The sequence below is a fragment of the Lelliottia wanjuensis genome, assembly GCF_030238365.1.
GTDB lineage: Bacteria > Pseudomonadota > Gammaproteobacteria > Enterobacterales > Enterobacteriaceae > Enterobacter > Enterobacter wanjuensis.
In genome coordinates this window covers 1-57,165 of the sequence record NZ_JASSOT010000050.1, presented here as the reverse complement: position 1 = coordinate 57,165, position 57,165 = coordinate 1, and the positions used below count along the sequence as shown (strand labels likewise).

Here is a 57,165-nt window from a genome sequence, read left to right as displayed (position 1 = left end):
AAGGTGTAAATAATCTGCGAAATCACGGTGGTCGAACTGCCGTTGACCGGGTCGTTCATCATCGCCATCCCGAGGCCCATATTCATCGACAGAATATGTCCGGCGGTCTGCAGGGCGACAAACACCAGATGCATCGCCATGCCAAACAGCATGCCCCACAGCATCTGCTCGCCGATGAGCAAAATGGTGCGCACCGACAACAGCCCGGTGAGCAGCACTTTTTCCGGTAGCATCGGGGTGATGATCACCGACAGCGCCAGCGCGAGGGCGGCTTTGATGCGTTTGCTAAAGGCGCGGTTGTCCAGCACCGGACAGAAGTGGATAAACGCCAGGATGCGCACAAACGGCAGAACCAGCGCCATCAGCGGGTTAATCAGGGTATGAATATCAATGCCCATGGCCGTCAGCCTACCAGCGCCGCCGCCTGGTGAAAGATATTGACGGTAAAATCGACCAGCTGGGTCAGCATCCATTTGCCGCCCACGATCAACACCGCCAGCGTCACCAGCAGACGCGGCAGAAAGCTCAGGGTCTGTTCGTTAATTTGCGTGGTCGCCTGGAAAATACTGACGCACAGGCCGACGATCAGGCTCGGAATAATGGCCACCGCCGAGATAATCAGCACCAGTTTGATGCCGCTCGCCATGATGTCACCGGCAATATCCATCGTCACCATGGCTATATCCCTTGCACGCTGGAGGTGAGCGTCCCGACGATCAGCGTCCAGCCGTCGCAGAGCACAAACAGCATCAGCTTAAACGGCAGAGAGACAATCAGCGGCGAGAGCATCATCATCCCCATCGCCATCAGAATACTGGCGACAATCAGGTCGATGACCAGGAACGGGATGTAGATCATAAAGCCAATCTGGAAGGCGGTTTTCAGCTCGCTTAACAGGTACGCGGGAGTCACCACCGTCAGATCCTGCTCGCGCGGATCGCCCGTGACTTTGGCGATGTCCATCATCTGCGCCATCGCTTTATTGCTGGTCTGCGCCAGCATGTAGTGCTTGAGTGGCGTTTCCGCTTTACCGAGCGCCTGTTTCATGGTGATTTCGTCATTCTGAAACGGCACGATGGCCTCGTCGTAAATCGTGGTCCAGACCGGGCGCATCACCAGCAGCGTCAGGGCCAGCGCGATGCCGGTGAGGATTTTATTTGGCGGGCTTTGCTGCAACCCGAGCGCCTGGCGCAGGATCGCCAGCACGATGATAAAGCGCGTAAAGCAGGTCATCATCAGGAGCATCACCGGCAGCAGACCCAGGAGGGTCATCATGATCAGGATTTCAATTTTGACGTTGTAATCCTGGCCGCCGTCGGTGGTGGCCGAACTAAAGAGGGTGATATCGCCGTTGGCCGCAAACAGCTGCGGCGAGAAGAGCAGCCCGGCAATCAGCAGCGCGGGTGCTACGGCGCGAAGCAGCGGTTTCATCGCGTCAGTTCACCCAGTTCTTTGCTGTTGAATTCCAGAATGCGCAGGCCGTATTTGTCGTTCAACACCACCGCTTCGGCTTTGCCAAACAGAATGCCGTTCACTTTGATGTCCAGCGCTTCCCCGGCCATTTTGTCCAGCTCAATCACCGAATCGTGGTTGACGGTCATCAGCTCGGCCAGCGAAATCTCCACCGACGCCACTTCCAGCGTCAGGGTGACGGGAATGCGGCTAAAGAGCGCCATTTTGCGCAGGTCGTCGATGTCGTTCACGCTCGCGGGCTCTTCCTGAATATCGAGGCGGATATTGCCCTCAACGGTCTCTTCGCGCGGCATGTCGCCGAGGTTGAGATCGCTGAAATCCAGGGACTGGCTCAATTCTTGTTGCAGATCACTCATAAGGCTTCTCGATGGTTCTGTCGTTAAATCCACACAGGAATAACTTGCTGTGGTCTTCGGCAATGTTGGCGTCAAAAATCTGCTCTTTCCCGATATACACAGGAACGGGATCGTTGATGCTCATAGGGATAATGTCGCCCGGCTTAATTTTGGCGAGCTGGGCGACGGTCAAATTCAGGCTGGCGACCTTGCCGCTGAGTTTGAGCGGCAGGCTGTAAAACAGGCGCTCGATCTGCGAACGGTCCGGGGTGGCTTTCTTGCCTGCGGCGCTGTCCGTTGACGGGTCGCGCATGGTCATCAGCATGTGATCGACATGCTGGTTATCAAATAACAGGGTAAAGCTCCCGTGTTCATAACCTTCGAGACTAAAGGTCACACACCACGCCCATTGATTAATAATGGTGGTGTTGTCGCTCTTTATTTCCAGGTCCTGACCGAAAGTCTCTTTATCAATCAGCAGGCGCGTGAGATCGAGCCCAATTTTGGTTTTCAGGCGATCTTCTGTTTTCGTCACCGGCTGGCTGGTGTCCGGCAGAATATTGCCGCTCTCTTTTCCCAGACCATAATAGTCGTGAAGAATGTGCAGTAATAACGAGCGCTCAATGCTAAAGGCAATTGAACCCAACGGCGTGGAAAAGAGCTGCGTATTTTTATGCGTCTGGTCGATAGCAAAAATCATCGACTCCAGCGCGACATTCACCCGCAGTTTTTTAAGAAAATAGATGCTCAGTCGCGAATCAAAGATATCGAAGCTGTCATTCATCAACTTAGGTAATTTATGCCAGGGGCGACCAAGCTTGCTCACATCGAGCTTCACCATGTCGGGAATCGCCTGACGTTGGTAGATTCTGATTCGCTGAGGAGCTGCTTGCATAGTTCTTCCGCATAAAAGAGTGATGCGCGTTCAGGTTTATCAATTAAACAAAAACGCAAATCGTATCTAAAAAAATTTAAGTTTATTAAAACCGTGTCGCTATACGTTATCAGGAGGAAAAACCCGCCAGCGATAAATCCAGACGTGCACTGTTTTATTAGGGACAAGAATTAGACTCTTTTTAGGCGATCGGCACAAGATTGTCGGGGTTATTAATTCCTTATTTAGCAGGCGCAGATTAAGATTAATAACTTTTGTAACTTCATGATATGTATGGATTAATATTTTAATACCCATTAAAAACAAGACTTCTCACCCCCCGCCGTTATAATGCGCTTCAGTCATAAATTCAGATGCTCTCATGTATCCAGTGACTTTCGTAACCCATATCGAACTTATGCATTTATAAATATCCACGCCGCGTGGCGGAATATCTGTGCAGCAGTTTCAGGTTAATGAATTGATTAAATTGTTGGTGAGTTGTTATGAGTATTGTTATTGAACATGAAGCCCGTAATGAAAATGGATTTGTTGCCAGCGCGCCAGAAAGCGTCAATGTATTTTCATTAGCGCGTCGCGTGGCTAAATATAATGTATCGGTACTTATTACTGGCGAGACCGGAACAGGTAAAGAGTGTATCTCCCGCTATATTCATGAGAATGCATTAGGTGCAGATGCGCCTTATGTTGGTGTGAACTGTGCGGCGATTCCGGAAAGCATGCTCGAAGCGATTTTATTCGGCTACGAAAAAGGTGCCTTTACCGGCGCGGTCACCGGCGTGGCCGGGAAATTCGAACAGGCCAACGGCGGAACCTTATTGCTCGATGAAATCGGCGATATGCCCTTGGCCCTGCAGGCGAAATTATTACGCGTCTTGCAGGAGCAAGAAGTTGAGCGTCTGGGCAGCCATAAACGTATTCCGCTGGATATTCGTCTGGTCGCCTCCACCAATAAAGATTTGCAGCAGGAAATTGCCGAAGGGCGTTTTCGTCAGGATCTGTTTTACCGTATTTCGGTGGTGCCGATTCATATCACCCCGCTGCGCGAACGTCGTCAGGACATTATTCCTCTGGCCCTGCGTTTTATTGCTAAATATAAAGCTTTCCACAAAGGCAATATTCGCCTCAGCGACGAAGCGCGCCACGCGCTGCTGGCCTACGAGTGGCCGGGCAACGTGCGCGAGCTGGAGAACGTCATTCAGCGCGGCATGATTCTGAGCAACGGCGAAGAGATCACCGCGGTCGATTTCGGCCTGCCGGTGATGATCCCCACGGTCGACATGCCCGACCTCGACGTGATGCCCGCCTACCGCGAGCAGCAGAGCGCGGCCAGCGCGATGAGCAACGTCAAGCTTCATGGCCGGATGGCGGAGTTCCAGTACATCCTCGAACTGCTGAAACGCCACAACGGCAACAAATCCAAAACGGCGGCTTTTTTGGGAATCACCCCGCGCGCGCTGCGCTATCGCCTGGCGTCGATGCGCGAAGAAGGCATTGATGCCGGTTGCTACTCGTAACGGCAGAAGAGACATCACCCATGGACAAAATTTCCGCTATCGGACTCCAGGCAAGCCAACAGGCAATGCTTAGCAAAATGCACAACACCGCCGCGATGGCCGCGTCTGGCGTGAATCAGGGGCAGATGATCGCCCCCGGCGCATCGTTCCCGGAAGTGGCGGGCGCAGGTAATCTCTCCTTCTCACAGGTGCTCAACAACGCCATTGATAACGTCGATGCGGTGCAGCACTCCGCTGGGGCGAAGCAAAAAGCGATTGAAATGGGACAGAGCGACGATCTGGCTGGTGCGATGATTGAATCGCAGAAGGCGAGCGTCGCCTTCTCCGCCATGATGCAGGTTCGCAACAAACTCACCACTGCGCTCGACGAAGTGATGAATACTCCGCTCTAAGGTCTCCTCCGTGCTGAATAAGTTAAAAGAAAAACTCTCCTCTATCCCGTTCCCTGCCGGGCGGCTGAAACCCCAGTGGCTCATCACCGCAGGCGGTGTGCTGCTGGTGGGGGCGATCGTCTTCTCCCTGTGGCGCAGCAATCAGGGCTATGTTGCCCTGTACGGCAGCCAGGAAAATATTCCTGTGGCGCAGGTAGTGGAAGTGCTGGGCGCCGAGGCGATTGCCTATCGCATCAACCCCGACAACGGGCAGATTTTGATCCCGGAGAACAAACTCCCGCGCGCGCGCATGGCGCTGGCGGCGAAAGGCATTACGGCGGTGACGCCGGACGGCTACGAGCTGATGGACAAAGAGGAGATGCTCGGCAGCAGCCAGTTTATCCAGAACGTCCGCTACAAGCGCAGCCTCGAAGGTGAACTGGCGCGCAGCATTATGGCCCTGGACCCGGTCGAAAGCGCCCGCGTGCATCTCGGCCTGAGCGAATCCAGCTCGTTCGTGATGACCAATAAACCGCAGAGCAGCGCCTCGGTGATGCTGCAACTGCGCTACGGCAAACATCTGGATGAGCAGCAGGTTGCCGCCATCGTCCAGCTGGTCGCCGGAAGCGTGCCCGGCCTGCAGGCCAACAGCGTGCGCGTGGTCGATCAGGCGGGGAATCTGCTGTCGGAAAACGGCCTGCAGGGCACCACCAATATGGCCAGCATCCGCCAGGGGCGCGATGTGATTGAGCGAATCAAACACGAAACCACCAGCAACATCGCCGGGCTGCTGACGCCGCTGTTTGGCAGCGAAAACTACCGCATCAGCGTCACGCCGTCCGTGGACATGAGCAGCGTGGAAGAGACGCAGGAGCGCCTCGGGAAAGAGCCGCTGGTGAGCGACGAGAACATCTCCCGCGAAAACACCACCAACGAGCTGGCGATGGGCATTCCAGGTTCACTGAGCAACCGCCCTGTGACCGCTCCCGCCGCCGGTGCAGCACCTGCCGCCGCGCAACAGCAAACCACCCAGACCCAGACCAGCGATCCGCGCTCGCTGACCAACCGCACCCAGGAGCAGCGCAAGTTCGCCTTCGATCGCGATATCCGCCACATCCGTCATCCGGGCTACAAGCTCGAGAAGTTGCGCGTGGCGGTGGCCCTGAATCAGGCGGCACCGTCGCTGGCCTCCATGACGCCAGAGCAGCTCGCCACCCTGACGCGCCTGGTGGAAGACGCCGCCGGTATTGAAAAAGATCGCGGTGACTCCCTGACGCTGGACCGCCTGACCTTTGTCGATATGACGGTCGACGGCCTGCCGGTGCTGAAATGGTGGCAAGACCCGTCCATTCAGTACTGGGGACAAACGGGCGGCATCGGTCTTCTGGCCCTGCTCACCCTGCTGTTCGGCGTGCGTCCGCTGGCGCAGCGCCTGGGTCGCCGCGAACCGCTTGAGGCTGAAGCCATCGAAGCGAAAGCGCACGACGACGCACCGGAAAATGATCTGGTCACCACCGAAAACGGCCTGACCGGCTTACCAGGACCTGCGTTTAATCAGGATAGCGAATTGCCGCCACTCAGTTCTGGCCTTGAAACCAAGGTGGAATACCTGCAGATGCTGGCGGAAAACGAAACCGAACGTATGGCTGAAGTACTGAAACAATGGATCAACAGCAATGAGCGAACAGCTAATAAACAAGAGCAGTAAAAGCAGCGTCAAAAGTGGACGCAGCCGCCTCGAACAGGCCGCCATTCTGTTGCTCAGCGTGGGCGAAGAGGCCGCCGCGAAGCTGATGCAGAAGATGAACCGCGATGAGGTGATCCTGCTCAGCGATACGATGGCCCGTCTGCACGGCGTGAAGGTCGACCACGCGCGCTATGCGATGAACAACTTCTTTGACGATTACCGCGAGCAGAGCGGGATCAACGGCGCGTCGCGTAGCTATCTGCGCAGCATTCTGGAGAAAGCGCTGGGCGGCGAAATCGCCAGCAGCGTGATCAACGGCATCTACGGGGACGAGATCCGCCACCGCATGGCGCGCCTGCAGTGGGTCGATGTCCCGCAGCTGGCGGCGCTGATCGAGCAGGAGCACCTGCAGCTCCAGGCGGTGTTCCTCGCCTTCCTGCCGCCGGACGTCGCGGCCAGCGTGCTCAGCGCGCTGTCGCAGGAGCGCCAGGATGAAATCGTCTGGCGCATCGCGCGCCTCGACGACGTCAACCGCGACGTGATTGACGAGCTGGACCGCCTGATCGAGCGCGGCGTGGCGGTGCTGTCCGAGCACGGCTCGAAAGTGGTCGGCATCAAGCACGCGGCCAACATCGTGAACCGTATTCCGTCCAACCAGCAGCAGCTGCTGGATCAGCTGCGCGAGCGTGATGCGGGCGTAGTCGATGAGCTGGAAGAGGAGATGTACGAGTTCTTCATCCTCAGCCGCCAGACGCCAGCCACGCTGCAGCGCCTGATGGAAGAGATCGCCATCGAAGAGTGGGCGGTGGCCCTGAAAGGCACCGAGCCGGTCCTGCGCCAGACTATTTTCAACGTCATGCCGAAGCGTCAGGTGACGCTGCTGCAATCCACCACCACGCGTCTGGGGCCGGTTCCGGTCAGCCGCGTCGACCATGTGCGTAAAGAGATCATGGCCACCGTCCGCCAGCTGGCGGAAGAGGGTGAAATTCAGGTGCAGCTGTTTGCCGAACAGACCATGGAGTAACCATGTTTAAAAAGCACAGCTTGCCGCTCAGCGCGCTGACCCCGACCCGTCAGGCGGTGATCAAACCGCGTCTGCACAAATTCCCGCCGCTGCGCAAACGCCGCCCGACGCACAGCGTGGCGGAGGATAGTCCCGCGGCGATAGACGGCGCGGCGATTCAGGAACAGCTCCAGCAGGGGTTTCAGGACGGCCTGAACCGCGGTTTTGCCCAGGGTCTGGAAGAGGGCAAAGAAGAGGGCTATCAGGAAGGGCTGCGCCTCGGTTTTGACGAGGGTGTGCGCAAAGGGCGATCCGAAGGCAAAACCCAGGCGCGTCAGCAGTTTCTCGACGCGGCGCATCCTCTGGATGAGATCATTCAGTCGATGGAAACCTTTATGGCGGGCTACGAACAGCGCCGTCGCGAAGAGCTATTGCAGCTGGTGGAGAAAGTGACTCGCCAGGTGATCCGCTGTGAACTGACCCTGCATCCGACGCAGATTTTGACCCTGGTGGAGGAAGCGCTTAGCGCGTTGCCCCAGCAACCCGAGCAGATCAACGTCATGCTCAATAGCGAAGAACATCGCCGCATCAGCGAAGCCGAGCCGGAAAAAGTGACCCAGTGGGGGCTGATGGCGGACCCCGACCTCGCCCCCGGTGAATGCCGCGTGGTGACCAACACCACCGAGATGGACGTCGGGTGCCAGCACCGTCTGGACCAGTGCATGGACGTGCTGAAAGAGACGCTCCTGCCGGGATCCCGCGATGAGTGATACCGATTTCGCGCAGGTCCTGCGCTCCATCGACAACATCCACCTCGCCCGCGTGGCCGGGCGTCTGGTGCGCGTGGCGGGGATTTTGCTGGAGTGCGTCGGGTGTCGTCTCGCCGTCGGCCAGCTGTGCCAGGTTGAAAGCGCGGATGGCGAGTTTATCGAAGCCCAGGTGGTGGGTTTCGATCGCGACGTGACCTTTTTAATGCCCTTCAAACAGCCGTCCGGCCTGATGGCGGGCGCGCGCGTCTATCCTATGGACAAACAGCAGGGCGTGTTGATTGGCGATCAGTGGCTCGGACGCGTGGTCAACGGCCTCGGGGAACCGATCGACGATAAAGGCAAACTCTCTGGCGACACGGTGCTCCCGCAGCAACTCCCGCAGGTTCACCCCCTGCGCCGCCAGCCGGTGGCTGCGCCGCTCGACGTCGGCGTGCGGGCGATCAACGGCCTGCTGACCATCGGCAAAGGCCAGCGCGTGGGGCTGATGGCGGGGAGTGGCGTCGGCAAAAGCGTGCTGCTCGGGATGATCACCCGTTACACCCAGGCCGAAGTGGTGGTGGTGGGGCTGATCGGCGAGCGCGGTCGCGAAGTGAAAGAGTTTATCGAGCACTCTCTCGGCGAAGAGGGACGGCGTAAATCGGTGATTGTCGCCGCACCTGCGGACGAATCGCCGCTGATGCGCATCAAGGCCACGGAGCTGTGCCACACCATCGCCAGCTACTACCGCGACAAGGGCAAAGACGTCCTGCTGCTGGTGGATTCCCTGACCCGCTACGCCATGGCCCAGCGTGAAATCGCCCTCTCACTCGGCGAACCGCCTGCCACCAAAGGCTATCCGCCGTCGGCGTTTGGCATGATCCCACGGCTGGTGGAAAGTGCGGGCAACAGCGAAAGCCACGGCTCGATGACCGCGATTTATACGGTGCTGGCCGAAGGCGATGACCAGCAGGATCCGATCGTCGACTGCGCCCGTGCGGTGCTCGACGGGCACATCGTCCTGTCGCGCCATCTGGCGGAAGCGGGTCACTATCCGGCCATCGACATCGGGCAGTCTATCAGCCGCTGTATGAGCCAGGTAACAGAGCGCGAGCACCAGCTTTCGGCGCGGACCCTCAAACAGCTGTACGCCGAATACCAAAGCATCAAGCCGCTGATCCCGCTCGGCGGCTACGTCGCCGGTGCCGATCCGATGGCCGATAAAGCGGTCAATCTCGCTCCGGCAATCACCCGCTTTTTACAGCAGGAAGTGCAGGATGCGGCCCTGCTCGACAAAACCATCTCCGATCTCAACGTACTGGCGAAAGCAGGATAATCGACGATGAGCAAACTGATTCACACCCTCGAACAACTCCATCTGCTGCGCCACCGCGCGGTGAAAGACCTGAGCAGCAAACTCGCCACCCAGCAGCAGCTATGCCAGCGTCTGGAGAAGAACATCCACGCCCTGTCGAACCTCGTTAACCACAGCGCGCCGGAGATCCAGGGCAACGCGACCATGCTCAACAACCAGTCGTTCTACAAGCGCAATATCCAGCGCGTGATCGACTGGCAGCGACAGGAGCAGGCGCTCGCGACCGTCGAGGCGCAGAAGTTGCAGGGCAATCTGCTGGCGGAATCGCGCCGGGAGAAGAGCCTCGAACTGGTGCTCGACGGGCGTCGTCAGGATCTGCGTCAGGCGCAGGAGCGCCGCGAGCAAAAGGTCACTGACGCGGTTTCCGCGCAGTGCTGGTTAAGACAACAGCAGGCACAGCGACAGCGATAAGATGGCTACGAATTTGATGCAGACGCTGCTCAAACGCCAGCAGCAGAAAAAAAACACAGAGCACCCTTTCGTGAGCGTGATCTGCCCGACCTGGGATCGCCGGGCGTTTTTGCCCTATCTGCTCTATCTCTTTCAGTATCAGGACTATCCGGCCGATAAACGCGAGCTGGTGATCCTCGACGACTCGGCGGAGAGCAACGAAGATCTGATCGCGATGATGGTCGACGCCCGCGTGGATAACGTGCGCTACATTCACAGCCCGGAGCGCCTCGATCTCGGCAAAAAACGCAACATGCTCAACGCGCTGGCGAAAGGGGAGTACATCGTCTGCTTCGACGATGACGATTACTATCCGCCGAATAAAATCAGCGCCCAGGTGGGCGAGATGCAGCGCAACAACGCGCTCTTCTCCGGCAGCGACACCATTTACATCTGGTACAGCCATCTCGACAAAATCTATCGCACCCACGCGTTTGGCGCGCACCACGCCCTGAACGGGACCTTTGCCTATCACCGCAACTTCCTGAAAAACCACCGCTACGAAGACACGGCGGTGCTGGCGGAAGAGCAGGCGTTCCTGAACAACTTCACGTCGCCGGTGTTTCAGATTGACCCCAAGCAGGCGATTCTGTGCATCTCGCACAGCAGCAATACCTACGACAAAGATTTTGTGCTCGGCTCCAGCCAGCCGACGGATCTGACGCTGGACGATTTCGTCGCGGACCGCAATCTGCTCAGCCACTATCGCCGCCTGAGCCACGCGCCGCTGAGCACTTCCGTGCAGTGGTCGGCGCTCGATAAGGTGGCGGTGATGTACGACCAGCCCGAGCAACTGGAAAACCAGCGCCAGGCGCTGGCCGCGCTCGGTCTGAACGACCGGCAGCTTGTGCCTTTTGCTCGCGGTATGCAAAGCGAACTGGAGACGCACTGTGAGGTACTGGACACCGCGATGCGCGAAGGCTGGCGCAGCGTGCTGCTGCTGGATGCGTCGGTGAAATACGTGCGCAAAGAGATGTCGATCAAAACGGTCAACCAGCTGCTTTCCCGCCTCGAACATATCGACTGGCAGGGGCTACTGCTGGGCGCGCGCTACCAGCGCATTTCCCCCCTGAACGCCTTGCCCGGCGTGGCCCGCATTACCCGCGCCGACTGCGCTTGCGCCTATGCCGTGAACGGCAAATACATTCCCGAGCTGCTGGCCCACTACCGGGAGGCCATCGCGCAACAGTACAGCCTTGATGCCTGCTGGCCTGCGCCAATGCAGGCCCACTGCTGGCTTGGCCTGCAGCCTAGCTTTGCTTTTTTACCCGAGATATCCGACCGCGAAAGCGGAAAGAGTGTCGATTGCACCCACTGGTTTTTTCGCAAAAACTTTCAATGAAAAAGGGCCGCGACGCCCGCGGCCGGAGTACCTTATGGAATTGATTGAGCACTACCAACCCGAGTACGTCATTCGCTTCGCCGAGCGCGTGCGACCGTGCGACTGTCCTGCCTGCCAGAACCGCGCGGACGACTGGCCCGCCACGCAGCTAAAACTGAAAAATCAGCAACGCGACAGCCTCGACGCCGGCTGCGAAACCGCGGCCCGTGAAATCCTGCTCAACCCGCAAGCCTTTGTCCTGCATACCTCCACCACCCGCCCGGACAGCGATCTGGGGCTGAGCGCTTGGGACGAAACCCTGAATCAGCAGTGTATCAACCTGGCGGTTCACCCGGCGCTGACCCTCGAAAGCAGCCTGTACGCGACCGGCGTGCTGCTGAGTAAAGCCCAGCGTTATCTCGATAACGATCAATGCGACCCGCAGCTTCTGCTGGAGATGGGTGAGCAGCTCGCGGATCTGGCCGAGCGCGGAATTCTGGACGAACAGCTGCAGCTCCTGCCGCCGATTGAGGTCAACCGCGTGGAGGCCCTGGAGCAGATGGGCGCGATGCGCCTGACCCTGAACCTGCCCGCGATGCAGAAGATGAGCATGATGCTGAAGCTCAGCGAACTGGCGGTGATGCAGCCCGCGCGCCTGCAGGATCGCTTACGCGAACTGGAAGCGGTGACCGCGCGCAACACGCTCCTGACAGATCAGCCGCATATCCTGCGCAACGCCCTGATCTATAAACTCTACGGCGAGTGCCTGCCCGGCCCGAACGCCGACAACTACGGCGATGTGCTGATGTCCCTCACTCGGATGATGTTCCAGCTGAAAATGCTGTGCGCCATGTGGCTGGAAGACAACACCCAGTTGACCCACGACGACGTGGTGGCCCTGTTCAGCGCCTGGTTCAGCTGGCAGCGCGGGAATGTGTGGAAAGGGGCGAATTCTGCGGATTACACGTTGCTGTGTGGGTTGTCGTTGATTTGATTTCGGACTTGTTCTAGTCCCATTATGGGACTAGAATTGTTCCATGAAAATCATCTCAGTCAAGATATTAAGGGACTTCTGGGCGGAGAACCCTGGCGCTGAACAACCGCTAAGGGCCTGGGTAGACGAGGCAACAAAAGCTGACTGGAAAACCCCGGCAGAGATCAAAGAACAATACCGCAGCGCCAGCATTCTTAAGGACAGGCGAGTGGTTTTCAACATTAAGGGAAATAATTACCGACTTATAGTGGCAATTGCGTATCAGCGTGGATGGATTTTCGTCAAATTTATCGGAACTCACAAGGAATACGACGCCATAGATGCGGATACAGTTGAACTGGAGTGAATGATGAACATTAAACCCATCAGAACTGAACAAGATTATGAGGCCGCCCTCCGGGCGGTCGAACCTATGTTCGAGAATGAGCCGGCGATGGATACGCCAGAAGGCGACTACTTTGAAGTGATGTGTTTGCTTATCGAAGAATACGAAAAAAAACATTATCCGATTGAGCCGCCTTCAGCGATAGAAGCCATCAAATTCCGTATGGACCAACTAGGGCTGAGCGTAAAAGATCTCGAGCCCGCCATTGGTAAATCTAATCGTGTTTACGAAATTTTGAATGGCACGCGAACACTGACTTTACCGATGATCCGTCGGCTTCATGCGCAATTTGGGATCCCTCTTGAGAGCCTGATTAGTGCATGATCTTACCGCCTTTGGGCGGTTTTTAGCGCGAACCACCCACTAAGGTATCAGCCTCCATGCAATAACATTCGAAAACCAGATACTCCTTCCAGTAACCACCATTTTAAAAACAAAGATATGATCGTATTCTTTTCCCGCACCTGTAATAACAGGTGCGGGGATTAGTCTTCTGAACATTTCGCTGACGATATACCGGCGCGTTATCGCCCTTTGGTGTCGTTCGCAAGATGATGGGCTGGAGTCTTCACGACTACCCTCCAACACGCCGAAAAATATAAAAATCCGCAAAAGAAGTATTCTCCTGATTGCGAACATCAAACGGATACTGATTCGGCACCCAGTCCTCCAGCACCCACTCTGCGGTCATGTTTTTAACAATCCAGTCGGTGAACTTGCGATGGCGGACGTGTTTGACATGCCCGCCCAGCAAGGCATTCAGCTCCTCGTTATTCGACGCATAAATAATGACAAAGCGCTCTGCGGAGCTGAAAAGCGTGGTCATATAGCGCGTGAAAACGTCATCTTCAATTAAGTGATAAATCACATCCAGCGACAGTGCGAGTTCAGCCGTCTGACCGGTCCAGGCGCTGACTGGATGGAAATCTTTCGTCTGATCGCTGGCGAACCGGCTCTGGCAACGTGCGAGAGCATGTTCAGAAACATCAAAACCGGTATAGCGCGGGTAGCGCGCCAGAGAGAGCTGGTTTCCATCGCCGCAGCCGAACTCCATGACTGACGTAATGTTTTCCTTTTCAACAAACCGATTCAATACCCCAGCTTTAAAATCCGCCAGGCAACCGTAGGAGCCTGCGCCGGAATTCCCTGCAAGGCGATAACGGTCGTCCCAGTACTGGGCTGAGTGTTGAAACGCTAACGTATTGTTTGGCTGAGACATATCTAATCCTGATGCTTCAAAGAGGTAAACGATGCAAACCCATGGCGATGGGGCTGTCGTGCAAAAGTGCGTGCTTGAGATCGGCGATCGTCAACGGATGTATTGGCATGCCGGGATCGGCCGTAAAGAGTCGGCAATAGCGCTGCGGGAAGGTATCACTCGCGTACTGGCGCAGAATGGCAGGCTCGGGCGAATCGGCAATCAGCACGGGCAGGCTGGCAAAGGGCAGCGCTTTGTCGGACACCACTAGCAGATGGAATTGCTTATCCTGTTGAGCGCCCAGGTGCTGAATTTGCTCGATTAAGGTATCAATGGAGACCGTTGTGGCATCCAGCACGATGATGATGTTGTCGAGATCGCAGGCGGCCACTAACGCATCGCGGCGCGTCTGCACAAACGCGTCGATCTCCTGGCGGCTTTTGTCTGGAAACAGCGCCGCTGACCGGTAGCGTTTAAGGATGGCCTCAAAGATACGATACTCATAGGTCGCATCCATCGGTTTACCCATTCCGGTCAGATTATCGTCGTGCAGGCGATAGGCGATATTGCACTGTGCGGTAAAGGCAATGCGAGCCACACCGACGGCGCGGGACCAGAATTCGTAGTCGTGAGCGCGCAGGTATGTCGGGTCATAGCTCCCGACTTTGGCATAGAGCGAACGACGAACGCAGCAGCCGGGGTTGGCAATAAAGTTGCCGTGGGCGATCTGAGGTAACCAGTTGGCTGGCGCATAGTTGAACAGGGAAAAGAACCGCTTTTCACCCGCTAAGGTTTCCATAGCGCAGGAGATCACATCGGTCTGCGGGTTGCGCTGAAGCAAGGTGCGGTAGTGAGTTAACGCATTGGCATGGAGGAGGTCATCACTATCCAGCCAGACCAGATATTCACCCTTCGCCTCTTCGATGCAGCGGTTTCGGGTATCCGGGGCGTTGGTGTGTGCTTTGCGAACGATGCGTAAGCGCCGATCGTTCAGGGATTCGATGGTCGCAAGACTCCCGTCTGTCGACCCATCGTCAACCACCACCACCTCAAAATGTGAATCTCGCTGATTCAGCGCAGAAGAGACCGCCGGGAGTAAAAAGCGCTCACGGTTATAGCAGGGGATGACAATCGAAAAAAGCGGTGTGCTGCTGCTGACGGGCTGCCAGAGCGCCTGATAGCCTTCCGGCAACTCCTGCTGGCGCAGAAGGGTTTGGGCTTCCTGTATATAGAGTTCAGGGGAAGTGTTGCCTTCAAGCACCCGAGCCACGGCGTCCTCAAGTGAGGTGAACAAATAACGTTTGGGCAGATATTCGCTCAACCCTCCGGGAGCATGGAAGGCAACGGGTTTTAACCCGGCAAGCATCGCCTCAAAAACACCCATGCCCTGAGACTCGTTATAGCTGGTCGAGAGCAAAAAGGATTTGTCCGCGTACCAGCTCGCCATTTCCTCGGCGGCAATGGTTCCGCAGATGACCACGTTGCGGGATAAACCATAGATGGCGACCAACTGAGTGAAACTGTCGAAGAGGCATTGATCTTCTACGCGTCCGGCAATAAACAGCTTGTAGCGCGAATTCTGTTTGACCAGTGCCTGCAAGATTGGCAGCAGCATAATCAGATTTTTTTGCGGCGCAAAGCGGGCCACGCAGGCGATGTGAAACGGATTACGACGAATGGCACTCTGCGTGACAGGCGCGTGTTCGGTTAAATTGGCCAGAACCGTCACCTTCAGATGGGCGGGTAATTTTTTTCCTATCAGGGATACAAAGCGCTTTTTCATCGCCTGGCTGACCAGAACCACTTCGTCAATATTGTCCCAGTTGGCCTGTAAAAATGCCTCGCCGTAAAGCTCATAACGATGAATGCGGCAGACCATGCGGCAATATTTCGGCAACTGACTGGCTGCGATAATCGCGCCGTCACCCCATTCAAACCAGGCGACGTCGCAGTGGCGAAGGGCATTGAGCAGGGATTGCTGGGTGAGGGATGTTCCGCTAAGTTCCTGAACGTGATGTCCTTGCTCTCGCATCAGCTCCATGACGGGACGCAGGAAATGGAAATTATCGTTGGTGGCCGTCACCACAATCCGCTGTTTTCCAGCCTCAAGCGGAACAAACTGATGTGAAAGGGGTTGATCGGTTTGCCCGATGCACTGATAGCCGCAGCGACTCAGATATCCGCTGATTTCCGCGAATTTATCCGGGTCTGCCCCTTCCAGCGTGACGGGTGAATGGGTCGCGGCTGTCGCCTGAATGGCGGCCAGCAAATCTTCCTGAGACAGTTCAGCCGACAGGTGTTTTTGAGTGGTCATACTGCGGTCCTTCGGGGAAAAGAGAGTTCAGCGGGGATGTTTCACACCTGCCGATAAAGCCAGTTCTCCGGCTCGCCCACGTTAAACAGGTTTTGCAGAACGTCCTGCTGCATCGCCAGCACCATGCCGTTGCTGTCGTTCAGGGTTTTGCATTCGGCGGCGATCTGCTCCAGCGAATCCCAGAGCGTGTTGAGCTGTGACTGATTGGCGGCGGGCAGGCGGGTGAAGAGCGTACGCAGGCCGTGCGCACCGGCGGGGATCCCGAGCTGGGTCAGGAGCTGATAGCGCTGTCGGCTGTTTTCCAGAAGCTGCTCATACACCGTGAAAATGCTGGCGTTCAACGACTCCAGTTCCTGCGCGTTGCGCGCGATCAGCAGCTGACGCTGATCCTTCAGCAGGGATTTCAGCTGGCCGTAACGGTTACTGTCGTCAACCATCCCCTGGATCAGCGTTTTGACGCTCTGTGCGGCGTTACTCATGTTTACCTCTGATAGTATTGCTCTATCGCGCTGGTCAGGGCATCGAGATCGACGCTGATTTTCCCGCTGGCGATAGCCTCTTTCATGCTGGCGACGCGCGCCATTTCGACTTCTGGCATGGTAGCCAGCTGCGTCTGCGCATCACCCAGAACCGGGTCAATGGCGGTGGTGCGTGCGACTTTCATCTCCTCAGCACCTGCGGTGCGAGTCTGTGCTGTCGCACTGGACTGATTGATCGCGCTCGTCATGGCGTACTGTGGGGATGTCACTTTCATCGCTTACTCCATCTTCTTGTTTGTGCAGGTTGCGTCAGCTATCTGGCGGGCGGAAAAAACCTTTCCGATCTCCTTACCCCTGTAAAGCGACGCGCTGAGGGCGAAACTTAAACCCGGCGTAAAGTTTTTTAATTTTTCGCGCTGAGGTTTGTTCGGACCACGCCCATGTCGCTGACGATGGCGGTCACTTCCCGCTCGCTGCTCTCATTTTTCACTTTGATCATCTCGCCTTTACGCCCTTTTTTGGTGGCGATCCCCATGGTGCGGGCCTCGACGCCGTCCTGATCGGCAATCATCAGCACCCGCTGACCGCGCTCGACCATCACCGGCGAATCCAGCTGACTCATGCTCAACGGCTGAAGTTCACGCACGCGGCGCTTGAGCGTCAGGCCCACCACGTCGTCGGGATGGGTGATGTAGCCGCTGCGCAAGTTGCTGATATTGAACTTCTTCAGGGTGATATCGGAGGGACCGAGCACATGCCCGCGCTCAAGGGTGTTTTTTGCCATCAGCACGGAAAGATAGATATCCGGTTTGACCGTCACCGCCACTTCCCAGCCGTTCGCGCTGTCACAGCGCACGTCAAAACGCAGCCTGCGCAGATCGAGGCGCTCGCCCGAGGGCATGCTGACCGTCAGCGGCGCGCCACACGGGGCGTATTGCGAGATCTCAGAAGGAATAAACAGATTGAGCTTCGCCTGGTAATCCTCCCAGCGATTGCGCTGCGCTTCCTGGCGAATGGCGTCGGAAGCCGCCTGCTGGACGCGGGTATGCACCTGCTTACGGGCGCTGGCAGGCGTCGGGGGCGCGGCGGCGGAAGTCGCGGCAAAGCACAGTAATGCTGCGGCCAGGGTGAGGCGGAAAAAGCTCTTCCCGTTACGCGGTACAGATGGTGATAAAACGCTATGAATCATGATGTTATAAACCTGGCACGATAGTTGCTTTAAAGATTGCAGCAACACGGACTATCGGCACTGTCCACCATCACGAAGGAGTGAGTTGTGAGTATTAGTTTTGATAAGGCATTGGGCGTTCATCCGCAAGCTGTAGCACTTCGACTTTCCAGGGCGGAACTGCTTTCAGCAAACCTGGCTAACGTCGATACACCCAATTTCCAGGCTAAAGATATTGATTTTGCCGCGGAGATGCAACGTTCGCAGCGGGATTTCTTTCCAGGCTCGGCGGCGCAGAAGATGTATCGCGTGCCCTATCAGCCCTCCTCGGACGGCAACACCGTCGCGCTGGATGTGGAACAAACAGAGTTTGCCAAAAACGTTCAGGACTACCAGATGAGCCTGGCGTTTTTAAACATGAAATTCACTGGCCTGAAGAAGGCCATTGAAGGCAAGTAATTGAATCAGGTAACGATTAATGGCTTTTACCGATATCTACCGAGTCTCAGGCTCGGCCATGACGGCACAAACCGTCCGCCTGAACACCGTCGCCAGTAACCTCGCCAACGCCGATACCGCGGCGACGGCAGAGGCGGGCGTCTACAAAGCGCGTCGTCCGGTCTTCGCGGCGGTGTACCAGAACGACGAGCTGCTGAACAACAACGGCTTGTCCGGCGCCCGCGTGCAGGTGATGGACGTCGTGGAATCCGGCAATGCGGTGCAGCGATATGAACCGCATCACCCGATGGCGAACCCGGACGGTTACGTCTGGTATCCCGACATCAACGTGGTGGAAGAGATGGCGGACATGATGTCCGCGTCGCGCAACTTCGAAACCAACGTCGATGTTCTTAACAATGTAAAAAGCATGCAGCAGAGCCTGCTGCGTCTGGGCGAGGCGTAATAGATGAGCGTGAATGGCGTTTCCACTCAATCCGGCACCACCACTTACGACAGCGGTGTATCCGCCAATGACAACAGCGCGGCGGGGATGAACAACCTGTTTATGCAGCTGCTGGTGGCACAAATCCAGAACCAGGATCCGTTGAATCCGACCGACGGCACCGAATACGTCGGCCAGCTCGCGCAGCTGACCCAGGTGCAGTCGATGGAGACCATGTCGAAATTAATGGCTAACAACGCGGTGCTGATGGACAACCTGCAAACCCTGTCGACGGGCAACCTGGTGGGCCAGAAGGTGATGGTTCAGACCGACACCATCAACACCGACGGCAGCACCAACATTGAAGGCCGTCTGACGCTGGATCATGCCGCCAACACCGTCACGGTGATCGTCAAAGACGAAAGCGGCACCGAGACCAAAATCGAGCTGGGCAAACAGGAAGCCGGTTCCGTGGACTTCACTATCGACCCGCAGGAACTGGGGCTGAAAGAGGGCAAGTACACCATGACGGTGATGACCGACAACGAACCGGCCAAAGTGCCGATCGAAGTCGGCGGCGTGGTGAGCAACGTGCGCATCCCGCTCGACGGCACCGCGACCGTGCTCAACATCACCGGCATCGGCGAAGTGGCCTACAACAACATCACCCAGTTTGGTCAATCCAGCGATAAAACCCCTAAGGGATTAACGAGTTAATCAGGAATTACTATGAGCTTTGATATTGCAGTTTCTGGCCTGAATGCCATCAACCAACAACTTGGGGCGATCTCCAACAACATCGCCAACTCCGGCACCGTGGGCTTTAAATCCGGCCGCGCTGAGTTTGCTTCTTTATATGCCGAAGGCCAGCCGCTGGGCGTGGGCGTCACCGGCGTGGCGCAGAGTATCTCCAAAAGCGGAACCATTTTTGCCTCTGCCAACAGCCTGGATCTGGCGATCAACGGCGACGGCTTCTTTATGATGCGCGACAGCACCGGCACCACCGCCTACACCCGCGCGGGCTATATGCAGACCGACAACAACGGCAACCTGATCAACAACCTGGGCATGTACCTGCAGGGTTATCCGGTGGATGCCAACGGCGTGGTACAGACCGGCACCATCGGCAATCTGACCATCAGCAGCGGCTCGATTCCGGCGAAAGCGACCAGCACTCTCGACTTTACCGCCAACCTGAACGCCAACGAAAAGCTGCCGGAAAACGCCACCTTCGATCCGAAGGACGAAAAATCCTACAACCACACCTACGCCACGCAGGTGTTCGACTCCCTGGGCCGCGAACACACCATGAAGCAGTACTTCGTCAAAACCTCGGACAACGAGTGGGAAGTGCACTACTACATGGACGATCAGGATCTCGGCACCACCGAGAAAATGACCTTCACCGAGCAGGGCGTGTTGCAGGCGCCGACCGGGCCGGTGACCGTTAATGCGGATATTCCGGGCGCGGAAGGCATCGAACTGACCCTGAGCTACAGCGGCACCACCCAGTTCGGCTCCGATTTCTCGGTCAGCAAAAACAGCGGCAACGGCTACGCCTCGGGCGAACGTACCGGGCAGATGATCGACAAAGACGGCAGCGTCTACGCCACCTTCTCCAACGGCGAGCGCCTGCTGCAGGGCCAGCTGGTGCTGGCGAGCTTCTCCAACCCGAACGGCCTCTCGTCCCAGGATGGCACCACCTGGTCGCAAACCGCCAGCTCCGGCACGCCGCTGACGGGCGCACCGGGCACCGGCCTGCTGGGGGCGATCAGCTCCAACACTCTGGAAGGCTCTAACGTCGATCTCACCGCCGAACTGGTCGGGCTGATGACCGCCCAGCGTAACTACCAGGCCAACACCAAAGTGATCAGCACCAACGACAGCATGATGAATTCGCTGTTCCAGGCCCTGTAATGGACCACTTAATTTATACCGCCGTAAGCGGGGCCTCCCGCAGCCTCGCGCAGCAGCAGATCCACGCGAATAACCTGGCAAACGTCAACACCCAGGGTTTTCGTCACGATCTGGACAGCGCGATGTCGCAGCAGATTCAGGGGGAGGGTTATGCCTCCCGTTTTCTGGTGCAACAGCAGCAGGGCGGCGTCGATCTGACGCCGGGTGCGACGCGTGAAACCGGGCGCGATCTTGACGTCGCCGTCAAAGGCAGCGGCCTGATTGCGCTGGTCAGCGGCAATCGCGAGGTCTACACCCGCAACGGCCAGATGGAAGTCGGCCCAGAGGGCGATCTGACCATCGACGGCCTGCCGGTCTCCGGCGACAACGGCCCGATCGTGCTCCCGCCGTTCTCGTCCGTCAGCATCGCCGACGACGGGGTGATCACCATCGTGGCGGACGACGGTGATATTGCCGCGCCGATGGACGTCGACCGCATCAAGCTGGTGGATATCGCGGCCAGCGATCTGAGCAAAAACAGCGCCGGTTTCCTGGTGACCAACGCCAACGTCAATCCGCGTACCGAAGAGGTGGAAGTGGTTTCCGGCCACCTGGAAACCTCGAACGTCTCGGCGATTAACGAAATGGTCTCCAGCATCGCGCTCAACCGTCAGTTCGAAGCGCAAATCAAAATGATGAAGGCGGCAGAAGATCTGGCGACAGCGGGCAATCGCCTGCTGCGTAACGCCTGATTTTTTCCCGCTTAGCGAAAAGGAAAACCCATGAATCCCGCTTTATGGATCAGTAAAACCGGTCTTGCCGCGCAAGACGCGAAGATGAGCGCCATCTCCAACAACCTGGCGAACGTCAACACCACCGGGTTTAAGCGCGATCGCGTGATGTTCGCCGATCTGTTCTATCAGAATCAGCGCACGCCGGGCGGTCAGCTTGACCAGAACAACACCTCGCCGACGGGCATTCAGTTCGGTACCGGCGTCAAGATCGTCGGCACCCAGAAAGAGTTCACCACCGGCAACATCCAGAACACCGGACAGACGCTGGACGTCGCGATTACCGGGCAGGGCTTTTTCCAGGTCGAAACCAGCGACGGCGATATCGCCTACACCCGCGCCGGTAATTTCCAGAAAAACCCGGACGGCCTGCTGACCAACGCCCAGGGCCTGCCGCTGGTGCCGCAGATTGAACTGCCGGACAACGTCAAAGATCTGCAGATCGGCAAAGACGGCACCGTCACCGCGACGGTCGCGGGCGAAGCTGACCCGGTGGAACTGGGACAGATCACCCTGGTGAACTTCGTCAATCCGGCCGGACTGGAAGCCCTCGGCGGCAACCTGTATCGCGAAACCGCCGCCAGCGGCGAAGCGGTGGAAGGCGTGGCGGGCGAAGAGGCGTTCGGGCTGCTCGAACAGGGCTCGCTGGAAGGCTCCAACGTTCAGGTCGTGGAAGAGATGGTGGATATGATCACCGTTCAGCGCGCCTACGAGATGAACGCCAAAATGGTCTCGGCGGCGGATGACATGCTCAAATTTGTCACGCAGTCGATGTAACGCGTGAAGTGAAAAAGAAATGAAAAAGCAGTTAGTTATTGGATTTGTTGCGCTGCTGCTGGCCGGGTGTGAAAGCCCGGCGCTGTTAGTGCAAAAAGATGACGCGGCCTACGCGCCGCCAGAAGATTTCTCCATGCCGACCACCAAAGTGCAGGGCGGCGGGCTGTATAACGGCAACTACAACTGGTCCCTGACGCAGGACCGCCGCGCCTATCGCGTGGGCGACATCCTGACGGTGAAACTGGACGAATCCACCCAGGCCAGCAAACAGGCGCGGACCAACTTCGGCAAGAAAAACGACGTCTCGATTGGCGTGCCGGAAGCCTTTGGTCACTCCGTGGATAAGCTGTCTGGCTCCATTGACGGCAGCCGCAATTTCAACGGCAACGCCACCTCCCAGCAGCAAAACAGCCTGCGCGGGGCCATCACCGTGGCGGTCTACAAAGTGCTGCCCAACGGCGTGCTCGCGGTGCGCGGTGAAAAATGGCTGACCCTCAATCAGGGCGATGAATACATGCGCGTCACCGGACTGGTGCGTGCGGAAGACGTGGAGCGCGATAACTCGGTCTCCTCCCAGCGGATCGCCAACGCGCGCATCTCCTACGCCGGACGCGGGGCGCTCAGCGACTCCAACTCCGCAGGCTGGCTGACGCGCTTCTTCAACCATCCGCTGTTCCCAATTTAATGGAGTCTGCGATGCGTAAAGCAATGCTATTTCTGATGCTGCTCTGGACGACGGCGGCCAGCGCAGAGCGCCTGGGGAATGTGGTCGATATTCAGGGCGTGCGCGGCAACCAGCTGGTGGGTTACAGCCTGGTGGTCGGCCTCGACGGCACCGGCGATAAAAACCAGGTGAAATTCACCAGCCAGTCGGTGACCAACATGCTGCGCCAGTTTGGCGTCCAGCTGCCGACCAAAATCGATCCGAAAGTGAAAAACGTCGCCGCCGTGGCGATCAGCGCCACGCTCCCGCCGGGCTATGCGCGCGGGCAGAGTATCGACATCACCGTTTCGTCCATTGGCGACGCCAAAAGCCTGCGCGGCGGCACCTTGCTCCTGACACAGCTGCGCGGGGCCGACGGTGAAGTCTACGCCCTGGCGCAGGGCAACGTGGTGGTCGGTGGTGTCAAAGCCGAAGGCAACAGCGGATCGAGCGTGACCATCAACACCCCAACCGTGGGCCGCGTGCCGAACGGCGGATCCGTCGAGCGCGAAGTGCCATCTGATTTTCAGCAGAACAACCAGGTGATCCTCAACCTCAAACGCCCAAGCTTTAAAACCGCCAACAGCGTGGCCGTGGCGCTGAACAGTGCGTTTGGCTCCGGCACGGCGACGGCACAGAGCGCCACCAACGTGACGGTCAACGCGCCGCTGTCGGCGGGCGAGCGCGTGGCCTTTATGTCGATGCTGGAAGACGTGCAAATTAATGCGGGCAAACAGCCGCCGCGCGTGGTGTTCAACGCCCGCACCGGCACCGTGGTGATCGGCGATGGCGTGGTGGTGCGCGCTGCGGCGGTGTCTCACGGCAACCTGACCGTGACCATTCGTGAGTCCTCGAACGTCAGCCAGCCGGGCGCGTTCAGCCAGGGTCAGACGGTGGTCACGCCGCAAAGCGACGTCGATGTGAATCGCGGCAGCGGCCAGATGGTGACCATCGCGGCGGGCACCAGCCTGCGCAGCATTGTGAATACCATCAACAGCCTCGGCGCGTCGCCGGACGACACCATGGCGATCCTGCAGGCCCTGCACGAAGCGGGCGCGCTCGATGCCGAACTGGTTGTGATTTAAGGAGAGACCATGCTACAGGCGATCAAACCCCAGACCAGCGTCCTGCCCGGCGATTTTACCGGCCAGGTCAAACCGCAGAATCTCGAGCAGGCTGCGGAGCAGTTCGAAGGCATTTTTCTGCGCTCAATGCTCCAGCAAATGCGTAAAGCCTCCGAAGCGCTGGTGGACAACAATCCGTTCGACAGCAAACAGCAGCGAATGATGCGCGATTTTTACGACGACAAGCTGGCATCCCAACTGGCGTCCCAGCGCAGCACCGGCATTGCCCAGATGATCATCACCCAGCTCGGCCCGCAGGAGAGTGCGCCGCTTAAGAATTCGCAGGGAATGGTCGCTTTACAGGAACATCCGAAGATATTAACGCCCCCCGTCGTTCCGGTAATACGCCGCGGGCAGGAGTAATCCATGAACATGATCAACATTGCCTTTAGCGGCCTGCAGGCAGCGCAGTTTGGGATGAGCGTGACCTCCATGAACATCTCCAACGTGCTGACGCCGGGCTACAGCCGTCAGGGCATTATCCAGAGCTCCGTCACTACCCTGGGGCCGGGCGGCATGTCCGCCGGAGCGGGCGTGCAGGTGGACAGCATCCGCCGTATCTCCGATCAATACCTGACGGGCCAGGTGTGGCAGAGCAACAGCAAAGCCAACTACTACGGGATCAACAACCAGTATCTCAGCTCGCTGGAGAAGGTGATTGGCACCGACTCCACCAGTCTGGGTAACGGTCTGGATGATTTCTTCTCGGCCTTGAGCGCGTTAACCGCCGGGCCGGAAAGCGAAGCCAACCGCCAGCAGCTGCTGAACCAGGCGCAATCTCTCGCGACCCGTTTCAACAACATGAACGACTTCATCGACAGCCAGAAAACCTCGGTCAGTAATCAGCGCAACACCATGGTCGATCAGATGAACACCCTGACCGCCGGGATCGCCGACTACAACAAGAAAATCATGGAGATGGACTCGACGGGCGGGAACAGCAACGTCCTGCGCGATCAGCGTGACGAGCTGGTGAAACAGCTCAGCACCTACAGCGACGTGAAAGTCACGGAAGACAGCAACGGCAGCTACTCCGTGTCGATGAAAAACGGTCAGCCGCTGGTGAGCGGCAAAGTGGCCGGGCAGCTCAGCGCTACCACCGACGCCAAGGGTAACTCCGTCTTAAACCTGAAGTTTTCCGGCAGCGATTTCTCGCTCAACCCGTCGACCGGCGGCCAGCTCGGCGCGCTGTACGACTACGAAACCGGCGATCTGGCGGATATGCAGGCCTCCGTGCAGGGGATGGCGGAGACCGTCGCCACGCTGTTTAACGATCAGCTGGCGCAGGGCTTCGACAAGAACGGCAATCCGGGCAAACCGCTGTTTACCTTCGATCTGACCAATCCGGCGGGCATGTTGCAGGTCAACGATCTCAAACCTGACGAACTGGCGCTCTCCGGAAGTAAGGACGAGCAGGGTAACGGCGACAACCTGCAGGCGCTGATCGATCTGAAAAACAAAAAGGTCGATATCGGCGGGATGGGCAACATGAGTCTGAACGAAGGGGCGGCGGCGATCATCTCCAACATCGGTATCGCCAGCAAACAGTCGAAGAGCGAGCTGGAGGCAGCGCAGGCGGTGTTTGACCAGGCGCAGCTGCAGCGCAACAACCTCAGCGCGGTCAATCAGGACGAAGAGGCGATTAACCTGCAGGTTTATATGCAGGCGTATCAGTCTAACGTCAAAGTGATTGCCACCGGCAACCAGATTTTTACCGACCTGTTAGGCCTGTTCTAAGGGTTGTGAAGGAACAAAATTATGCGAATCAGTAGTCTTTATAATTCCGACGCCATGATGGCGCAGCTTGGCGTCAACGGCACCCGTATGAGCAAGCTGATGGAGCAGATGGCGACCCAGAAGCGAATCAACGTCCCGTCGGACGACCCGGTGGCCGCGACCCGTCTGGTGCAGCTCAACCGCGAGCAGTCGGCCATTCAGCAGTATCAGAGCAACATCTCGCGCCTGAGCGGATCGCTGTCGAGCCAGGAAGCGCACGTTACCGCGATGAGCAACCAGCTCCTGTCGCTCAATGACAAACTGCTGGCGGCGGCCAACGGCGACACGCACAGCAGCGAAGATATGGTGGGTTTTGGCAACGAGCTGTCGTCGATGCTCGATTCGCTGGTGGCGTCGATCAACGCCCAGAACGAAAACGGTAGCTATCTCTTCTCCGGCACCAAAACGGACGCCAAACCGGTGGTCTGGGATGAGGCGCAGGGGAAATACATTTACCAGGGCAACGATGGTACCCGGGAAACCACGGTCGCCAACGGCGTGAACGTCACCGAAAACACCAACGTCGTGCAGGCGTTTGGTAATGGCAGCGATCTGGAGATGCTGAACAAGCTGAAAGCCCTGAGTGAGAAAATGCAGGACCCGAGCATTCCGGTCAGCGACTATCAGGATGACATGAACGAGATGCTATCCCTTTCGTCTGATACCCGCGACAAAGTGGCGGCGCAGCTGACCGATCTGGGTGGACGACAGAACCGACTGACCATGCTCGGCGATGCCCATACGGACGTCAGCACCGCCAACGATCAGGTGGTGCGCGACCTGTCTGATACCGACTGGGCGACGACCAGCATCAACCTTCAGCTGTACACTAACTCGGTACAGGTCACTAACAAAGCGTACAGCATGATCAGTCAGCTCTCGCTCTTCAGCATGTTGTAATGGTTATGCAGGTAGGATTAAAAACCACCACCGCCTCCAGCACCGCGTCCGCCGTCCGGACGTCGCCGGGGGCCCCGGCGCAAATTGCCCGCACCGAGCGCGTGGCGAATACCCCGCGCGCGACGGCGCCATTCCCCGAGGCGGCGCTGCTTTCGCGCCGTCCGATGCGCTATAACGTCCAGCTCAATCAGCAGCTGACGGCGGTTCAGCAGGCGGACAATTATCTGTCAGAAGCCGAGACCCAGCTGCTGGTGCTGCGTCATCAGAAAGGTTCAGCCCCGTCGGGCCTGAACACGCTGCTGCATCAGCGCGGACAGCTGTCGGGTGGGACGATCGATCGCAACTTCAACATCACGCTCCAGCAAAAAAGCCAGGTGAACTTCACCCTGCCGGGCGTCGAAAAACTGCTGGAGCATCCGCAGGGTGAGACGCTGGTGTTCCAGCTCGGCGGCGGCCAGCGCGAGCTCACCGCTGTGGCGCTGCCTGCAAACTCCTCACCGCGTCAGGTGCTGGCGCATCTCAATGTGGGACTGGGCCGCTTAGGCATCAATGCAACGCTGGCCCCCGAGGGGAAGGTCGCTTTCCAGGTCGACGAAGCCCGCTGGTCGCGGGTCAGCCAGCATCTCAGCGTGCGCGGCGAAGGACAACATTTCCCGGCGGATGCGTTCACCCTGTTGGCTCCGCAGGCGGAAACCAGCCGCGAAGATGAGATTGGTTTGTTAGTCAGTCGCTGGGAGCGTGGCGACGGGAAGAAGTTGCAGCAGACGCTGGACCAGATTACTCGCGAGCGCAGCAAATTACATTTCCATCAGGATCGCGTGGCGACGCGCATTCAGGATATGTCGACGGTTTACACGCCGGGCGAAGCGCTCGAAACGGCGCGCGCGCTGGGGGATGCACTAGCCGGGAGCGGCAAGCAGTTTGGATTGCTGACGCAAGCGCTGGCGGCGCAGGGGAATGTTCATCAGGTGACGGTGAAGAATTTGTTGGGGTGAGAGGACTGTTATCTTTCGATAATGAATTGAGCAGGTTCTGGCCTGCTCTTAATTTTTAAAAATTAGCAGCGAGAACCGACGCTGATGTGCCCTGGTTTACGAATGATAATCCTGATATTTAGTTTAATTTCTTCTGTTTATTTAGGTTTTCATAAAAATCCACTAAATTTTTCTAAATCGGTTCTCCATTCTGATATCTTTATGCTATTTTCATTGTTAGTAATAACTAGATGTATAAAATCATTAATTGTATCAATGGCAAAGCCGGGATGTTCATCAAGAAATAACACTTTGTTTTGTATAAATACTTCGCAATAATGAAATGTATGACCCATGCAAAATAAATTTTGTATAGCCCGGTTCATACATAGATACAGCTAATGTCGCATGATTTTTATTAGTGAATATATTCTTAAGCGGGTTAAGCCAGCTTGTTTTATAATCATTAATATTCCAGTACGTTAGAGGAATGTACAGTTTCTCTTGAAAATCATCGATTATAATTTCAGTAGGTTAAGCCAGTTCATTATCAATTTTCGTTGAAGCATTTTCTAGGTATATGCAAAACATAGTTCAGCCCTTAATTTTCAACTTAATATCTCAAAGGTTTTAACTGAGAGTGATGTCCCAAAGCGACGATTTCACAATCTTTTTCATCAAAATGCCCAAGTAATATGAATACAATGCCATGATGTCTCCACATCAAATTCATCCATTCATCTTGAGAATTATTACGTAATTGGTCATCATGTATAATCTTTGAATCACAAAGTGAAAAATAAGTTTTCACTTCACAATTTAATAAACTCTCAATTATCCCCTGTGACTGTAAATCTAACACACCAGTCGCAGAAAGAATCAACCCATCCTGACCTTTTTGGATGAAGTTGGATTTGTTCTCTATACCATCAATATGGACACCAAATGACTTCAGCAATCCCCATGTTTTTTTATAATTGACAATAGCATTGTCAGGTTGCTCTGATGACAACTCAACTCTAACATACAATTTACCCGTACTATTTGGGGTACATAATGTGGAAGACATAATTTTCAATAAATACTCACAAGCGTTACGCCTTGGAACTCCAGGAAGCTCCCAACTTACTGCTGAGATATTCTCACCGCCAATCGATAGTCGTTTGAAATTAGCTATTTCATTGCCAGTTGAAATATTATTGGCAAAGCGTATGACTTTATCAGTAATCATAGCGGTCCCTGTTTGATCATTGAATTGTGGGCCTCGGTGTAGATGAGTATCTATATAGAAAAAATGCCTACCACAGCAATATTATTTCTGATTTCGTTCTGGCCTGCCTGCGCTGTCACACATCAGGCCACCAGTAAGCACTGCTACTTTCTCCAGTGCAGTCAGAGTTTTTTCTGTTCTTCGCTCTGTTGGCTTACTGGCATATCACCCTAATATATAGATTAGTTTATCCTTGTAACGATAATATCGTTGAACTTATCCATGATTAATGTATCCGTCACAGGCAATGTCTTGATTAATTTCTCTATTGTTCCTCTGGGGAAGCGATTTTCGTTATAACTTTTTTCGAAATCCAGGCTATATATTAAACGTTCTTCACTACCGTCAAATCCCAACCAGAAATTACATCCATAATCATATAACTCAGCAACATCCAATGATATTAAATGTTCAGGAGCCCCTTCCGAAAAAAATAATTTATCCAAAGGTATATCACCGATGTCGTCATGAATTTCTTTAAGCCCTGCCTCCAGACTCTCTTTTAAAGAAGATATTACGATATAAAGGTTAATAGTAACCCCTTTACCTGGAATGAGTATGTCATTAATAATAAAATTAAAAATCCCACTAGGGGAGCATAAGACATCTATCTGCTCGACTTGTATTGCAATTTGATAAGGATTACCAATGATCATTTTATTTCCCATCCTTCTTGCTAATCCATTACTGGCAGTTGTCGATTCCGGAAATGATAATCTTTGAGCATAGTCCGGATTCTCCATATGATCTGACCGTTCGAGAGCATCGTATCATTAGGCAATTGATCTACTGGCTGATCCCCGCCAGTATGGCTTGACCCTGCACAGCCATCTGATCACCGCACGGTTTCGTTGGAGCATCCACGTGACTCAGCGCCGAAACCACCGCTATCAGTGTGTACATTTCCTTTGTCTGAGTCATCATCTGCGATAATAACTGAGCAAAATTATGGCTTAACGTCTTAGCACAGATAATTAAAATACAGCCTTACATGAAGTTGTATTATTTTTTGAAGCGCTGTCGCAAATTTTAACATTGCTTGCTTATCAGATGCTGTGTTTTTATTCAGTGGTGTATAATGGGTACAGAAAAATAACTTAAAGCCCGCAACAGGAAAGTAACATAAAAGATAACTTTATTTATTAAAGAGCGCGGCGTGAAAGTGCAGCAACACTTCCACGTCGCTAACCACAAGCAACTTATAGGAGTTGAATATGGCTACCACAAATACTAAGCCAGAAATCGCTATCGCCAAAACAGATTCTGGAACTTTAGCGAATATTTCCGAAAACCACGAAGTCGTACGCAAAAATGACATTTTCGCAAAGGCGGATACAGCTAATCGTATTTCTAAAACCGTACGGCGTATGACGGTGAGTTATGTCAGTATCCGCCACTACGATCGCCGCACCGAGAAAACCCGGCGCTATACCCGCAGCGCCAGTTTGCGTCTGAACGGGCACTGGATGGAGGAAGCTGGATTTACCACCGGTACGCCGCTGGATGTGCGGGTGATGCCGGGGTGTCTGGTTATTACCACTTTGCCAAAAGAATCCGCATTAATGAAAGTGCTGACCAAAACTGCTAACGGTTTACCAGAAAAAGAGCAACAGCAGGTATTGGCGTTTTTGCGGGGTGTGACGGCAAAAGTGGCGCTTGAGAATAAGTGATTTCGATATGAAAATCCCGCCGGGTAAGGGCGGGGTTCTTGTAAGAAATCTATTTTATCCCAGCTACAAAGATTGAGGTTGATTAATTAAATTAAGCCCAAAGATTCTGGCAGGTCTTTAACGAAGTCGCATTTTTCTACTGAATGCTAACGAGATATAGATTGGTAGGTATGGACGATATTTGCCCTGTCATCATCATTTAGCAACTGCAATTCTGCTGCCATCTGTTCCATCATTTCGACTGCCAGATCAAGAGCTAACTGTCCTCACCAGTGAACTCTAAAAATATAGCGAGATCGGCTATAACTTTTAAAAATTTAATGCTGCTATTTTTTGACAACTTTCACCTCTATATTTTGATTCCTAACTCATCAAACATTTATTGAGCGCGGTTAGATTGTGTTCGAGATGTCACTTCCCAGCGTCCAGTCATGACATTGCTACCTAACTCGCTGTGGCTGGCACAGGCAGGGTTTACTGACGGGATGCCGATTAAGATCAGGGTGATGCTGAACTGCGTCGTGATCACCACCCAGACCCCTGCGAACTATGGGGCCGCGCCGAGACGGGCGTTGTATGTAACGGCGGACCAAACGATCCCGGCTAGTTCAGGCCGGGATGAGTCATACGGATAATTGATTGATTTTTAATATATCTTTCTTTAGATCATCGCTGATGTCAGAAGAAGCGAGCTGGTTTAAAAGCTGCTTTATTTTGATAAAAGTACTTTTCTGATCTTTCAGATCGTTCTCTTTTATTGTCGATAAAGCAGCTATCAGCTCACCATCATAATATTCACCCGCCAGCGGTTCTTCAGTCAGAACTTCCAACACTCTTGGCATTAACTGATCAATGCATAATTTCTGCCGGATAGCACGACAAAGATCTTCCACCATCAACTCTTCAATAGGTACATCAATAATACGTTCAAACCAGAGTTCAAGAGGAGACTGTTGGTCTGGTTCTTTTCTCACGTTGATGTTTCCAATCAATTTACGGAAGGTAATCATATTCCATGTCCTTTCAAGGCTGATTCTATTTTATTAATGGCATCAGTAGCCCTAGCCTCAGGGTTGTTAACGTTTTTCAACGTATCTGCATGATTTTTTAATCCTCTGAGCGTATTGTGGCGTCTCTCTGCAGGCAGATAAAGCTAATCGTATTTCTAAAACAATGCGCCGCATGACGGTGAGTTATATCAGTATTCGCCACTACGATAGCGGCACCGAGAAAACCCGGTGCTATATCCGCAGTGCCAGCCTGCGCCTGAATGGGCACTGGATGGAGGAAGCTGGATTTGCCACCGGTACGTCGCTGGATGTGCGGGTGATGCCGGGGTGCCTGGTTATTACCACTTTGCCAAAAGAATCCGCATTAATGAATGTGCTGACCAAAACTGCTAACGGTTTACCAGAAAAAGAGCAACAGCAGGTTTTGTCATTTTTACAGGATATGGTGGCGAAAGTAGAGCTTGAGAATAAGTGATTTCGGTATGAAAATCCCGCCGTGTAAAGGTGGTTTTTTTTATCAGCATTTTTTCGTGTCTATAGAGAGAGACTGTAATTACAGTCTCTCTCATTTTCCCTAATGGTAGATAGCACATTCCCGGTACTCTGGCCGGGAGCAATACTAAAGATATTTTACTGGTATATTAGAAAGTTGTTCTTATAAGGGCCAGGTTTCAGGCTCGGATTTTTTATGGACCCACCAGGCACCACTATCTAACCATGTTTTCCGATATTTATTGATACCTTGCAAAGTAGAATCCTTATAACCAAATTCTACTGCACAACAATCGCATATATCATCTGTTGGCGATTCACCATCATTACCCCATGATGCGTCTGACTGTTTTGCTCCACATACCCGGCAAATATACAGCTCATTATTTTTGTGCATTGAGATAGTCCAAGTTATCAGATGCTGTGTTTTTATCCAGTGTTTAATGGAAACGGAAAAACAACTCAAAGCCTGCAACAGGAAAGTAACATAAAAGGTGACTTAATTTATTAAAGAGCGCAGCATGAAGATGTAATCAGCACCCTCATGCTCATCCGGTACCTGATAGCCTACTAGAGATATAACGTTGGGTAAGTGGTTGGTAAATAACTCCAACAACAGCGGTTGGAGTTATTAATAATAAACCTAAATAAACTTTAACTATAGATATATAAATCAATATCTATCTCAGCTCCAATTTTATGTATAAACTCTATTTTTTTTGCATTAAAATGCATTCCTGGTTTTTCACCATTTTCTATCTTAATCACTAATGTGAAAGTCAAGCTAACTTCATATTTGTTTTTTATGCATTGTAATTGACTCTCCTTACCATTAAGCAACTTTATGATTTTATCTAATTGTATGTTGACATCATTGGATTCTTCATCTCCCGTGGATAATTTCCAACTAGTCTCAATGCTTGGCCTTGTTTTTCCATTGGGAATGTTCCCTTTCACCCTTGCTTCAGTGGGTTGCAGGGACATTTCCTGAGTGACATAATCAGTATCAAAGCAGTCACCATAAATAGAAAAATATGCCATTACTGTTGTTTTGTTCATAATTAGACCCTACTTAATGTACTCACCTGTTGGTATACCATCACCCTTGCCACCTTTCTTAAAGATCCAAAGCTGTCCAGAGTCTCTATCTACATAGATATCATAATTAGAGTTTTTGCCATTACCTAGAAAATCATCTTTCAAAGCATGAGCATCTATACCATTATTTTTCAGAAACTTGTCATCGGCCATTTTGATATTAGATGGTTTGTCTGCACCATTATCATGCCCATCACTTGTCATATGATTTGGCAGATCAAGAGTATCTTCCGTATTACCCGTATTGTTCGGTAATTGATTTACAGTCTGATCCCCACCAGTATGGCTCGGTCCCGTATCAATCTGACCACTGTTATTGCCAGTATGAGTCGGGTCTTGTCCGGGTAATTGATCACCACCTGTATTTATCGGCCTCTGCTCAGTTATCTGATCTCCACCAGTATGTGAAGGGCCATATTTATCTTGCAGTGAACCAATGTACTTACTGGTGATTTCATCATTACCCATCATTTCCAGGGTGACAAGATGATCCAGTTCATCAGATGTCATCTTATCCGCCAGGTCTTTTACTGCCACTCCGGCAAGACCCACAATACCTGCTTTCGCTCCTATCTCCAGCAATTGCTCCGCTACCTTCGTCCGGCAAGGTGCCGCTATTGCACAGCCTCTTGCCAACAGACTCAGGTTATTATTCTCCGCCGCATTCTTCCCGGCCTGCGCTCCGGCTACCCCATCGGCTGTACTGTCACCTGTCAACCCACCGGCGATCCCTGCTGCCAGCGTGGAGAGCGCAGATATCGTCTGCTTCTGCTCTTCCGTAAGCTTGTCGCGAGGGATATCCGGATAGAGCTGCTGCGCAATATATTCACCCGCCACGGCACCGGATGCCCCAGCTAATGCGCTGTTACCGTTAATCTGCGCAACCACCGCCCCGACAACTGCATGGGCTATAAGGTTGGCTTCGGTGTTCACCTTGCCAGTGACCGGGTCAGTCGTCATATCGTGAATCATTTCAGCCAGGTACGGCGCAGAACCACCCGCCAGCGCTTTCGCCATATCGCCACCCGCCAGGCCCTGAATAGCGGCGGTTGCCGCCTGGAGTCCCTGTTGCAGCGCACTTCCTGTCCCGTACTGATTCATCTCAGCCTGATATTCCGGTGTTTTGCGTAGCTCATCGACCGTCATATCCGGGTGTTCTTTTTTAGCCTCTTTCAGACCGTTCAGATCGCCTTGCGTCCTGGCAACATCCGCCGCCTGGCTCCCAATCTCCCCAATCGCCTGGATTTCCTGCAACCGCCGCTGCTCTTTCTCCTTGTCGAAGATAACGTCCAGCCCCGGATTGGCGTTCGCCACGTCACGGCTCAGGTCATCGACGTTCTGCGTCTGCTTGTCCTTGTCGCGGATGGTGATGGTGCCGTCGCTGATAGCGGATTTGGTGGTCGAGTCCGCGCTGCCTTCGCCGTTAGCACCGACTAACAGACCGTTCGCCATGTTGCCCAGAAACTGGTCGCCGTAGCCACCGCCACTGCTGATGCCCGCGCTCTGGTGCTCCACCTCATATTCCGCGTGGTTGTCGATGTTGCTGAAGCCTAATGTGCCGGTGTCGAGCAGATTGTTTTCCGGCGCAGAGGTGCTGCTGATCACCGCGCCGTTCAGCTGCGTATGTTCGCCGACGGTGATATCAAACCCGCCTTTCCCGGCGAAGATACCTGTCTGCTCCTGCACCGCATCGTAGTTGCTGTGCATTTTGTCCTGGCTCAGATTTATTGATCCGGACCCACCGCCCATGCTCGCGCTGCCGCCCGCGCTGGCGTTCTGCTGTTTTGAGTCGTACTGGTCAGAATCCCTCTCGCTGGTCAGCGTCAGGTCGCGGCCCACGTCCATCGTCACTTTATCGCCGCTGATTTGCGCGCCCGTCAGCGTGGTGTCGCGTCCGCTGACGATGGTCAGGTTATTCCCGGCATCTATCGTGGTTTCGGTATGGGTGGTGCCGTTGCCGGTTTCGCTGCCTTTGCCTTTGTTGACGCTGGCGTTCACCGAGATACCGTTGCTGCCGCTGCCAAAGTTAATCCCCACACCCACCGAGCCACCGTGGCTTTCGTTTTTGCCCTCCAGGCTGTGGGTGTTCTCTGCCGAAATCAGGTTCACGTCGCGTGCGGCATCAAGCGTGATGTCATTTCCGGCGCGTATCTGACTGCCGGTGACATTCACATCGCTGTCGGTAGCCTTAATGCTGAGATTGTTCCCCGCCTGTATCGTGCTGCCCTGGCTGTCGTGATTCGTCTGCGTCTGCTCAGATTTTGACGACTGGCTGCCGTAAGAGAGGTTAATACCGATCACCGCCGCCGGGTCGCCGCCCTGAGCCTGATTCAGTTCGTTACCCTGATACGCCTGCACGCCCGACAGCGCAGCCTTCATGCCGTCCAGCGCCGCCATCCGCCCGTTGCTCTCTTTTTCCTTATTCGCCGTGTTCGCGCTGGTCACCGCCTGGTTAATCGCGCTGCCCACCGAGCCGGAGAGCGCCAGCGTCAGCCCGCTGCTGCTCTGCTCGACGGTGTGTTTTGTGCTGGAATCATTGTCGGCGGCGAGGATATCCACCTGTTTACCCTGCAGGGCAATGTCATTGCCTGCCAGCACGTCCGAGCCTTTGATGGTCAGCCCGTTGCCCGCCACCATATTCACGTCGCCGTTGATGCTGCCTACCGTGCTGCCCGCGCTGGTCAGCGAGGTGCCGGTGTCGGTGGTTTTCAGGTCATTCGTGCCGTAGCTGATGCCGATACCGCCAGTGCCGCTTAAGCCCGATTTTTTCTCCTGATGCTGATGCATCTCGTCGTGCTGTTCGGTCGCGGCCGTGACGGTGAGGTTGTTCCCGGCAATCAGATTGACGTCCTGTGAACCCGCCACGCTGCTGCCCTGAACCAGCAGGTCGTGCCCCGCAGAAAGCGTCACGCCGTCGCCGTCAAGCTGGCTGCCCACCGCCAGCTGGTTGCTCTCGCGGTTGTGGTCCACGGTGGTGGTTTTCGAGGTCATACTGCTGCTGCCGGTCTGCTTCGTGTACTGCTCGAAGCTGTCGGACGAAGTGCCGTTGACGATATTCAGGTCGTTGCCTGCCTGGATGGTCAACTGCTGGTTCGCCGAAACCGTGCCTGCCGTGATATTCACATCATGACCCGCCCCCATCGAGACATTGCCGCCACCCTGAATAACCGTACCGGTGTCGCTGCTCTGCGAGCGTTTCAGCCAGTCGTCGCGGCCCCAGCTCAGGCTGTCGTGGCTGCCGGTTTCTACCGGGTTCAGGTTCAGGTTGTTGCCCGCGATCACCGTGGTCTGGCTGTCTTCGCCGCCATTGCTGAGCAACGCGGCGGTGAGGTTTACATCACGTCCGGCCTGCATTCCCAGGAAACCGCCGTCATTACTCACGGACATGCTGCCGATGCGGTCGATGCTGGTGCGCCCGAAGTTGCCGTCGGCGCTGACTGCGCTGCGGGTAGTGGTGGTGACGTTGATGTCCCGCCCGGCGATGGCCAGCAGGCTGTCGCCGCCCTGGATCGTGCCGCCGATATTGTTGATGTCGGTACGCGCCTGCAGCGCCACATCGTTACCGCTGATGATGCCGCCGAGGTTGTTGATGTTGTTCGCCAGCACCAGCGTGTTGTCTTTGCTGTTGATGCGCCCGCTGTTGGTCAGGTCGCCGCTCAGGTTGAGGTTGACGTTGCGTCCGGCGAGCAGGGCGCCGCTGCCGTCGAGGTCGCCCGGTTTGACCTTCGCGTACACCTGCGGAACCAGCACCTGCTGGGTGCTGCCGTCCGGCATCTGCACGGTCTGGCTGACCATCCAGACGATATCGGAGGTGAGGGCGCTCATCTGCTCCGGCGTCAGCGCCACGCCCGGTTTCAGGCCCCAGAGTTGCCCGAAGGCGATGCCGTTATCCATCAGCATTTTGTACTGCTCTTCGTCACTTTGCGTGTTGCCGATGTAGCGTTGCCCGGTCAGCGCCACCACCTGTTCGCGGATCAGGCGCTGTTCATAGAAGCCGTCGCCGAGGCGCTTCTGAATGTTGTTCGGGTCGGTGATGAAGGCGTTCATCATGTAGTCGGAGCTGAGCCACTGCTTCTTGTTGGTGAAGCGCGGGTCGGTCTCCACCAGGTACGGGCTGTTGCTTTCGGGATGAGATTTGAAGAGGCTGTTGTCCGGGATGCGGGTGTTGGGGCCGACCATGCGCACCACCTGGCTATCGCCCGGCAGGTTCACTTCGAAGGTTTTGCCTGGGGACAGACTCATGGACGGGCCGCCGTTGATCCCCGGAATGGTGACTGAGCCGACCGGGCCGGAGGCCAGTGCCCCCGCGCCGTTCGGCCCGGCGATGTCGCCCATGCTGAGATTGCCACCGCCCTGAATCGTGCCGCTGACGGACGTCTCCTGATGCGCATCCACCGTGAGGCCACTGCCGCCTGCCTGGCTGTGGTCAGCCAGGGTGCTGGCGTTGAGGCTTATTTCCTGGATGATGGCTGGCGGCGTGTAGTCCGAGGTTTTAACGCTCGGGGAGTCACCGCCTTTGCTCTGTTTACGCTTGTAACGCGTGGCGGTACCTTCGTCGAGGATCTGCCGCTGGCCCGGGACCTCCACGTTGTTCAGGTTGGTGGCATTGATGTTCAGGTTGCCGCCCGCGACGATCTGGCTCTTATCGTTGAGCACATCCCCGGCATTAATCGTCAGCGTGCCGCCCGAAATGATCTGCGCCGGGTCACTTTCCAGCACGCGGTCTTCAGTGATGGTGCGGGTGTAGTCGTAGTGGGTGAACTTGTCGCCGTTGGTGGTGTTGCAGATGACGCCCTCGATACAGATTATCCAGGTCTCATCCTTGTACATGCTGATGTTGTAGTCGTTCTCGTTATAAAGCTGACTACCGAGACGATCGACGTTGTATTCGGAAATGTGCTCCTGCGACACCAGCACGTTTTCGGTGGTGAAGTGGTCGTTGATGTTATTGAGCGTGGCGACGTTGAGCCGCATGTTGCCCGCAGACTCAATGGTCGCGCTGTGGTTATTGATTGCGATGGCCTGACCGGTAGCCAGCCAGTTCTCATCGAGGCTGCCGCCCAGATACATATTCCCGTCGCTGTAAATCAGGGCGTGGCTGCTGTTATTCAGGACCCCGACGCCTAAATCTAGCTGCTGGCGGGCGGCGATGGTCGCAGCCATGCCACCTTCGCGTGAGTTGTTGAGCGTGCGGGCGTCAATCGATAGCCAGTCGCCGTAAATACGTCCGGTGCCGGTGTTGTTTAGCGTCTGCGCGCTCAGATGGGTGGTGTAACCGTCCAGCAGGCCACGGTTGGTGAGCGTCCCGCTGACATTCACATCAAGTGTGCCCGCACTCAATTCGCCATCCACGGTGTTATTCAATGATGCGGCGTGAAGCGTGAAGGTGTCGCCCGCCTGCATCAGGTTCTGGTTGGTGATCGTGCCCGAGGTGGTGAAATCCAGATTGCCATTGGCCTGAATCGTTCCCACGTTGGTGAAATCACTGGCAAGCCCGAGGGACATATCGCCGAGAGAAAGCAGTTTGCCGTCACCGGTCAGGCTGGTGCTGTTAATCGTCAGGCCGCTGCCCGTTTCAATATCGCCCTGACTGTTGATCACTGAACCGGCGCGGATTTGCGCAAGCTGCATGGCGGTGATCAGGCCATGACTGTTATTCAACTGCCCGCCGAGGCTCAGGCCGACACTGTTGTTGGCCAGGACATCGCCGTTAAGATTGTTGAACGTGTCGGCAGTGACCACAATATTGCCACCCTGAATGCCCAGCGACTGGTCGTCACTGTGGGTGTTCAGGTTGACCACCTGCTGCGCGTTCATCACGATTTGCTGTGCGCTCTGGATAAGCCCGGCAGTGTTGTCGACGATCGCATGCGTGGCGTTGAGCACCATATCGCCCAGCGACTGGAGGCCACCGTGCTGGTTGTTTATCCCGGTGCTGTTCAGCGTCAGGTCACTTTTTCCGGCGATGTGTCCATTTCGATTATCAAGATAGCCGCTGGTGAGGGTGAAATCCCCGCCGCTGGTCAACAAGCCTTGTTGGTTTGCCACGTCCCCACTGTTCAGGGTAAGGCTGTTCTGGGCGCTGATTAAACCGTCGAGGTTGTTCAGGCTATTGCCGCGCGTGTTCCAGCTTAACCCCGCACCGGACTGGATAGCGCCGCCGTGATTACTGAGTGCGCCGGTAGCGGCATCCAACCCCTGCAATGCCACCAGTAAACCAGCGTCGTTGTTCACCTCTGCGGTATTCAGTGCAATATGCTGGTTGCTGATCATCGCGCCGAGCTCGTTATCCAGCGCGCCGCTGTTCAGCGTCATGCTGCCCTGGCTGGTGATGCCGCCAGATTCGCCGCTATTTTTGTTGCTGATCAACGCGCCGTGGGTATCCAGCAGCAGCTCGCCGCCACTTTGCACGGCACCGCCGTTATCATTTCGCAGGGTGCTACCGCTGTAACTGAGTGAACCGACGCCAGCCAGCAGACCGGCGGTGTTATTCCAGCTTCCGGTGGCAAACTGCGCGTTGCCTGCGCTGTAAACCACCCCGGCCTGGTTGTTCACATCACCGGCACTCAGCTGCAAATCTTTGGCGCTGGAGATCGTGCCGTTCTGTGTATTGCTGAGCGCCGCCCCATGAGTGTCGAGCGCCAGATTGCCGCCGCTCTGGATAAGCCCGCCGTTGTCATTCCACAGCGCATTGCCACTGAAACTGAGCGAGCCGACGCCCGCCAGCTGCCCGGCGGTGTTATCCCAACTCCCCGTGGAGAGCCAGACATTCGCGCCGCTGTAAACCGTGCCGGACTGGTTACTGACGTCGCCTGCGCTGAGGTGCAAATCGCCCTGGCTGATAATATTGCCGTTGCGGGTGTTGCTGATCTGTTCCCCGTGAGTCTCCAGCTCCAGTTCAGCGCCGCTCTGGATCAGGCCACCGTTATCGTTGATCAGTTTACCGCCGCTGAAGTTCAGGCCGCTGACCCCGACCAGTAATCCGGCGGTGTTGTTCCAGTTCCCGGTGTTAAGCCAGGTGCTGTCGGCGCTGTAGACTGTGCCAGACTGGTTATTCACCTCACCGGCTTTGACCGTTAAATTCCCGCCACTGGTGATGCCGCCAGACTCGCCGCTGTGGGTGTTACTGAGTGCGGCGCCGTGGGTGTCGAGCACCAGACTGCCGCCACTCTGAATCACACCGCCATTATCATTTTGCAGCGTCTGGCCGCCCCAGGTGAGGGCATTGACCGAGACCAGTTGCCCCGCGGTATTGTTCAGACTGCCGGTGGTAAGCCAGGCGTTATCGCCGCTGTAGAGGGTGCCGTGCTGGTTGTCGATATTGCCACTGGAGAGCGTTAAATCGCCCAGGCTGATAATGCCACCCTGATTGCCGCTGTTCTGGTTAACCAGCGCGCCACCGTGGGTATTGAGCGTGAAGGTACTGCCGCTTTGCATTAATCCGGCGCTGTTATCCAGACTACTGCTGCTGATGTTGAGCAAACCGTCGGCGGCGATAAATCCGCTACGGTTATCCACGGCACCGGCGCTGGTAAGCGTCAGGGCGTGGCCCGCAGACAGCAGTTGCCCCTGCTGGTTGTTCAGGCTGCCTGCCGCGAGGGCGACATCACCATTCGAGGCCACGTTGCCCTGGCTGTTATCCAGCCCACCACTGACGGTGAGTGTCATTTTTCCGCTGCCGGTCTGCGTCATATTACCGGCGTGGTGTGACAGGCTGTCGGCGTTAACCGTGATGCTGTCGGCCTGGGTAGTCGCGCTGTCCAACACCAGGTTTTTACCCTGTAAATCCAGCGCGCCGTTGCTGGCGATGGTGCCTCCAGTGGCGTCGACTTGCGCGGTATTCAACGCTAATTTCCCGCCACCGGCATGAATGATGCTGCCCTGCAGGTTGGTCAGTTTGGCGGTATTGAGCGTGAGGTTATGGCTGTTGCTGGCAATGGTGCCGTCGTTGTTATTGATAGCGATGGTCTGGGTCAGCGAGAGATCGTGCTCGCCGAGCTGATTAATCACACCACTCTGATTGGAGAGCGTGCTGCCCCCGAGCAGCAAACGATCGGCTTCCAGTTTGCCGCCGTCGTTATTTAACAGACCCCTGGTGTTCAGCGTGAGGGTTTGCGCCGCCGCGATATTGCCCTGCGCGGTGCTCAGGTTGCCGGTTGTCGCGGTGGCATTGATATCGCGGGCCCAGGTCTGGCTCTGACTGAAATCAACGCCTGCGCCTTTTGCATTGAGTGAGTTTGCCGCGAGGTTCTGCCCGTGAGCGCTGAGCTGCCCGGAAGTGGTGAGCGTCAGGTCGCCTGAATTGCCCAATTTGCCGTCGCTGTTCATCCCGGCAGCTAATACGCCAGACGTGGAGCTGTTCAGGCTGCCCGCGTTCAGGGTGGTTTCATGGGCGGCGGCCATCGTGCCGCTGTTGACGATATCCGCCGGGGTGCTGAAGGTGGTGTTGCCCGAGGCGTACTGGACGCCACTGTTTTGAATGCCTCCGGACGCGCTGACGCTTAAGTCCTGCACGCTGTTTATCGCACCGCTGTTTTCGATGCGCCCGTCTGCAGTGATCGTCACATTACCTGCGGAAGTGCCTATCGTGCCCGCGTTACGTACGCCAACGCCGGTTTCAGTGCCAATAAGGCGGATTTTCCCCGCATACATGCCGCCAAGCTGTGAGACATCGACCGCCAGCTGCGGACGAGTGTTGGCATCCGGTGTGGTTCGGGTGATGGTTTCATGGGCGGCATTCACCACATTGCTGCCGGTGGTCACTTTCAGGTCGTTGGCCCAAATTCCGGCGTTCACTTTGACCGCACGGGCAATAATATCGGTGCTGTCCTGGGAGGTGGTGTCCATCCCGCGCCCCTGAATAACAATCTCCCCCTGGCGCACGTCATAGCCGGTAATTTGACCGTTGCTGAACTGCGGTGCGCCGGTGGTCAGCGTGGTGCGGTTGGCGTTGATAAACCCGCAACCATCACAGGTGATCCCGGCCGGGTTGGCGATAATGATTTGCGCCTTTTTACCCGCCACTTCCAGCACGCCGTTCAGCTGGCTGGGATTGCGCGAGTTCACCTCATTCAGGATGATTTTTGCTTCGCTTTTGGCCAGCCACGGGTTGCCGTTGACCATGCCGCCCAGCTGAGTTTGCGTGGCGTTATGCGAGTTATTGAGGATCGCGCCCTTTCCGTCGATATCGAACTGGCTGTATTTGTTATGCGAAACGCCGTTGCTGTTCGGGGTCTGGATATTGATCTGTGGCGTGCCGTTAGCGCTGTTAATCACCGTCGGCTGTTGTTTGCCTGCCGCGCTGCCGTCCGCCACGATCCCCGCCTGCACGGAAACACTGACACAGCCCAGCGCCAGTAACAGACTGAAGTTAAGGCGGGACAGGGCGCTGATGTGTTGGGAAAGTGTATGTCCCATCCCCGAAGACGGGCCGGACGACCCACGTCCTGAGGCCGCTATATCGGCCACCACCATTAACATGCCACGCGCTTTGTTAAAGACAATCTGATAAAGGTTCTTGTTCATGATTGCGTCCTTGCAGGGAATTCTTTGAGTAAGACAGTCAGAGGGTGCGCAGCGCGCCAGTCGTCAGCCTGTTGCCGACTGACTTTTGCGCCGCGAAAATTTTTGACGCATTTGCCGCGAGTGGCACCGCGGTGATACAGCGCTCGCATGCAGTTTTCCGGGAACAGGTAGTCTGCCACCAGGTTTTTCATCACCAGGGTATGCCCAAAAGGCGCGACCCAGTCACGCAGCCACAGGCGCGGTCCGCTCAGCCAGTCTCGCTCTTGCGTCATGATGCCGGGTGCTTCCAGGTAACGACGCTCGGCGGCTTCGTCCAGCCACATCCAGCTCAGGAAAAACACCGGCTTGCCGTTTTCGCTTGCCAGCAGATACTGTTGTTTTTTGATAATGGGGAGCAGAACGGTCGGCAGCGTGTCCAGCGCCAGCTCGCGGTGGAATTCGGAATGCATCCATAGCCAGACCGCCGCACCCAGCACTTCGGCTGAACTGGCCTCACCGCCTAGCACGCCCGGCGCAATCACATCAAATCCGTTAATACGCATATCAGTACTGCCAGTTCAGGTTGAAGCCGAGCGTGACCGGATCGGTAGTGAAACCCTCGGGTTTGGAGAGCGGGATACCGGCGAAGGCGTCATAATTCGCGCCCCATAAGCCACCGCGAATGCCCACAGCACCGCCCGCGAGATGGTTACCCAGGTTGTAATCGTTGCCTTGACCGCTGATTCGACCGTAGTCCAGGCCGAGATAAAGCTGATGGTTGGGCAGCGGCGTTTGCCATGAGAGTTCGTTGCGCAGGGTCCAGCCGCTGTCGGCGCTTAACGTGCGTTCACCGTCAAAGCCGCGCACCGTCCAGCGCCCGCCAATGGAAAACTCATCCTGCGGCGTGAGTGGGGTGTCGCTTATCTGACGCAGGTACTGCACGTTGTAGCCAAAATTCTGTGTCCCAAGCGCAAAAGGTGCATCAAGCTGGGCATTGAGTTGCAGGATTTTGCTCAGTGCCGTTGCCTCGCCGTAAGACTCTTCGGAGGCAGGAATGGCACCAAACCAGCGCGTGCCGCGCTGATAGCTGATACCTGCATCCAGCGTGGCGGCGGCAATATAGTGGTGATGCTGTAATCCGATTTTCCAGGCCGCCGTCTGGCGACGCTGCACGTCCACTTCGGTTCCGTTGACATAGTTTTTTGAATCGCGGGCAATCACGTCGTAAGTGAACGATGTTTTCTGGCTGGCGTTGCGGTGCAGCACACGGCTGAGCTGCCAGTCGAGGTTATTGCTGTCTCCGCTGTAGCGGATATCCCCGTTCAGACCCGCGGTGGTCTGGTAGTAGCTGTTGTTACTGGCGGTGAAGCTGGTTGCCCAGTAACCGAAGGGCAGGGAGTATTGACCGGTGTAGTTGTGAGTCCCTTTTCCTGCCGGGGCGTGAAGCGAACTGCCCGCGGAAAGATAGAGTGTGTCGCTCAGGCTCAACAGGTTATCGCCGTAAAGGGTTAAGCCGCCCTGATAGCGCCCGGTGCTACGCGAGCCAGAGTCATCAAGCGAAACCCCCACTCGCCACAGGCGCTTTTGCTGCCAGCTCAGGGCGATATCACTTTCCCCCGGATTTTCGCCTGGCACCATTTCCATGCTGGCCCGCACGGTTGGGACGCGCTGTAAGTTCTCCAGCCCTTGCTCAATATCACGTAAATCCAGCAAATGACCGTCATGGGCCGGGAAGGCGGTATAGAGAGTGACGTAATGGTCGCTTTGCGGTGTGAGCACAACATGGCGGATTTTTCCTGGAACCACCGCAAGCGCGAGCGTGCCCAGGGTCAAATCCTGCTGGGGGGCCACGACGCGGGTAGTGACATATCCATGGTCGATCAGCCGGTTTTGCAGGGCGCTCATCAACAGGTTAATACCGCTGGAGCCTAAGCAGCGGCCTACAGCTTGATCGGCTATTTTCTGCAATGGCAGCCAGTGGGGGAGGGAGCTGTATCCAGATAATTCGACGCGATTTATCGGGAAACAGGGTGTTTCATGCGGGAACTGTAAGCGACCGTAAGAAGACGCCGGTGCCGAAAGCCGCACATCTGGCGTCGGAGGCGCTAATGCTGCCTCACGCGCACGTTGGCTCTCTTGCTGACGAATGAGTTCCTGATCCGCTAATGTCGGGAGGGCATAGCTGTTTGCTGACAGCAATACACCGCCTACTGCAAGGGGTAATCCTTTTAAAAAAATGCGCATAAAATGGTTTAACTTCCTGTTAAAACAATTAAGCAGAGTGACCGCAATAAAAGGTCTGCATAAATTATAATTTTCTTAAAATAACTGATCTGTTATTTGCACCTATACCGTAGAGGAATAAGTCACCAAGAAAGATAACTTGATGAAATACGTTCGGCATCATCCAATCAGAAGGCGTTTACGAATGTTAACAGAATCACCCAGGTTATAGTCCTGAACAAAATCCTAAAAACAAAGAAGTGGGATTCCAGACACTTGCACAAGCTTCGCAGGAGGGGGAGGGCCTGCGGACAGCGCACCTGGGCAGGGTTTCGGGCGGTAAGCTATTCTGAAGGGCTGGCGAGAGAAGAATAGAGTGGGATATATAATAAACAGCCCCTGCCAGATTCTAATACATTCAGTATTAATATGTTTTACTTCGATGGAGTAGATTAATACTGTAAATGCAAATCGCTCGATCAACCCCCTCTCCCTTTTAGGGAGAGGGTTAGGGTGAGGGTATTATTATTTCTTCAACGGATACAAAAATATCGCTCCGCTTTGCCCGACAACCAGCTGTTGATTGCCGACATACAGCGGCTGCATCCAGATATTAATGTGCAGCAGCATATCCACCAGACCGTCGATCATCAGCCCTTTTTGCGCGGTGCTGTAGTAGATCGGCGTGTAGGAGAAAAACAGACGGCTGTTCTGCTCGTTGATGCCGGTAAATTTTCCTTTCAGCACGAAACGGTTGTCGTTCGGGCTGGTGATGGTGGTTAAAATCGAGCCGTTGACCGTCTGCATATGCGAGTCGTAAATCTCTTTTCGGCTCGACATCAAATCGTAAAAGCCCAGCTGCAAAAAACCTTCCACATTGCTCTGCGGAATGGACGGGGTTTGCATCACCCGTAATCCTGCTACCGCGCTTGCCACCAGAAGAAAGCAAAACAGGGCCACTTTCCAGTTAAGAGCAGGTTTCCATCTCACTGATTTTTCTCCTCGTTTCTCGCAGTATCAGGTTGTTCAGTTGCGTCGGGTCGATGCGCCAGTGGTAAATCGCCATCGCCAGCTGTTTATTGTCGCAGCGGCTTTTCAGCGCGAAGGTGTAGTTCAGCGTTTGATCGACGCTCTGGTAATAGACCGTCATGGTCACGGACTGCGTCTTGATCTGCTGATTAATGGCGTAAAGCGTGTCTTTGATTTTGCTGTAAAAATCTTCTTTGCTCATTTCCAGGCGGTTGGACTCGGACAGCTCATAAATACGAATATTGCTGTAAACCGCGACCTCTTGCTCCGACGCGACAATCTTCGGGCCCTGACTCCCGGCGTACTGCCAGCCAGCCACGGCGCCGATGAGGATCGTCACCAGCAATATCGCCAGCGTGATCAGCGGATGCTGAAACCGGGGCCGGGCGGGTTCGACAAGGGAACCCTCGACCGGAACGGGCAGATCCGCCGGAGCAGGCTCGGCCACCATCGCGTTTTCTGGTGCGGTTTCCGCCTCTTCTGCAGCGCTATTCTCAGCGGTCGGGCTCAGCGTCGGCAGCACAAAGCCGTCGATCTCCGTTTCCGGCAGATCAATCTCTTCACTCTCTTTTTCAACGAAACGGCACCAGGCCTGTTCGAGCAAATACCCCTTTTTAGGGATCGTTTTAATAATTCTTTGCTGTTTGCCGTCGTCTTCTAACGCCGAGCGTAACGCGTGAATCGCATTCGGCAGGCTATTATTACCAATAACCCGACGTTCCCAGACCAGCGTCGTCAATTCTTCGCGGGTGAGAATTTTTCCTGCATTTTCAAGAAGTACGTCTAATAGTTTTAATTGATATTCACCGAGACGTTTTCTTTCACCTGTCACTAAACTAATGAGCGAACCAGAGGGCAAATCTACGAGCCAGTTATTGACGGTATAATATTTTTTTCTCATGGCAATTGGTGGTGAACAGCCACTCCTGAATCAATTAATCATCCGCGCAGCGTGCAGAAAAATCACACAATGCTTAATGTAAATTAATCATTAATTCCGTTTAAAATTCGTTTGAGAATTGCCGCGTGCCTGCGGAGATTATGCAAAAAACGAGCGGTATTACGACGTAATCAGGGATTTCGCTCGGCGGAAGGGTGAAGTATCACCCATCATTTTCCGCTGTTTCCGGGATGAGATTAGGAAGTTTCTCTTCCGTGACACATTTTTACGCGATAAAAGTGTGATGTGCAACAAATTATTAAGTTAATTCTCTGCGCAGGCATTAATGAGAATCGTTAAACGTTAATAGTGATCTGTAGTTGTTTTTTATATTAACAACTTGTTCCCTTATGTGAATTCTATGTTTTATTACTTTCAGCTGGATAAAATGTCGTTACATTTTGACAAGAAAAAACATTAATTATTTTTAAGTTGAATTTAAGTTAAGGGAAGAGTGTGTCGCCTTTATTTTTAATTTGCTTTGGCAATGTATGCTTTTATTCGTGAGACCAGGCTTTTTCTTATAGACGTCTTTTTAAATTTTTTTTCATCACCGATTTAATTCTCCGTTTCGCTGTGTCGTTTTACTTGAGTACCAGAGAGAAGAGCCTGACAGACAGGTTCACAAGGAGATTACTAACATGGCACTTTCTATTTTCACTAACGCGTCTTCCATGGCTTCTACTAACGCACTGAATAAATCCAACAGCATGCTGTCTACTGCGATGGAACGTCTGGGGACCGGTAAACGTATCAACTCCGCAGCGGACGATGCGGCTGGCCTGCAAATCGCCACCCGCCTGCAGGGTCAGAGTAATGGTATGTCTGTTGCACAGCGCAACATCTCTGACGCGACCGCTCTGCTGCAGACCGCAGAAGGTGCTTTCGATGAAGTGAGCAACATCATGTACCGCATGAAAGACCTCGCATCCCAGGCCGCGAACGACACTAACGGTACTGAAGACCGCGCTGCACTGCAGTCTGAAATGGACGAGCTGAACGCTGAACTGAAGAACATTATGGGCAACACCAAATACGCAGGTGAAAACCTGTTTGGTGCATCAGGTAAGTTCAGCAAAGAGATGAACTTCCAGATCGGTGCTTCAGAGGGCGAGAACCTGAAAGTGAATGTGAAAACTGAGCTGGATAACGTGACCGGTTCCGGCGGTATGGGCGCACTGACTGCTTCCGGCGCGCTGACCACGGTATCTGGTGCACAGGCGATGATGACAAGCGTTGAAGGTGCTATCGCTGAAGTCGGTACCCTGCGTTCTAAACTGGGTGCCAACATCAACCGTCTGGGCCACACCGCGGCTAACCTGGCGAACATGAAAGACAACACCGACCTGGCCCTGGGCAACATCCGTGATGCCGACTTCGCATCCGAAGCCTCCAGCATGACCCGTAACCAGATGCTGGCCCAAACCAGCATGTCCATGCTGAAGCAGTCCAACAGCATGTCCGGTATGGTGATGTCCCTGCTGGGCTAATCCCGACCTTTTTCAAGAAAAACACCGCTGTAAGGCGGTGTTTTTGTTTGCGGCCTTTCCCCTTCCTTCCTTTTCCCATTCGGGGAAAGTTGCCTTCCCTGTAAAACGTAACTTACTGAATTAACGACATTTAAAAACTGGCACGATGGTTGCATTAACTGAGCATGGTTTAGCAACAGGTGCGAACGGAGACAACTACTATGGCAGATTTCAGCAGCATTGATCCGACCACGCTGGCCCAGTCGCTGGCGTCCTACGACATCATGTCGATCCAGAATCAGCTGAAGACCAAAACAGCCACGATGACGTCGCAGAAAAAAGCGCTGGACGCGCTTCGCACCGCTTTAACCGATTTTCGTAGCGCCATTAAAGGGCTGAACAACGTTAATGACGGGATGTTGAAAAACGTCGCCACCGTCAACCGCGAAGGGATTGCGACCGTCACGGCCAACTCCAATGCGCAGAAAGGCACGTACAACATCGAAGTCGATCAGCTGGCGTCCGCGCATCAGATCGGCTTCGGCGATCTGACGGATGATTCCATCAAAAACGCCACCGGCACGATGGACATCACCCTCGGCGAAGGGGCGGATGCGAAAACCATCACCGTCGATATGGACAGCGTTAACAGCCTGAGCGATCTCACCAAAGCCATTAACGGCAATGAAGATAACCCAGGCGTCACGGCGTCGCTGATTCGTACCGACGGCAAAGTGACCCTGATGCTGAGCAGCGACGAAAGCGGCGAAGCAAACAAAGTCACCGTCGGCGGCACCTCGGGTTTTGATTCGGCGAATGCCAAACAGATCTCGAAAGCGGCGGACGCCAAATTCCGCATGGGTGAGATGGAGTTCACCAGCAGCAGCAACACGCTGGACAAGCTGATCGACGGGGTGTCCATCGAGCTGACGTCGAAGACCGAGGCCGACAAACCCCTGACCATCACCATCGGTACCGACACCGCCGGTACGAAAGAGCAGCTGCAGACGTTTATCACCTCCTACAACACCCTGCAGGACACGCTGCAAAAGCTGACCAAAAGCGGCAGCGGTGACGGGGAGGAGCGCGGAGCGTTTGCGGGCGATGCCACGATGGCGTCCCTCGATCGCGAGCTGAACGACGTGCTGCGCACCCAGTTTGGCGGCAAACGCATGTCCGATTTCGGTATCACGGCGGACAAAGACGGCAAGCTGGAGATCGACAGCAAAAAGCTCGACGCCGCGCTGACCGCCGACCCGCAGGCGCTGACCGGCCTGTTCAACGGCAAGGAGGGGCTGATCGCCGGGATGGATAAATCCCTCGACCGCTACCTCAACTCGACCACCGGCCTGCTGAAAGGGCGTCAGGAAGTGCTCGACCGCCAGCAGAGCGATATCGACAGCAAAACAGAAGCCATGAATTCGCGGTACGACTCCTCGTATAACCGCTACCTGAAGCAATTTACCCAGTTGCAGCAGGCCATGGCGCAGATGAACAACACCATGAGTATGTTTGGTTTAGCTTAAGGGAAAGACAGTTTTTATGTACGGGAACGAACAGCAGGGCTTCGGGCATTACCAGCAATCCGACTTAGCGATTCAGGCGGCGGCAGCGAATCCGCATCAACTGGTTTTGATGCTGTTTAACGGTCTGATGGACGAACTGGTGCGCGCAAAAAGCCACATCGCCGCGCGCCGGTACGATCGCAAGGTGCAGAGCATTAATAAGTGCATCGATATCCTGAACGCACTGACCAGCGCGCTGGACTTTGACAAAGGGGGCGAGCTGGCGCTGAGCCTCGCGAACCTTTACGACTACTGCGTTTATCGCCTGTACGACGCCAGCCATAAGCTCTCCGTCGAGCATGTTGAAGAGGTGGAAGTGATCCTCAGCAACCTGCAGGACGGCTGGGAAAAAATGGGGCAGCAGAATGGATGATTTACAGGTGATGCGTTTTCTGGCGCGTTCCCTGGAGCATGCGGCCAGTCAGCACGACTGGCCGAAAATGCAGGAGGTCGATGCGCAGATAGCCGGGCTGTTGATGTCGCTGAAAGGGCAGACGCTGACCGCGGAAAAACGTGATGCGCTGACGGCGCTCAAACTCGTCCATCAGCAGGTGAGTCAGTTTTGCCAGCAGCAGCGCGATGAGCTTGAACAGAACATGGCGCGCGCGCGTCGCAACCGCGAAGGGGCAAGCGCCTACGCGCAGTTTGCCGATGCGGGAGAGATCTGATGAATCTCCTGCTCTCGCAACTGACGCCGACGCCCGCCACCACCGAGCCGGGCGCGATTGCCCCGGCGCTGCCTGGAACGGAAACCCCGGCGTTAACGCTGCCGGGAATGCCTTCCGGTGAGTCGACGCCCGTGGCGTTCAACGATGCGCTGCTCAACATCATCAATACCCTGATGGGCGGGGAACAGACGCGCGACACCACCATGGTGCTGGCGGGTCTGGACACCGACGAGGATGACGACGCGACGACGCACAAGACCGACAGCAATCTGCCGACGCCGGACGCCACCGCGCCGCCGCAGGCGTTGCTGGATACGCTGCTGATGGCAAGCCTGATGCCGGTCAAAACGCTGAATGCTACGTCAGCTACACCGCAAACCGGGGAAGCGCTGAAGATGCAGACGCTGTCGGCGGGGCATTCGCCTCTGACCAACGCGTTATCGCTCACGCCGCAAACGCCTGCGCCGGTCAGCGTGACGCCGGAACCGGCGACTGATCTCGCCAAACCGCTGGCGGCTGAGGTGGTGAAAACTCTGGCCGAGGTACTGCCCGGTGCAGGGCAACCGGCGGCAGCCGGGCAGACGTTTTCGACGGTAATGGATAAGCAAACGGTCCATCTGCCGCCGGTCAAACTGGACGCGGACGAAACCAAATGGGCGCAACAGCTGCACAGCGCCCTTAACGATCGCCTGCAGATTCAGGTCAAAAACCAGGTGCAGCACGCCACCATCCGCCTCGATCCGCCGGAGATGGGCAAAGTGGATATTTCGCTGCAAATCGAAAATGGCCGCATGCAGGTGCACATCAGCGCCAGCAACAGCGAGACGGTGCGCGCGCTCCAGCAGATCAGCAACGAGCTGCGCCAGAGCCTGACGGAGCAAAACTTCGTCCAGGTGAACGTGCAGGTTTCCGCCCAGTCCGGACAGCAGCAGGGACGCGGACAACAGCTGCCAGCCCAGGCGGACAGGCCTGATGCAGGGGCAGAGATTGCCGCAGAGGACGCTCAGTCCCCTGACGGTAAAGACGATTCGGTATTACTTACGGTTTAAATATGACAATTAAAACTTTTTCTTTAGGGCTGGTGATCGCCCTGATTGCCGCCACTTTCGCCGCCGTACTGACCGTCATGGGCACGCACATGCTCAGCCAGGACGAGCATAAACGCTCCATCATCACCGACCTGTTCAGCTCGTCGAAAGAGAGCGTGGTGGAATTTGTTGAAATCAAAAACGTCGTCGTGACCTTAAAAAGCCCCGGCGATTCCGAGCGCTATTTGCTGCTGGAGCTGGCCCTGACCACCGATTCTGCCGCTGATACCAGCCGCGCGGAAGAGATGTCTCCGGCCATTCGCGGTGCGACGGTCAATGCCCTGTCGGCGATGAACTACGACGCCGTGCGTGAAATGAGCGTGGAATCCCTGCGCGACACGTTGATGAATGCCTACACGGCGCGCTTTGAAAGCCTCAATACGCGCATGCCGTTCAAAGACGTGATCATCAGCAAAATGGTTTTCCAGTAATCAACGGTAGTCGACTGACATGATGGATTTTATTGCGGATGACGCGCTGACCCCGGCTGACGAAGCAAAGTACGTCAACGCGTACCTGCCGCTGGTCCACCGGGTGGTGAAGCAGCTCTCCTGGCAAACCAGCAGCGTGATGGACAAAGAAGACATGGAGCAGATCGCCCTGATGGGTCTGCTGACGTCGCTGCGTCGCTATGGTCATCCCGACGAGCAGTTTGGCGCCTACGCCGCCCAGCGCGTGCGCGGCGCGGTGCTGGATGAGCTGCGCGAGCTGGACTGGCGTCCGCGCCGGCTGCGCCAGAAGAGCCATAAGATCAACGATGCGATCCGCGAAATCACCCGCAAGCTGGGGCGCACGCCGACGTTTGAAGATCTCAGCGAGCATCTGTCCATCACCGCCGACGAATACCACGAGTATTTACTGCTGGATTGCGCCAGAACGCTGGAAAGTCTCGACGAATTATTAGGTGAGGATGCGCTACCCGGCATCCTCAACACCCGCTCGCTGGAGGACGAAATGGTCACCAGCGGCACCTTAAAGGCTGCGCTGGCGAGCCTTGATGAGCGCGAACAACTGATTCTGACGCTCTATTACCAGCAGGAAATGAGTCTGAAAGAAATCGCGCTGGTTCTCGATCTGACCGAGGCGCGCGTCTGCCAGCTTAATAAAAAGATCGCTCAAAAGATCCAGTGTTTTTTCCAGAAGTGAAAGGTATATGCAAAAGTTTCTCGGTATTTTCATTATTTTCGCCTGCGTCGTCGGCGGTTTTCTTATGTCCGGTGGACGCCTCGCCTCATTCTGGCAGCCCGGTGAAATCATCATCATTCTGGGTGCCGGCCTCGGCGCGATGGTGCTCGCTAACCCGCGCCCGGTGCTGGCAGAGATGTATCGCCAGTTTCGCGGCATTATGCGCAAAAACGAGTACACGGATGAGTATCAGCGCCAGCTGTTAATGCTGCTGTTTGAACTGCTGGAGCTGGTGCAGGACGGCGGTCTGAAGGTGCTGGACGCGCACATCGAAGTGCCGGAAAGCAGCCCGCTGTTCCAGAAATACCCGCTGATCCTGCAGAACAAAGCGCTGATCACCTTTATCTCGGACAACTTCCGTCTGATGGCGATGGGCAAGATCAACGAACACGAGCTGGAAGGGATTCTGGAGCAGGAGCTGGTGGCGATGGAAGAGAATCTTCTCCAGCCGTCCCGTTCCCTACAACGTACCGCAGAGGCGATGCCGGGCTTCGGGATCTGTGCCGCGGTTCTCGGGATCATCATCACCATGCAGTCCATCGACGGCTCCATCGCCGTGATCGGCGTGAAAGTGGCGGCGGCGCTGGTCGGGACCTTCCTCGGCGTCTTCTTCTGCTACTGCCTGATGGACCCGGTGGCGAACGCCATGGAACAGAACACCAAAAAGCAGCTCGCGGTGATCGAATGCGTGCGTACCGTGCTGGTTAATCACGTGGCGGGCAAACCGACGCTGCTGGCGGTAGATGCCGGACGCAAAATGCTGCCGCTCGATTCCAAGCCGACCTTCGCCACCCTCGACGGCTGGGTCAACCAGATGACGGGTGAATCCTGATGCGCGGCACTCGCGGAAAAGAACATACCACCATCATCAAACGCTCCTCGCGCAAAAGCCATGACACCTTTCATGGCGGAGCGTGGAAGGTGGCCTTCGCCGACTTTACCCTGGCGATGATGGCGCTGTTTATGGTGCTGTGGATCATGGGGTCGGTGACGGAGGAGGAGCGCAAAGAGATCGTCTCTCAGCTTAACGGCGAGTCGATTTTTGAGGGCCACTCCCTGACGCCGATCACCCAGCCGAACGGCAGCGGCGGCAAAATTGCGGTCACGGAAAAGCGCGATCGCGAGACGAAAAACGCGAAGTCAGAGAAGCCGATGACCGTCCAGGCGGGGCTGAAAGGCGACAGCCTGGAGGACGTGAATAAACGTTCTCAGAAAGAGATCGAAGATCTGGCGCGTATCATCATGAAGATCACCTCGGCCTACGATGCCCAGTCGAACCTGAAAATGGAGATCGTTCCGCAGGGGCTGCGGATCCTGATCACCGACGATCAGAAGCGCGAGATGTTCCAGCGCAGCAGCGCGATCCTGACGCCGTTCTTCACCCGTCTGCTGACGGAGTTCGCCCCGGCGCTCAACAAGATCGACAACAAAATCATTATCACCGGACACACGGACGCCACACGTTTCCGCGACCAGGATCTCTACAACAACTGGAACCTGTCCGGGGAGCGTGCGATGCAGGCGCGCAAAGTCCTGACCAGAGCTGGCCTGGAGCCGGGCAAAATTTTGCAGGTGAGTGGGATGGCCGATCAGATGCTGATCGACCCGCAGAATCCGCTCAGCTCTTCGAACCGCCGCATTGAAATCATGGTGCTGACCCACTCGGCGAGCGAATCGCTTTACCAGTTCTTTGGTCAGCACGGCGAGAAAGTGATCAAGCCGATTATCGATAAAATCTCAAAGAAATAACGATGTTGACCTTTATCCCTTCCCAGACCCTACGCCGCGTGGCGCTTGTCGCCGCGCTAATGGTGGCTGGAACCCTACATGTCGAAGCCGCCCCGCGCCGTGAGTCGGTCACAGACGAAGAGAGCGCCGCCAAAACCCGCATGCGCAACCGCGAAGCGCTGCTGAAAAAAGCGCGTACCCGCATCGCCGTGGTGCCGGTGACGCCGGAGCAAAAGCGCAAGCAGAGCGAGGCGAAGCGCCTTGAGCGCGTGCAAAACCGCGAGCAGCTGGCGATGCACAAGCGCTGGCAGCCCGGCAAACTCTCGACAGATATGATCTGGGAGCCGCTGCCCGGCGAGAAGATGAGCCCGCGCCTGCAGGCGTCGCTGAAAAAAGTGATTCAGCTGCTGCAACAGCAGATTGGCAAACCTTACGTCTGGGGCGGCCAGACGCCGGAGCAGGGCTTTGATTGCAGCGGCCTGGTGTTTTACGCCTTCACGCCAGTGCTGAGCCGCAACCTGCCGCGCACCGCCAACGGCATGTATCAGGACCGCACCCTGCGCCAGATTAAGCAGGACAAATTACGCCGCGGCGATCTGGTGTTCTTCAACATCAACCAGCGTCCCGGCGCGGATCACGTCGGGGTGTATCTCGGGGACGGCAAATTTATCGAAGCCCCGCGCACCGGCCTGAATATTCGCATTAGCCAGCTTTCTGACAACTTCTGGCAGGACCACTATCTCGGTGCCCGCCGCCTCTTAACTGACGAAGCCGTGCTCTGACCCGGCCCCATTTTTCAGAACGATTGAGAACAAATCCATGACCCAGACGTGTAAAAAATTCGCCATCGACGACGGATCCACCAATGTAAAAATCAGCTGGATTGAAAACGGCACTCTCAAAACCGTGGTCTCGCCGAACTCCTTCCGCAAAGACTGGAAAAGCGCGGCGCTGCTGCGCGGCCAGGCGGTGCATAACTACACCATCGGCACCACCAAATACACCTACGACGCCACCTCGGATAAAGCGCTCTCCACCACCCACATCGACTACCAGTACGACGATTTAAACCTGCTGGCGGTGCATCACGCCCTGCTGCAGACCGGGATGACGCCGTGCGACGTGGAGGTGATAGTGACCCTGCCGATCACCCAGTTCTACAAGCCGGACGACTGCCAGCGAAACGAAGAGCGCATCGAAGCGAAGCGTCAGAACCTGATGCGCGACATCTCCCTCAACAAGGGCGAACTGTTCCGCATCGTGGACGTACAGGTGATGCCGGAGAGCCTGCCTGCGGCGCTGTCGCATCTGCTCAACTCGAACGTGAATGAATTTACCAAATCACTGGTGATCGACTGCGGCGGCACCACCCTCGACATGGGCGTGGTGATTGGCGAATTCGATGATGTGTCGGCCATCTACGGTAACAACGAAATCGGCGTGGCGATGGTCACGGACGCGACGCGCAAGTTGCTGGCCGCCGCCGACAGCGACTCCAGCTATCTGGTGGCCAACGAGCTGATCAAACGCCGTCACGATCTCAACTTCGTGAAAAGCGTGATTAACGACGAATCGCGCATCGACGAGATCCTCGAAAAGATTGAGATCAAAATTCAGGAGCTGGGCGATCAGGTCGCTTACGAAGCGAAAAAATTCGCCAAGAACCCGAACCGCGTTTACCTGGTCGGCGGCGGTGCGCATCTGATCGAAGGGGCAATTCGTGAGGTCTACGCGACGCTCGGCGATCGCGTGGTGAGCATTGAAAATCCGCAGAGCGCCCTGTCGCGCGAGATCTGCCTGTACCACTCTGACGCCGGTGCCCAGGTGGTGGATGAACCCTTAATGGCCGAGGTGGGTGACGATGCGTAAGGGACAGATTCGCCGCGTCAATCTGTCCCTGCACCTGACGCCAGACCAGTCGCGCGCGGATCTGCGCGCGATGCAGCAGCTGCAAGCCTGGCATCAGTCCATGGACAAAGCGGCCAGCATTGACGATACCAATATGGAGATCCGCACTTTTCATCGGAACGTCTATCTGGCGGGCCTGCAGCTGCACCTGATGGACCCGGCAGTGTGTCGCCATGTGGCGGAATCGTTGGGGCGCGAAGAACTGACGCTCGCGGAGCTGCTCGGGGAATTGATGCCGCAGACTGTGGATGATTCATCCAATGAACAGATGGCGCAGTTGCAAAAGATTCATGCCGAAATTGCCGCGTTAAAACCGCTGATGGAACAGCAAAAGCTGGCGTTACAGCAGCTGCGTTTGGCCGGAAAAACGGCTGGTTCGCCAGAGCCTGAGCGCGCGGCGAGTGGGGCAGAGGAGCGGGATTTGAGCGAGGTGGATGCCCCGACGGAGAAGATGAAGAAGGTGCGGGCGAAGGGGATATTTTGAGTGGGCTGATGCCCTCACCCTAACCCTCTCCCACAGGGAGAGGGGACCGTCCGGCGGTTTCCCTCACGCCTGGCGAGGGACTTCTTTCTCCCTCTCCCTTTGGGAGAGGGGACCGTCCGGCGCTTTCCCTCACGCCTGGCGAGGGACTTTTTTCTCCCTCTCCCTTTGGGAGTGTACGGTCCGGGGACATCATGAACACTTGTTCGGGGACATGGTAGACACTTACAACTAAGGCATACGAACCCGTTTATGGAGTCGCTTATGCCCTGGGATGAGAGAGATACCATGTCATTACGTAC

The 57,165-nt window shown here is 55.6% G+C and carries 57 protein-coding genes and 1 pseudogene (1 of these 58 only partly in view); 38 read left to right on the top strand and 20 right to left on the bottom strand.

The window, feature by feature from the left end:
* The 5 genes in view from fliR to QQF33_RS05705 are tightly spaced (at most 5 nt apart) and all read right to left on the bottom strand, a layout consistent with a single transcriptional unit that may run on beyond the window.
* On the bottom strand, positions 1–398 hold the 5' portion of the coding sequence (gene fliR / locus QQF33_RS05725; protein WP_282494807.1) for a flagellar biosynthetic protein FliR. It extends 376 nt beyond the left edge of the window; 398 of the gene's 774 nt are visible here — the first part of the coding sequence; the start codon lies at positions 396–398; its stop codon lies beyond the left edge, outside the window.
* A 5-nt stretch (positions 399–403) separates the two neighbouring features.
* Positions 404–676: a flagellar biosynthesis protein FliQ gene (fliQ, locus tag QQF33_RS05720; RefSeq protein WP_282494806.1), complete on the bottom strand. Its 273-nt coding sequence runs from the start codon at positions 674–676 to the stop codon at positions 404–406.
* Positions 677–678: 2 nt separating this feature from the next.
* Positions 679–1,431 (bottom strand): flagellar type III secretion system pore protein FliP, encoded by a 753-nt coding sequence (gene fliP / locus QQF33_RS05715; protein ID WP_282494805.1) that lies wholly within the window; start codon positions 1,429–1,431, stop codon positions 679–681.
* Positions 1,428–1,829 carry a FliM/FliN family flagellar motor switch protein gene (locus QQF33_RS05710; protein ID WP_282494804.1) on the bottom strand — a complete coding sequence of 134 codons (402 nt, stop codon included), beginning with the start codon at positions 1,827–1,829 and terminating at the stop codon, positions 1,428–1,430. The genes fliP and QQF33_RS05710 overlap by 4 nt, the downstream gene beginning before the upstream one ends.
* Positions 1,822–2,703: a FliM/FliN family flagellar motor C-terminal domain-containing protein gene (locus tag QQF33_RS05705; RefSeq protein ID WP_285157529.1), complete on the bottom strand. Its 882-nt coding sequence runs from the start codon at positions 2,701–2,703 to the stop codon at positions 1,822–1,824. Before QQF33_RS05705 ends, QQF33_RS05710 begins: the two co-directional genes overlap by 8 nt.
* Before the next feature lie 485 nt (positions 2,704–3,188).
* Between QQF33_RS05705 and QQF33_RS05700 the strand changes: the two genes are divergently transcribed.
* From QQF33_RS05700 to QQF33_RS05650, 11 genes are read left to right on the top strand one after another with little or no spacing between them, the layout of a single operon-like run.
* On the top strand, positions 3,189–4,220 hold the full coding sequence (locus tag QQF33_RS05700) for a sigma-54 interaction domain-containing protein (protein WP_282494802.1): 1,032 nt from the start codon (positions 3,189–3,191) through the stop codon (positions 4,218–4,220).
* A 20-nt stretch (positions 4,221–4,240) separates the two neighbouring features.
* Positions 4,241–4,612 carry a flagellar hook-basal body complex protein FliE gene (gene fliE, locus QQF33_RS05695; RefSeq protein ID WP_285145921.1) on the top strand — a complete coding sequence of 124 codons (372 nt, stop codon included), beginning with the start codon at positions 4,241–4,243 and terminating at the stop codon, positions 4,610–4,612.
* 10 nt (positions 4,613–4,622) lie between these two features.
* The gene (gene fliF, locus QQF33_RS05690; protein ID WP_285157528.1) at positions 4,623–6,299 is read left to right on the top strand and encodes a flagellar basal-body MS-ring/collar protein FliF; all 1,677 of its coding nucleotides are present in this window, start codon (positions 4,623–4,625) and stop codon (positions 6,297–6,299) included.
* On the top strand, positions 6,268–7,302 hold the full coding sequence (locus QQF33_RS05685) for a flagellar motor switch protein FliG (protein ID WP_282494799.1): 1,035 nt from the start codon (positions 6,268–6,270) through the stop codon (positions 7,300–7,302). The genes fliF and QQF33_RS05685 overlap by 32 nt, the downstream gene beginning before the upstream one ends.
* A gap of 2 nt (positions 7,303–7,304) precedes the next feature.
* Positions 7,305–8,051, top strand: a complete 747-nt coding sequence (gene fliH, locus QQF33_RS05680; protein WP_285157527.1) for a flagellar assembly protein FliH — start codon at positions 7,305–7,307, stop codon at positions 8,049–8,051.
* Positions 8,044–9,363, top strand: a complete 1,320-nt coding sequence (fliI, locus tag QQF33_RS05675) for a flagellar protein export ATPase FliI (RefSeq protein ID WP_285157526.1) — start codon at positions 8,044–8,046, stop codon at positions 9,361–9,363. The genes fliH and fliI overlap by 8 nt, the downstream gene beginning before the upstream one ends.
* Positions 9,364–9,369: 6 nt before the next feature.
* Complete coding sequence (gene fliJ, locus QQF33_RS05670) at positions 9,370–9,813, top strand: flagellar export protein FliJ (protein WP_282494796.1); 444 nt, start codon at positions 9,370–9,372, stop codon at positions 9,811–9,813.
* A gap of 1 nt (position 9,814) precedes the next feature.
* Positions 9,815–11,194, top strand: a complete 1,380-nt coding sequence (locus QQF33_RS05665) for a glycosyltransferase family 2 protein (protein WP_285157525.1) — start codon at positions 9,815–9,817, stop codon at positions 11,192–11,194.
* Positions 11,195–11,228: 34 nt separating this feature from the next.
* On the top strand, positions 11,229–12,167 hold the full coding sequence (locus tag QQF33_RS05660) for a hypothetical protein (protein WP_285157524.1): 939 nt from the start codon (positions 11,229–11,231) through the stop codon (positions 12,165–12,167).
* 43 nt (positions 12,168–12,210) lie between these two features.
* A complete protein-coding gene (locus QQF33_RS05655; RefSeq protein WP_285155496.1) occupies positions 12,211–12,513 on the top strand; it encodes a type II toxin-antitoxin system HigB family toxin in 303 nt (100 codons plus the stop codon).
* 3 nt (positions 12,514–12,516) lie between these two features.
* On the top strand, positions 12,517–12,876 hold the full coding sequence (locus QQF33_RS05650; RefSeq protein ID WP_285155505.1) for a helix-turn-helix domain-containing protein: 360 nt from the start codon (positions 12,517–12,519) through the stop codon (positions 12,874–12,876).
* 250 nt (positions 12,877–13,126) lie between these two features.
* Here the strand turns inward: QQF33_RS05650 and QQF33_RS05645 are convergent, their stop codons facing one another.
* The 5 genes from QQF33_RS05645 to flgA all read right to left on the bottom strand — a co-directional run bounded on the left by QQF33_RS05645 (position 13,127) and on the right by flgA (position 17,732).
* Positions 13,127–13,771, bottom strand: a complete 645-nt coding sequence (locus QQF33_RS05645; RefSeq protein ID WP_285157523.1) for a methyltransferase domain-containing protein — start codon at positions 13,769–13,771, stop codon at positions 13,127–13,129.
* Positions 13,772–13,787: 16 nt separating this feature from the next.
* A complete protein-coding gene (locus QQF33_RS05640; RefSeq protein ID WP_285157522.1) occupies positions 13,788–16,064 on the bottom strand; it encodes a glycosyltransferase in 2,277 nt (758 codons plus the stop codon).
* Positions 16,065–16,105: 41 nt separating this feature from the next.
* Entirely contained in the window at positions 16,106–16,543 is a 438-nt protein-coding gene (locus QQF33_RS05635) for a flagella synthesis protein FlgN (RefSeq protein ID WP_285157521.1), read from the bottom strand.
* Between the two features lie 2 nt (positions 16,544–16,545).
* The gene (gene flgM, locus QQF33_RS05630; RefSeq protein WP_285157520.1) at positions 16,546–16,818 is read right to left on the bottom strand and encodes a flagellar biosynthesis anti-sigma factor FlgM; all 273 of its coding nucleotides are present in this window, start codon (positions 16,816–16,818) and stop codon (positions 16,546–16,548) included.
* Between the two features lie 128 nt (positions 16,819–16,946).
* Positions 16,947–17,732 (bottom strand): flagellar basal body P-ring formation chaperone FlgA, encoded by a 786-nt coding sequence (flgA, locus tag QQF33_RS05625; RefSeq protein WP_285157519.1) that lies wholly within the window; start codon positions 17,730–17,732, stop codon positions 16,947–16,949.
* A gap of 87 nt (positions 17,733–17,819) precedes the next feature.
* Between flgA and flgB the strand changes: the two genes are divergently transcribed.
* From flgB to QQF33_RS05565, 12 genes are read left to right on the top strand one after another with little or no spacing between them, the layout of a single operon-like run.
* Positions 17,820–18,170 carry a flagellar basal body rod protein FlgB gene (flgB, locus tag QQF33_RS05620; RefSeq protein WP_282494786.1) on the top strand — a complete coding sequence of 117 codons (351 nt, stop codon included), beginning with the start codon at positions 17,820–17,822 and terminating at the stop codon, positions 18,168–18,170.
* A gap of 19 nt (positions 18,171–18,189) precedes the next feature.
* Positions 18,190–18,615 (top strand): flagellar basal body rod protein FlgC, encoded by a 426-nt coding sequence (gene flgC, locus QQF33_RS05615; RefSeq protein ID WP_285145934.1) that lies wholly within the window; start codon positions 18,190–18,192, stop codon positions 18,613–18,615.
* A gap of 3 nt (positions 18,616–18,618) precedes the next feature.
* Positions 18,619–19,311, top strand: a complete 693-nt coding sequence (gene flgD, locus QQF33_RS05610; RefSeq protein WP_282494784.1) for a flagellar hook assembly protein FlgD — start codon at positions 18,619–18,621, stop codon at positions 19,309–19,311.
* A gap of 12 nt (positions 19,312–19,323) precedes the next feature.
* Positions 19,324–20,511 (top strand): flagellar hook protein FlgE, encoded by a 1,188-nt coding sequence (gene flgE, locus QQF33_RS05605; protein ID WP_285157518.1) that lies wholly within the window; start codon positions 19,324–19,326, stop codon positions 20,509–20,511.
* On the top strand, positions 20,511–21,242 hold the full coding sequence (locus QQF33_RS05600) for a flagellar basal body rod protein FlgF (protein ID WP_282494782.1): 732 nt from the start codon (positions 20,511–20,513) through the stop codon (positions 21,240–21,242). The genes flgE and QQF33_RS05600 overlap by 1 nt, the downstream gene beginning before the upstream one ends.
* A gap of 30 nt (positions 21,243–21,272) precedes the next feature.
* Positions 21,273–22,058: a flagellar basal-body rod protein FlgG gene (gene flgG / locus QQF33_RS05595; RefSeq protein ID WP_285157517.1), complete on the top strand. Its 786-nt coding sequence runs from the start codon at positions 21,273–21,275 to the stop codon at positions 22,056–22,058.
* Positions 22,059–22,077: 19 nt separating this feature from the next.
* Positions 22,078–22,743 carry a flagellar basal body L-ring protein FlgH gene (gene flgH / locus QQF33_RS05590; RefSeq protein ID WP_282494780.1) on the top strand — a complete coding sequence of 222 codons (666 nt, stop codon included), beginning with the start codon at positions 22,078–22,080 and terminating at the stop codon, positions 22,741–22,743.
* A gap of 11 nt (positions 22,744–22,754) precedes the next feature.
* Positions 22,755–23,846: a flagellar basal body P-ring protein FlgI gene (locus QQF33_RS05585; protein WP_285145939.1), complete on the top strand. Its 1,092-nt coding sequence runs from the start codon at positions 22,755–22,757 to the stop codon at positions 23,844–23,846.
* Positions 23,847–23,855: 9 nt separating this feature from the next.
* A complete protein-coding gene (locus QQF33_RS05580) occupies positions 23,856–24,248 on the top strand; it encodes a rod-binding protein (RefSeq protein WP_285157516.1) in 393 nt (130 codons plus the stop codon).
* Between the two features lie 3 nt (positions 24,249–24,251).
* On the top strand, positions 24,252–25,622 hold the full coding sequence (flgK, locus tag QQF33_RS05575; RefSeq protein WP_285145941.1) for a flagellar hook-associated protein FlgK: 1,371 nt from the start codon (positions 24,252–24,254) through the stop codon (positions 25,620–25,622).
* 21 nt (positions 25,623–25,643) lie between these two features.
* Positions 25,644–26,561, top strand: a complete 918-nt coding sequence (flgL, locus tag QQF33_RS05570; protein ID WP_285157515.1) for a flagellar hook-associated protein FlgL — start codon at positions 25,644–25,646, stop codon at positions 26,559–26,561.
* On the top strand, positions 26,561–27,556 hold the full coding sequence (locus tag QQF33_RS05565) for a hypothetical protein (RefSeq protein ID WP_285157514.1): 996 nt from the start codon (positions 26,561–26,563) through the stop codon (positions 27,554–27,556). The genes flgL and QQF33_RS05565 overlap by 1 nt, the downstream gene beginning before the upstream one ends.
* A 149-nt stretch (positions 27,557–27,705) precedes the next feature.
* On the opposite strand, the pseudogene QQF33_RS25750 reads toward QQF33_RS05565, so the two are convergent.
* The 3 genes and pseudogenes from QQF33_RS25750 to QQF33_RS05555 all read right to left on the bottom strand — a co-directional run bounded on the left by QQF33_RS25750 (position 27,706) and on the right by QQF33_RS05555 (position 29,548).
* Positions 27,706–27,964, bottom strand: a pseudogene (locus tag QQF33_RS25750) (hypothetical protein).
* 184 nt (positions 27,965–28,148) lie between these two features.
* Complete coding sequence (locus tag QQF33_RS05560; RefSeq protein WP_285157513.1) at positions 28,149–28,766, bottom strand: hypothetical protein; 618 nt, start codon at positions 28,764–28,766, stop codon at positions 28,149–28,151.
* Positions 28,767–28,987: 221 nt separating this feature from the next.
* Positions 28,988–29,548, bottom strand: a complete 561-nt coding sequence (locus QQF33_RS05555; RefSeq protein ID WP_285157512.1) for an Imm42 family immunity protein — start codon at positions 29,546–29,548, stop codon at positions 28,988–28,990.
* Between the two features lie 471 nt (positions 29,549–30,019).
* Here QQF33_RS05555 and QQF33_RS05550 point away from each other — a divergent pair, with 471 nt between their 5' ends.
* The gene (locus QQF33_RS05550; protein WP_285157511.1) at positions 30,020–30,475 is read left to right on the top strand and encodes a SymE family type I addiction module toxin; all 456 of its coding nucleotides are present in this window, start codon (positions 30,020–30,022) and stop codon (positions 30,473–30,475) included.
* A 431-nt stretch (positions 30,476–30,906) separates the two neighbouring features.
* Positions 30,907–31,110, top strand: a complete 204-nt coding sequence (locus QQF33_RS25745; RefSeq protein ID WP_350319007.1) for a SymE family type I addiction module toxin — start codon at positions 30,907–30,909, stop codon at positions 31,108–31,110.
* Here the strand turns inward: QQF33_RS25745 and QQF33_RS05545 are convergent.
* Entirely contained in the window at positions 31,099–31,485 is a 387-nt protein-coding gene (locus QQF33_RS05545; protein WP_285157510.1) for a contact-dependent growth inhibition system immunity protein, read from the bottom strand. The two genes, QQF33_RS25745 and QQF33_RS05545, sit on opposite strands and share 12 nt — an antisense overlap.
* A 163-nt stretch (positions 31,486–31,648) precedes the next feature.
* On the opposite strand from QQF33_RS05545, the gene QQF33_RS05540 reads away from it, so the two are divergent.
* Positions 31,649–31,960: a SymE family type I addiction module toxin gene (locus QQF33_RS05540; protein WP_285157509.1), complete on the top strand. Its 312-nt coding sequence runs from the start codon at positions 31,649–31,651 to the stop codon at positions 31,958–31,960.
* A 671-nt stretch (positions 31,961–32,631) separates the two neighbouring features.
* On the opposite strand, the gene QQF33_RS05535 is transcribed toward QQF33_RS05540, so the two are convergent.
* From QQF33_RS05535 to QQF33_RS05510, 6 genes are all read right to left on the bottom strand, one after another.
* On the bottom strand, positions 32,632–33,036 hold the full coding sequence (locus QQF33_RS05535; RefSeq protein ID WP_285157508.1) for a DUF4279 domain-containing protein: 405 nt from the start codon (positions 33,034–33,036) through the stop codon (positions 32,632–32,634).
* Positions 33,037–33,045: 9 nt separating this feature from the next.
* On the bottom strand, positions 33,046–42,600 hold the full coding sequence (locus QQF33_RS05530) for a hemagglutinin repeat-containing protein (protein WP_285157507.1): 9,555 nt from the start codon (positions 42,598–42,600) through the stop codon (positions 33,046–33,048).
* The gene (locus QQF33_RS05525) at positions 42,597–43,142 is read right to left on the bottom strand and encodes a toxin-activating lysine-acyltransferase (RefSeq protein ID WP_285157506.1); all 546 of its coding nucleotides are present in this window, start codon (positions 43,140–43,142) and stop codon (positions 42,597–42,599) included. The genes QQF33_RS05530 and QQF33_RS05525 overlap by 4 nt, the downstream gene beginning before the upstream one ends.
* Before the next feature lies 1 nt (position 43,143).
* Positions 43,144–44,823: a ShlB/FhaC/HecB family hemolysin secretion/activation protein gene (locus QQF33_RS05520; protein WP_285157505.1), complete on the bottom strand. Its 1,680-nt coding sequence runs from the start codon at positions 44,821–44,823 to the stop codon at positions 43,144–43,146.
* Between the two features lie 504 nt (positions 44,824–45,327).
* Positions 45,328–45,792 (bottom strand): hypothetical protein, encoded by a 465-nt coding sequence (locus tag QQF33_RS05515; protein WP_282494766.1) that lies wholly within the window; start codon positions 45,790–45,792, stop codon positions 45,328–45,330.
* A complete protein-coding gene (locus QQF33_RS05510) occupies positions 45,770–46,732 on the bottom strand; it encodes a winged helix-turn-helix domain-containing protein (RefSeq protein ID WP_285157504.1) in 963 nt (320 codons plus the stop codon). Before QQF33_RS05510 ends, QQF33_RS05515 begins: the two co-directional genes overlap by 23 nt.
* Positions 46,733–47,412: 680 nt before the next feature.
* On the opposite strand from QQF33_RS05510, the gene QQF33_RS05505 reads away from it, so the two are divergent.
* From QQF33_RS05505 to QQF33_RS05450, 12 genes are all read left to right on the top strand, one after another.
* Positions 47,413–48,261: a flagellin N-terminal helical domain-containing protein gene (locus QQF33_RS05505; RefSeq protein ID WP_285157503.1), complete on the top strand. Its 849-nt coding sequence runs from the start codon at positions 47,413–47,415 to the stop codon at positions 48,259–48,261.
* Positions 48,262–48,461: 200 nt separating this feature from the next.
* On the top strand, positions 48,462–49,766 hold the full coding sequence (gene fliD, locus QQF33_RS05500; RefSeq protein ID WP_282494763.1) for a flagellar filament capping protein FliD: 1,305 nt from the start codon (positions 48,462–48,464) through the stop codon (positions 49,764–49,766).
* Between the two features lie 16 nt (positions 49,767–49,782).
* Positions 49,783–50,178, top strand: coding sequence for a flagellar export chaperone FliS (fliS, locus tag QQF33_RS05495; protein ID WP_095280392.1), 396 nt, complete (start codon positions 49,783–49,785; stop codon positions 50,176–50,178).
* On the top strand, positions 50,171–50,473 hold the full coding sequence (gene fliT / locus QQF33_RS05490; protein WP_282494762.1) for a flagellar protein FliT: 303 nt from the start codon (positions 50,171–50,173) through the stop codon (positions 50,471–50,473). Before fliS ends, fliT begins: the two co-directional genes overlap by 8 nt.
* Entirely contained in the window at positions 50,473–51,522 is a 1,050-nt protein-coding gene (locus tag QQF33_RS05485) for a flagellar hook-length control protein FliK (RefSeq protein ID WP_285157502.1), read from the top strand. The genes fliT and QQF33_RS05485 overlap by 1 nt, the downstream gene beginning before the upstream one ends.
* A 2-nt stretch (positions 51,523–51,524) precedes the next feature.
* Complete coding sequence (locus QQF33_RS05480; RefSeq protein WP_282494760.1) at positions 51,525–51,992, top strand: flagellar basal body-associated FliL family protein; 468 nt, start codon at positions 51,525–51,527, stop codon at positions 51,990–51,992.
* A gap of 22 nt (positions 51,993–52,014) precedes the next feature.
* Complete coding sequence (locus QQF33_RS05475) at positions 52,015–52,707, top strand: FliA/WhiG family RNA polymerase sigma factor (RefSeq protein WP_285150616.1); 693 nt, start codon at positions 52,015–52,017, stop codon at positions 52,705–52,707.
* Between the two features lie 7 nt (positions 52,708–52,714).
* The gene (gene motA, locus QQF33_RS05470) at positions 52,715–53,578 is read left to right on the top strand and encodes a flagellar motor stator protein MotA (protein WP_100777999.1); all 864 of its coding nucleotides are present in this window, start codon (positions 52,715–52,717) and stop codon (positions 53,576–53,578) included.
* Positions 53,578–54,495, top strand: a complete 918-nt coding sequence (lafU, locus tag QQF33_RS05465; protein WP_282494759.1) for a putative lateral flagellar export/assembly protein LafU — start codon at positions 53,578–53,580, stop codon at positions 54,493–54,495. The genes motA and lafU overlap by 1 nt, the downstream gene beginning before the upstream one ends.
* Before the next feature lie 2 nt (positions 54,496–54,497).
* Complete coding sequence (locus tag QQF33_RS05460; protein WP_285150566.1) at positions 54,498–55,256, top strand: C40 family peptidase; 759 nt, start codon at positions 54,498–54,500, stop codon at positions 55,254–55,256.
* Positions 55,257–55,293: 37 nt separating this feature from the next.
* Positions 55,294–56,343 (top strand): plasmid segregation protein ParM domain-containing protein, encoded by a 1,050-nt coding sequence (gene parM / locus QQF33_RS05455; RefSeq protein WP_285150565.1) that lies wholly within the window; start codon positions 55,294–55,296, stop codon positions 56,341–56,343.
* The gene (locus tag QQF33_RS05450; protein ID WP_285150564.1) at positions 56,336–56,866 is read left to right on the top strand and encodes a hypothetical protein; all 531 of its coding nucleotides are present in this window, start codon (positions 56,336–56,338) and stop codon (positions 56,864–56,866) included. Before parM ends, QQF33_RS05450 begins: the two co-directional genes overlap by 8 nt.
* Positions 56,867–57,165 lie beyond the last annotated feature (299 nt).

Coding starts and splice junctions, on each gene's coding strand:
- fliQ (WP_282494806.1), bottom strand. CDS start 676: ATGGTGACGATGGATATTGCCGGTGACATCATGGCGAGCGGCATCAAA.
- fliP (WP_282494805.1), bottom strand. CDS start 1,431: ATGAAACCGCTGCTTCGCGCCGTAGCACCCGCGCTGCTGATTGCCGGG.
- QQF33_RS05710 (WP_282494804.1), bottom strand. CDS start 1,829: ATGAGTGATCTGCAACAAGAATTGAGCCAGTCCCTGGATTTCAGCGAT.
- QQF33_RS05705 (WP_285157529.1), bottom strand. CDS start 2,703: ATGCAAGCAGCTCCTCAGCGAATCAGAATCTACCAACGTCAGGCGATT.
- QQF33_RS05700 (WP_282494802.1), top strand. CDS start 3,189: ATGAGTATTGTTATTGAACATGAAGCCCGTAATGAAAATGGATTTGTT.
- fliE (WP_285145921.1), top strand. CDS start 4,241: ATGGACAAAATTTCCGCTATCGGACTCCAGGCAAGCCAACAGGCAATG.
- QQF33_RS05685 (WP_282494799.1), top strand. CDS start 6,268: ATGAGCGAACAGCTAATAAACAAGAGCAGTAAAAGCAGCGTCAAAAGT.
- fliH (WP_285157527.1), top strand. CDS start 7,305: ATGTTTAAAAAGCACAGCTTGCCGCTCAGCGCGCTGACCCCGACCCGT.
- fliI (WP_285157526.1), top strand. CDS start 8,044: ATGAGTGATACCGATTTCGCGCAGGTCCTGCGCTCCATCGACAACATC.
- fliJ (WP_282494796.1), top strand. CDS start 9,370: ATGAGCAAACTGATTCACACCCTCGAACAACTCCATCTGCTGCGCCAC.
- QQF33_RS05665 (WP_285157525.1), top strand. CDS start 9,815: ATGGCTACGAATTTGATGCAGACGCTGCTCAAACGCCAGCAGCAGAAA.
- QQF33_RS05660 (WP_285157524.1), top strand. CDS start 11,229: ATGGAATTGATTGAGCACTACCAACCCGAGTACGTCATTCGCTTCGCC.
- QQF33_RS05655 (WP_285155496.1), top strand. CDS start 12,211: ATGAAAATCATCTCAGTCAAGATATTAAGGGACTTCTGGGCGGAGAAC.
- QQF33_RS05650 (WP_285155505.1), top strand. CDS start 12,517: ATGAACATTAAACCCATCAGAACTGAACAAGATTATGAGGCCGCCCTC.
- QQF33_RS05645 (WP_285157523.1), bottom strand. CDS start 13,771: ATGTCTCAGCCAAACAATACGTTAGCGTTTCAACACTCAGCCCAGTAC.
- QQF33_RS05640 (WP_285157522.1), bottom strand. CDS start 16,064: ATGACCACTCAAAAACACCTGTCGGCTGAACTGTCTCAGGAAGATTTG.
- QQF33_RS05635 (WP_285157521.1), bottom strand. CDS start 16,543: ATGAGTAACGCCGCACAGAGCGTCAAAACGCTGATCCAGGGGATGGTT.
- flgM (WP_285157520.1), bottom strand. CDS start 16,818: ATGAAAGTGACATCCCCACAGTACGCCATGACGAGCGCGATCAATCAG.
- flgA (WP_285157519.1), bottom strand. CDS start 17,732: ATGATTCATAGCGTTTTATCACCATCTGTACCGCGTAACGGGAAGAGC.
- flgC (WP_285145934.1), top strand. CDS start 18,190: ATGGCTTTTACCGATATCTACCGAGTCTCAGGCTCGGCCATGACGGCA.
- flgD (WP_282494784.1), top strand. CDS start 18,619: ATGAGCGTGAATGGCGTTTCCACTCAATCCGGCACCACCACTTACGAC.
- flgE (WP_285157518.1), top strand. CDS start 19,324: ATGAGCTTTGATATTGCAGTTTCTGGCCTGAATGCCATCAACCAACAA.
- QQF33_RS05600 (WP_282494782.1), top strand. CDS start 20,511: ATGGACCACTTAATTTATACCGCCGTAAGCGGGGCCTCCCGCAGCCTC.
- flgG (WP_285157517.1), top strand. CDS start 21,273: ATGAATCCCGCTTTATGGATCAGTAAAACCGGTCTTGCCGCGCAAGAC.
- flgH (WP_282494780.1), top strand. CDS start 22,078: ATGAAAAAGCAGTTAGTTATTGGATTTGTTGCGCTGCTGCTGGCCGGG.
- QQF33_RS05585 (WP_285145939.1), top strand. CDS start 22,755: ATGCGTAAAGCAATGCTATTTCTGATGCTGCTCTGGACGACGGCGGCC.
- QQF33_RS05580 (WP_285157516.1), top strand. CDS start 23,856: ATGCTACAGGCGATCAAACCCCAGACCAGCGTCCTGCCCGGCGATTTT.
- flgK (WP_285145941.1), top strand. CDS start 24,252: ATGAACATGATCAACATTGCCTTTAGCGGCCTGCAGGCAGCGCAGTTT.
- flgL (WP_285157515.1), top strand. CDS start 25,644: ATGCGAATCAGTAGTCTTTATAATTCCGACGCCATGATGGCGCAGCTT.
- QQF33_RS05565 (WP_285157514.1), top strand. CDS start 26,561: ATGGTTATGCAGGTAGGATTAAAAACCACCACCGCCTCCAGCACCGCG.
- QQF33_RS05560 (WP_285157513.1), bottom strand. CDS start 28,766: ATGATTACTGATAAAGTCATACGCTTTGCCAATAATATTTCAACTGGC.
- QQF33_RS05555 (WP_285157512.1), bottom strand. CDS start 29,548: ATGGAGAATCCGGACTATGCTCAAAGATTATCATTTCCGGAATCGACA.
- QQF33_RS05550 (WP_285157511.1), top strand. CDS start 30,020: ATGGCTACCACAAATACTAAGCCAGAAATCGCTATCGCCAAAACAGAT.
- QQF33_RS25745 (WP_350319007.1), top strand. CDS start 30,907: ATGACATTGCTACCTAACTCGCTGTGGCTGGCACAGGCAGGGTTTACT.
- QQF33_RS05545 (WP_285157510.1), bottom strand. CDS start 31,485: ATGATTACCTTCCGTAAATTGATTGGAAACATCAACGTGAGAAAAGAA.
- QQF33_RS05540 (WP_285157509.1), top strand. CDS start 31,649: ATGCGCCGCATGACGGTGAGTTATATCAGTATTCGCCACTACGATAGC.
- QQF33_RS05535 (WP_285157508.1), bottom strand. CDS start 33,036: ATGAACAAAACAACAGTAATGGCATATTTTTCTATTTATGGTGACTGC.
- QQF33_RS05530 (WP_285157507.1), bottom strand. CDS start 42,600: ATGAACAAGAACCTTTATCAGATTGTCTTTAACAAAGCGCGTGGCATG.
- QQF33_RS05525 (WP_285157506.1), bottom strand. CDS start 43,142: ATGCGTATTAACGGATTTGATGTGATTGCGCCGGGCGTGCTAGGCGGT.
- QQF33_RS05520 (WP_285157505.1), bottom strand. CDS start 44,823: ATGCGCATTTTTTTAAAAGGATTACCCCTTGCAGTAGGCGGTGTATTG.
- QQF33_RS05510 (WP_285157504.1), bottom strand. CDS start 46,732: ATGAGAAAAAAATATTATACCGTCAATAACTGGCTCGTAGATTTGCCC.
- QQF33_RS05505 (WP_285157503.1), top strand. CDS start 47,413: ATGGCACTTTCTATTTTCACTAACGCGTCTTCCATGGCTTCTACTAAC.
- fliD (WP_282494763.1), top strand. CDS start 48,462: ATGGCAGATTTCAGCAGCATTGATCCGACCACGCTGGCCCAGTCGCTG.
- fliS (WP_095280392.1), top strand. CDS start 49,783: ATGTACGGGAACGAACAGCAGGGCTTCGGGCATTACCAGCAATCCGAC.
- fliT (WP_282494762.1), top strand. CDS start 50,171: ATGGATGATTTACAGGTGATGCGTTTTCTGGCGCGTTCCCTGGAGCAT.
- QQF33_RS05485 (WP_285157502.1), top strand. CDS start 50,473: ATGAATCTCCTGCTCTCGCAACTGACGCCGACGCCCGCCACCACCGAG.
- QQF33_RS05480 (WP_282494760.1), top strand. CDS start 51,525: ATGACAATTAAAACTTTTTCTTTAGGGCTGGTGATCGCCCTGATTGCC.
- QQF33_RS05475 (WP_285150616.1), top strand. CDS start 52,015: ATGGATTTTATTGCGGATGACGCGCTGACCCCGGCTGACGAAGCAAAG.
- motA (WP_100777999.1), top strand. CDS start 52,715: ATGCAAAAGTTTCTCGGTATTTTCATTATTTTCGCCTGCGTCGTCGGC.
- lafU (WP_282494759.1), top strand. CDS start 53,578: ATGCGCGGCACTCGCGGAAAAGAACATACCACCATCATCAAACGCTCC.
- QQF33_RS05460 (WP_285150566.1), top strand. CDS start 54,498: ATGTTGACCTTTATCCCTTCCCAGACCCTACGCCGCGTGGCGCTTGTC.
- parM (WP_285150565.1), top strand. CDS start 55,294: ATGACCCAGACGTGTAAAAAATTCGCCATCGACGACGGATCCACCAAT.
- QQF33_RS05450 (WP_285150564.1), top strand. CDS start 56,336: ATGCGTAAGGGACAGATTCGCCGCGTCAATCTGTCCCTGCACCTGACG.